The sequence below is a fragment of the Mesorhizobium sp. GW821-FHT07A06 genome (assembly GCF_059419085.1).
Genome location: NZ_JBWKRC010000018.1, coordinates 56460 through 106023 on the forward strand (window position 1 = coordinate 56460; position 49564 = coordinate 106023).

44 protein-coding genes and 8 pseudogenes (1 of these 52 running past the window's edge) are annotated in these 49564 nt (G+C 59.9%); 26 read left to right on the forward strand and 26 right to left on the reverse strand.

Features of this window, described 5'->3' with window-relative positions:
- Together virB11 and AC07SZ_RS33740 are read left to right on the forward strand one after the other, a co-directional pair.
- Window positions 1-483 carry the 3' end of a P-type DNA transfer ATPase VirB11 gene (gene virB11 / locus AC07SZ_RS33735; protein WP_494917678.1) on the forward strand. The gene continues 543 nt to the left of window position 1, outside the view, so only the last 483 of its 1026 coding nucleotides appear in the window; its start codon lies beyond the left edge, outside the window; its stop codon occupies window positions 481-483.
- A gap of 12 nt (window positions 484-495) precedes the next feature.
- The gene (locus tag AC07SZ_RS33740; RefSeq protein ID WP_494917679.1) at window positions 496-2646 is read left to right on the forward strand and encodes a type IV secretory system conjugative DNA transfer family protein; all 2151 of its coding nucleotides are present in this window, start codon (window positions 496-498) and stop codon (window positions 2644-2646) included.
- A 204-nt stretch (window positions 2647-2850) separates the two neighbouring features.
- Here AC07SZ_RS33740 and AC07SZ_RS33745 read toward each other — a convergent pair.
- A pseudogene (locus AC07SZ_RS33745) lies at window positions 2851-3263 on the reverse strand (integrase core domain-containing protein); the annotation flags it as partial.
- Between AC07SZ_RS33745 and AC07SZ_RS33750 the strand changes: the two are divergent.
- Window positions 3253-3915 (forward strand): annotated as a pseudogene (locus AC07SZ_RS33750) (ABC transporter substrate-binding protein); the annotation flags it as partial. The pseudogenes AC07SZ_RS33745 and AC07SZ_RS33750 sit on opposite strands and share 11 nt — an antisense overlap.
- 110 nt (window positions 3916-4025) lie before the next feature.
- Complete coding sequence (locus AC07SZ_RS33755; RefSeq protein ID WP_494917720.1) at window positions 4026-4349, forward strand: undecaprenyl diphosphate synthase family protein; 324 nt, start codon at window positions 4026-4028, stop codon at window positions 4347-4349.
- Here AC07SZ_RS33755 and AC07SZ_RS33760 read toward each other — a convergent pair.
- The 6 genes from AC07SZ_RS33760 to AC07SZ_RS33785 all read right to left on the reverse strand — a co-directional run bounded on the left by AC07SZ_RS33760 (window position 4312) and on the right by AC07SZ_RS33785 (window position 10921).
- Entirely contained in the window at window positions 4312-5445 is a 1134-nt protein-coding gene (locus AC07SZ_RS33760) for a DUF4432 family protein (RefSeq protein WP_494917680.1), read from the reverse strand. The two genes, AC07SZ_RS33755 and AC07SZ_RS33760, sit on opposite strands and share 38 nt — an antisense overlap.
- A gap of 286 nt (window positions 5446-5731) precedes the next feature.
- Window positions 5732-7033: an NAD(P)/FAD-dependent oxidoreductase gene (locus tag AC07SZ_RS33765; protein ID WP_494917681.1), complete on the reverse strand. Its 1302-nt coding sequence runs from the start codon at window positions 7031-7033 to the stop codon at window positions 5732-5734.
- Between the two features lie 58 nt (window positions 7034-7091).
- The gene (locus AC07SZ_RS33770; protein WP_494917682.1) at window positions 7092-7916 is read right to left on the reverse strand and encodes an ABC transporter permease; all 825 of its coding nucleotides are present in this window, start codon (window positions 7914-7916) and stop codon (window positions 7092-7094) included.
- On the reverse strand, window positions 7913-8749 hold the full coding sequence (locus tag AC07SZ_RS33775; protein ID WP_494917683.1) for an ABC transporter permease: 837 nt from the start codon (window positions 8747-8749) through the stop codon (window positions 7913-7915). Before AC07SZ_RS33775 ends, AC07SZ_RS33770 begins: the two co-directional genes overlap by 4 nt.
- Window positions 8746-9837, reverse strand: a complete 1092-nt coding sequence (locus tag AC07SZ_RS33780; RefSeq protein WP_494917684.1) for an ABC transporter ATP-binding protein — start codon at window positions 9835-9837, stop codon at window positions 8746-8748. Before AC07SZ_RS33780 ends, AC07SZ_RS33775 begins: the two co-directional genes overlap by 4 nt.
- Before the next feature lie 61 nt (window positions 9838-9898).
- Window positions 9899-10921 (reverse strand): ABC transporter substrate-binding protein, encoded by a 1023-nt coding sequence (locus AC07SZ_RS33785; protein WP_494917685.1) that lies wholly within the window; start codon window positions 10919-10921, stop codon window positions 9899-9901.
- 620 nt (window positions 10922-11541) lie between these two features.
- Between AC07SZ_RS33785 and AC07SZ_RS33790 the strand changes: the two genes are divergently transcribed.
- From AC07SZ_RS33790 to AC07SZ_RS33810, 5 genes are all read left to right on the forward strand, one after another.
- The gene (locus AC07SZ_RS33790; RefSeq protein ID WP_494917686.1) at window positions 11542-12549 is read left to right on the forward strand and encodes a LacI family DNA-binding transcriptional regulator; all 1008 of its coding nucleotides are present in this window, start codon (window positions 11542-11544) and stop codon (window positions 12547-12549) included.
- Window positions 12550-12705: 156 nt separating this feature from the next.
- Window positions 12706-13491 (forward strand): SDR family NAD(P)-dependent oxidoreductase, encoded by a 786-nt coding sequence (locus tag AC07SZ_RS33795; RefSeq protein WP_494917687.1) that lies wholly within the window; start codon window positions 12706-12708, stop codon window positions 13489-13491.
- A 193-nt stretch (window positions 13492-13684) separates the two neighbouring features.
- The gene (locus AC07SZ_RS33800; protein WP_494917688.1) at window positions 13685-14467 is read left to right on the forward strand and encodes a cyclase family protein; all 783 of its coding nucleotides are present in this window, start codon (window positions 13685-13687) and stop codon (window positions 14465-14467) included.
- A gap of 43 nt (window positions 14468-14510) precedes the next feature.
- Complete coding sequence (locus tag AC07SZ_RS33805) at window positions 14511-15656, forward strand: DSD1 family PLP-dependent enzyme (protein ID WP_494917689.1); 1146 nt, start codon at window positions 14511-14513, stop codon at window positions 15654-15656.
- Window positions 15657-15990: 334 nt separating this feature from the next.
- Window positions 15991-16341: a cupin domain-containing protein gene (locus AC07SZ_RS33810; RefSeq protein WP_494917690.1), complete on the forward strand. Its 351-nt coding sequence runs from the start codon at window positions 15991-15993 to the stop codon at window positions 16339-16341.
- A gap of 27 nt (window positions 16342-16368) precedes the next feature.
- Here the strand turns inward: AC07SZ_RS33810 and AC07SZ_RS33815 are convergent.
- Window positions 16369-16719, reverse strand: a pseudogene (locus AC07SZ_RS33815) (transposase); the annotation flags it as partial.
- Between the two features lie 118 nt (window positions 16720-16837).
- Window positions 16838-17579: pseudogene (gene istB / locus AC07SZ_RS33820) on the reverse strand (IS21-like element helper ATPase IstB).
- A gap of 45 nt (window positions 17580-17624) precedes the next feature.
- Here istB and AC07SZ_RS33825 point away from each other — a divergent pair.
- The 10 genes and pseudogenes from AC07SZ_RS33825 to AC07SZ_RS33870 form a co-directional block, all read left to right on the forward strand.
- On the forward strand, window positions 17625-17780 hold the full coding sequence (locus AC07SZ_RS33825; RefSeq protein ID WP_494917691.1) for a hypothetical protein: 156 nt from the start codon (window positions 17625-17627) through the stop codon (window positions 17778-17780).
- A gap of 634 nt (window positions 17781-18414) precedes the next feature.
- On the forward strand, window positions 18415-18828 hold the full coding sequence (locus AC07SZ_RS33830; RefSeq protein WP_494917692.1) for a cupin domain-containing protein: 414 nt from the start codon (window positions 18415-18417) through the stop codon (window positions 18826-18828).
- A gap of 28 nt (window positions 18829-18856) precedes the next feature.
- On the forward strand, window positions 18857-19921 hold the full coding sequence (locus tag AC07SZ_RS33835; RefSeq protein ID WP_494917693.1) for an ABC transporter substrate-binding protein: 1065 nt from the start codon (window positions 18857-18859) through the stop codon (window positions 19919-19921).
- On the forward strand, window positions 19903-20811 hold the full coding sequence (locus AC07SZ_RS33840) for an ABC transporter permease (RefSeq protein WP_494917694.1): 909 nt from the start codon (window positions 19903-19905) through the stop codon (window positions 20809-20811). The genes AC07SZ_RS33835 and AC07SZ_RS33840 overlap by 19 nt, the downstream gene beginning before the upstream one ends.
- Window positions 20808-21590 carry an ABC transporter permease gene (locus AC07SZ_RS33845; protein WP_494917695.1) on the forward strand — a complete coding sequence of 261 codons (783 nt, stop codon included), beginning with the start codon at window positions 20808-20810 and terminating at the stop codon, window positions 21588-21590. The genes AC07SZ_RS33840 and AC07SZ_RS33845 overlap by 4 nt, the downstream gene beginning before the upstream one ends.
- Window positions 21587-22684: an ABC transporter ATP-binding protein gene (locus AC07SZ_RS33850; RefSeq protein ID WP_494917696.1), complete on the forward strand. Its 1098-nt coding sequence runs from the start codon at window positions 21587-21589 to the stop codon at window positions 22682-22684. Before AC07SZ_RS33845 ends, AC07SZ_RS33850 begins: the two co-directional genes overlap by 4 nt.
- A 17-nt stretch (window positions 22685-22701) precedes the next feature.
- Window positions 22702-23685, forward strand: a complete 984-nt coding sequence (locus AC07SZ_RS33855; protein ID WP_494917697.1) for a DMT family transporter — start codon at window positions 22702-22704, stop codon at window positions 23683-23685.
- A 23-nt stretch (window positions 23686-23708) separates the two neighbouring features.
- Window positions 23709-24938: a flavin monoamine oxidase family protein gene (locus AC07SZ_RS33860; RefSeq protein ID WP_494917698.1), complete on the forward strand. Its 1230-nt coding sequence runs from the start codon at window positions 23709-23711 to the stop codon at window positions 24936-24938.
- Window positions 24931-25362: a cupin domain-containing protein gene (locus tag AC07SZ_RS33865; protein ID WP_494917699.1), complete on the forward strand. Its 432-nt coding sequence runs from the start codon at window positions 24931-24933 to the stop codon at window positions 25360-25362. Before AC07SZ_RS33860 ends, AC07SZ_RS33865 begins: the two co-directional genes overlap by 8 nt.
- A gap of 144 nt (window positions 25363-25506) precedes the next feature.
- A pseudogene (locus AC07SZ_RS33870) lies at window positions 25507-25925 on the forward strand (IS6 family transposase); the annotation flags it as partial.
- A 67-nt stretch (window positions 25926-25992) separates the two neighbouring features.
- On the opposite strand, the pseudogene AC07SZ_RS33875 reads toward AC07SZ_RS33870, so the two are convergent.
- Window positions 25993-26475: pseudogene (locus AC07SZ_RS33875) on the reverse strand (IS66 family transposase); the annotation flags it as partial.
- 99 nt (window positions 26476-26574) lie between these two features.
- Between AC07SZ_RS33875 and AC07SZ_RS33880 the strand changes: the two are divergent.
- A pseudogene (locus AC07SZ_RS33880) lies at window positions 26575-26801 on the forward strand (IS6 family transposase); the annotation flags it as partial.
- Between the two features lie 186 nt (window positions 26802-26987).
- Here the strand turns inward: AC07SZ_RS33880 and AC07SZ_RS33885 are convergent.
- Window positions 26988-27194 (reverse strand): hypothetical protein, encoded by a 207-nt coding sequence (locus AC07SZ_RS33885; protein WP_494917721.1) that lies wholly within the window; start codon window positions 27192-27194, stop codon window positions 26988-26990.
- Here AC07SZ_RS33885 and AC07SZ_RS33890 point away from each other — a divergent pair.
- Entirely contained in the window at window positions 27105-27428 is a 324-nt protein-coding gene (locus tag AC07SZ_RS33890; RefSeq protein WP_494917700.1) for a fibronectin type III-like domain-contianing protein, read from the forward strand. The genes AC07SZ_RS33885 and AC07SZ_RS33890 overlap by 90 nt on opposite strands.
- A 7-nt stretch (window positions 27429-27435) precedes the next feature.
- Window positions 27436-27585, forward strand: a complete 150-nt coding sequence (locus AC07SZ_RS33895) for a hypothetical protein (RefSeq protein WP_494917701.1) — start codon at window positions 27436-27438, stop codon at window positions 27583-27585.
- Between the two features lie 208 nt (window positions 27586-27793).
- Here the strand turns inward: AC07SZ_RS33895 and AC07SZ_RS33900 are convergent, their stop codons facing one another.
- Together AC07SZ_RS33900 and AC07SZ_RS33905 are read right to left on the reverse strand one after the other, a co-directional pair.
- Window positions 27794-30034 (reverse strand): relaxase/mobilization nuclease domain-containing protein, encoded by a 2241-nt coding sequence (locus AC07SZ_RS33900; protein WP_494917702.1) that lies wholly within the window; start codon window positions 30032-30034, stop codon window positions 27794-27796.
- Window positions 30031-30438, reverse strand: a complete 408-nt coding sequence (locus AC07SZ_RS33905; RefSeq protein ID WP_494917703.1) for a plasmid mobilization protein — start codon at window positions 30436-30438, stop codon at window positions 30031-30033. The genes AC07SZ_RS33900 and AC07SZ_RS33905 overlap by 4 nt, the downstream gene beginning before the upstream one ends.
- 491 nt (window positions 30439-30929) lie before the next feature.
- On the opposite strand from AC07SZ_RS33905, the gene AC07SZ_RS33910 reads away from it, so the two are divergent.
- Both AC07SZ_RS33910 and AC07SZ_RS33915 read left to right on the forward strand, forming a co-directional pair.
- Window positions 30930-31610, forward strand: coding sequence for a nucleotide-binding protein (locus tag AC07SZ_RS33910; RefSeq protein WP_352580640.1), 681 nt, complete (start codon window positions 30930-30932; stop codon window positions 31608-31610).
- A complete protein-coding gene (locus tag AC07SZ_RS33915) occupies window positions 31607-32014 on the forward strand; it encodes a hypothetical protein (RefSeq protein WP_494917704.1) in 408 nt (135 codons plus the stop codon). Before AC07SZ_RS33910 ends, AC07SZ_RS33915 begins: the two co-directional genes overlap by 4 nt.
- Before the next feature lie 117 nt (window positions 32015-32131).
- Here AC07SZ_RS33915 and AC07SZ_RS33920 read toward each other — a convergent pair whose 3' ends face one another.
- The 8 genes from AC07SZ_RS33920 to AC07SZ_RS33955 form a co-directional block, all read right to left on the reverse strand.
- Window positions 32132-32473, reverse strand: coding sequence for a hypothetical protein (locus AC07SZ_RS33920; protein WP_352797612.1), 342 nt, complete (start codon window positions 32471-32473; stop codon window positions 32132-32134).
- 57 nt (window positions 32474-32530) lie between these two features.
- Window positions 32531-32854, reverse strand: a complete 324-nt coding sequence (locus AC07SZ_RS33925) for a DUF736 domain-containing protein (protein ID WP_006205585.1) — start codon at window positions 32852-32854, stop codon at window positions 32531-32533.
- A 713-nt stretch (window positions 32855-33567) separates the two neighbouring features.
- Complete coding sequence (locus AC07SZ_RS33930; RefSeq protein WP_494917705.1) at window positions 33568-34101, reverse strand: hypothetical protein; 534 nt, start codon at window positions 34099-34101, stop codon at window positions 33568-33570.
- 167 nt (window positions 34102-34268) lie between these two features.
- Window positions 34269-34778 carry a GNAT family N-acetyltransferase gene (locus AC07SZ_RS33935; protein WP_494917706.1) on the reverse strand — a complete coding sequence of 170 codons (510 nt, stop codon included), beginning with the start codon at window positions 34776-34778 and terminating at the stop codon, window positions 34269-34271.
- Window positions 34779-35063, reverse strand: a complete 285-nt coding sequence (locus tag AC07SZ_RS33940; protein ID WP_494917707.1) for a type II toxin-antitoxin system TacA family antitoxin — start codon at window positions 35061-35063, stop codon at window positions 34779-34781.
- 207 nt (window positions 35064-35270) lie between these two features.
- Window positions 35271-36212: a DUF2493 domain-containing protein gene (locus AC07SZ_RS33945; RefSeq protein WP_494917708.1), complete on the reverse strand. Its 942-nt coding sequence runs from the start codon at window positions 36210-36212 to the stop codon at window positions 35271-35273.
- Window positions 36213-36459: 247 nt separating this feature from the next.
- Window positions 36460-37503, reverse strand: a complete 1044-nt coding sequence (locus tag AC07SZ_RS33950) for a DUF7146 domain-containing protein (RefSeq protein WP_494917709.1) — start codon at window positions 37501-37503, stop codon at window positions 36460-36462.
- A 12-nt stretch (window positions 37504-37515) separates the two neighbouring features.
- Window positions 37516-42054, reverse strand: a complete 4539-nt coding sequence (locus AC07SZ_RS33955) for a strawberry notch-like NTP hydrolase domain-containing protein (protein WP_494917710.1) — start codon at window positions 42052-42054, stop codon at window positions 37516-37518.
- A 185-nt stretch (window positions 42055-42239) separates the two neighbouring features.
- Between AC07SZ_RS33955 and AC07SZ_RS33960 the strand changes: the two genes are divergently transcribed.
- Window positions 42240-43433, forward strand: a complete 1194-nt coding sequence (locus AC07SZ_RS33960) for a DUF1173 domain-containing protein (RefSeq protein ID WP_494917711.1) — start codon at window positions 42240-42242, stop codon at window positions 43431-43433.
- A 35-nt stretch (window positions 43434-43468) separates the two neighbouring features.
- Here AC07SZ_RS33960 and AC07SZ_RS33965 read toward each other — a convergent pair whose 3' ends face one another.
- A complete protein-coding gene (locus AC07SZ_RS33965; protein ID WP_494917712.1) occupies window positions 43469-44152 on the reverse strand; it encodes a transposase in 684 nt (227 codons plus the stop codon).
- 229 nt (window positions 44153-44381) lie between these two features.
- Between AC07SZ_RS33965 and AC07SZ_RS33970 the strand changes: the two genes are divergently transcribed.
- The gene (locus AC07SZ_RS33970) at window positions 44382-44840 is read left to right on the forward strand and encodes a hypothetical protein (RefSeq protein WP_494917713.1); all 459 of its coding nucleotides are present in this window, start codon (window positions 44382-44384) and stop codon (window positions 44838-44840) included.
- A 183-nt stretch (window positions 44841-45023) separates the two neighbouring features.
- Here AC07SZ_RS33970 and AC07SZ_RS33975 read toward each other — a convergent pair whose 3' ends face one another.
- From AC07SZ_RS33975 to AC07SZ_RS33990, 4 genes and pseudogenes are all read right to left on the reverse strand, one after another.
- Entirely contained in the window at window positions 45024-45623 is a 600-nt protein-coding gene (locus AC07SZ_RS33975) for a DUF1419 domain-containing protein (RefSeq protein ID WP_494917714.1), read from the reverse strand.
- 132 nt (window positions 45624-45755) lie between these two features.
- A complete protein-coding gene (locus AC07SZ_RS33980; RefSeq protein ID WP_494917715.1) occupies window positions 45756-46148 on the reverse strand; it encodes a hypothetical protein in 393 nt (130 codons plus the stop codon).
- A 117-nt stretch (window positions 46149-46265) separates the two neighbouring features.
- A complete protein-coding gene (locus AC07SZ_RS33985; RefSeq protein WP_494917716.1) occupies window positions 46266-48416 on the reverse strand; it encodes a ParB/RepB/Spo0J family partition protein in 2151 nt (716 codons plus the stop codon).
- Window positions 48417-48698: 282 nt separating this feature from the next.
- Window positions 48699-49496 (reverse strand): annotated as a pseudogene (locus tag AC07SZ_RS33990) (DUF932 domain-containing protein); the annotation flags it as partial.
- Window positions 49497-49564 lie beyond the last annotated feature (68 nt).

The following is a 49564-nucleotide window of genomic DNA, read 5'->3' on the forward strand; positions in this document are numbered from 1 at the left end:
TCGACCGGCAAGACGACGTTCTTGAATGCACTCCTGAAGGAGATCCCGGCTCATGAACGGATCATCACGATCGAAGACACCCGCGAACTGAGGCTGCCGGCTCCCAACAACGTCACCCTGATAGCCTCGAAGGGCGACCAGGGCCTTGCCAAAGTCTCCGCGCAACAGCTTCTCGAAGCCTCGCTTCGCATGCGACCCGACCGTCTGTTGTTGGGCGAGTTACGCGGCGCTGAAACCTTCGCTTTTCTCCAGGCGATCAACACCGGCCACCCGGGTTCGCTCACCACCGTTCATGCCAATTCCGCCCGGTCCGCCTACGAGCGGCTGGCGCTCATGGTCATGCAGGGCAGTACGGGGCTCTCACGGAGTGAAATCCTCGACTATCTGCGCGAGGTCATTCCGGTGGTCGTCCAGATGGTCCGCACCGAAGGCGGCCGGCGCGGCATCAGCGAGATCAAGTTCACCAAGGCGGAGACGATCTAGCGAGGCCCATCCATGCAGAAAATCGCAACAGCAATTTTCATGGTGCTCATGGCGATGGCCCTGGGCGCCCTGGTCTTCACCGTCGCCTATGCCGCGACGGATTGGTACCGGACTGGCTCCCACGTCCTGTTCGACCAGCTGAACGCCCATCCGTTGCCGGTCGTTCGTCAGGCCTGGGCGGACACGATGGCGAGGAATTTTGGCCGGATACAATACGCCGTTGCGGCAGGAGCATTGGGGTTTCTCTTGCCACTAGTCAGCCTGTTTCTCATGCGTCCGAGAAAGCGCCATGACTCTCGCTTCATGACGATGAGCGACGTATCGAAAACCGGCCTGACGAAAGTGGGCGGCGTCTTCGTCGGTCGAGCTGGCGGCAGGCTTGCCGAAATTCTGTCGCCCGGCCGCGATCAGCGCACCGGCAAGATCCGCTTGACGCAGCGCAAGCTGATCGGCGGCAAGAAACTGTGGATTGATGGCGATGATGTCGGCGGCTTCGTCATAGGGCCGCCGCGCTCCGGTAAAGGCACGTCTCTCATCATACCGAACGCCTTGACCTGGCCGCATTCGCTCGTGGTTCTCGACCTGCGCGGCGAGACCTATGCGGCGACCGCAGGCTACCGCTCGACCATGAGCCGCGTGGTGCGTTTTGCGCCGGCTGATCCGGACGGCAATACCGCATGCTACAATCCCATGGACTTCATCTCGCTGGATTCGGCCCAGCGCGACATCGACCTTCGCAATATCGCTGCGGCGCTGTTTCCGCGTCCGCCCTCAAATGCAGACCCTTATTGGGTCAACGATGCCCGCCTCCTCTTTACGGGCATCGCGTCCTTCGTCATGGAATCGCCTGCAATCCCAAACGAGAAGAAAACCTTCGCCACAATCCTCGAGATCATGAACGGTGCCGAGCAGCCGCTCCTGGAGTTCATCGGCTCGCTGCGCGAGGAACGCCGCCGCGAATGTTCCCATTTCACGCTGCAAACCCTGTTGCCGTATTTCGAAATGTCTGAGCGGCAGTTTTCCGGAATCTACGCCGGCGTCCGGACCGGCATGGCCCCCTTTCTCAACGAGCGCCTGATGCGAGCTACCTCGCGCAGCACGTTCGATATTCGCAAACTCAAGCGCGACCGGATCTCTCTTTATCTCGACGTACGGCGCGAGCAGATTACGTCGCTTGGACCGTTGTTCAACGTCCTGATCACACAGATGATGAACTTCATGTCGGAAACCATGCCGCAGCCGGGCGAGCATCCGGTGCTTGTGCTGCTCGACGAGTTCCAGAACCTCGGCAAGCTCGAGAACGTGACCGAAATGGCAAGCGTGCTCGGCGGCAACGGCGTTTCGATGTGGTTTTTCGTGCAGTCGCTGAAGGCTGTGGACGAGATCTATCGCCAGGAAGGGCGCAAGACGCTCATTAACGCCGCTCGCGTGCAGATCTTTTTCGGTGCGCAAGACGCTGACGATCTGCGCTACGTTTCCGAGCAGCTCGGCGAAACGTCGGACGTGCAAAAGGACGTGACGCGCACCAAGGCAACGTTGTTCGACACTTATTACACGCGCGCGGAGCACCGCAAGGAAGTGCGGCGGCCCCTGATGCGGCCGGACGAAATCCGTACGCTCGACAAGAACAAGGTCATCATATTGCCGCGCGGCGAACTGCCAATCCTCGGCACGCGCAATTTCTATTTCGCCGACGGCCAGCTCGCCAAACGCGCGTTCATGCCCCTGCCCGCCTCTACCGACGTTTCGCTAACGAAAAGCCCTGCGTCGGACTCCGCTGCGGCGGTTCCATCTCCTGCGCTCCCGACGATTGTCCCGACAGCACCCGCGTACCGCTCAGGCCTCTTGCAGACCCGCCTGCGGCGCGGCGCGACGTTTGCCGCAAAAGCCGGCCGTATAGGTCCACCGCCGGGCCGGCGCGTAATCGCAAAAGAACGGCCCAAAGCAACCGACGCGGCAGCCGTACCGGCTAATGCCGCCATAGACTTTTCCGCTTTGGCGGCCAAAGCGGCGACAACACGCGTAGCGCCCGACAAAGAAGCGGCGGTTGCGGCGATCCTGAACAAGGTGCGGTCTCTCCGCGCCAACGCATCCGACACCGAGACTTTCGATCGAAATTTGAGCATCGTAGAAGATGCTTTGCCCGATCTGGTCGACGGCTAGCCGAAGGCGTTGGGCGTGCCTTGGTTAGGGATGCAGGCCTGCGTGTCATCCAGGCGGCCGACACCAACGGGATTCGTGATGATCGTGCATCCGCTCTCGGCCGAGGCAAAGGCATTTTACGAGCAGGTTTGGAGTCGTCACCGCTCGATCCAATGACGCTGACGGTTACGCACGACCGGGAGAGGAAGGGAAGTGGAGTTGCCCCTATTTGACCGGACAGTCGGCTATTGAGTTTGTGCTCGGATGAACTCCCTTGGGGAGCGCATTCTGAGCCCTGAATGAGGATGGTTTTCGTTGTAATCCTCGAACCATCCGGCGATTTTGCCGAGTGCGGTGACCGCATCCGGCAAAGGATTGACGCGAGCATAGTCGCGTTTGAAGGTTTTGACAAAGCTCTCGGATATGCCGTTCGACTCCGGGCTCTGGACCGGCGTGAAGCAGGCAATGAGATTGAGCGCGGTGGCGAAGTCACGCGTCTCCTTGGCGGTGTAGGCACTGCCATTGTCCGTCAGCCATTCGAGCGGCGCCGGCGACTGGAGGGCGCCGAACCTGCTCTCGACAGCTTCCAGCATCATGTCCCGGATCATGCTACCGCTGATTCCCGTGCTGAAACTCGCCATGGACCGCGACGAGATGCTGGAGAAGATCCAGCGCGGTTATGGTTCGGTCGGCAACGACTTCCCGATCAACGAGGCTTATCCGCTGTTTTCCGCCGATATCGAGCAGCGCAAGTTCGATCCGGACAAGGCCGCGGCGGCCTACAAGAAATCCGGCCACAGCGGCTCGATCGTGCTGCGCACCTCGGACGTCGCCATCCCGGGCGCAGTCGAGGCCGCACAGCTGTATCAGCAGAGCGCCGCCAAGGCCGGCATCAAGATCGAGATCAAGCGCGAGCCCGGCGACGGCTACTGATCGGAAGTCTGGAACAAGCAGCCCTTCTCGCTCTCCAACTGGAGCGGACGCGCCACGCAGGATCAGATGTATTCGACGGCCTATCTTTCCACGGCCGACTGGAACGACACGCGGTTCAAGCAATCGGCGTTCGACAAGATGCTGTTGGCCACGCGCAGCGAACTCGACCAGGACAAGCGCAAGGCGATCTATCGCGACATGGCGGTGATGATGCGCGATGAAGGCGGGCTGATCGTGCCCTTCTTCAACCAGTTCATCGACGCCGCAGCCACCAACAAGATCGGCGGCTACATCAAGAACCCGAATGACGAGATGATGAACGGCTATGCGCTAGCCGAGTGTTGGCTCACAGCCTGACGTGCGCCAGCTCAGGATAGATGATGCACTGCCTTCCAGGTGTCGTTTTCAAGAAGGTTGTTCATCTTTTGCTGGAGGCTGTTGATTCCGGCGTGAGGTCGATTTCGGCTATGGTAAGTGGCAACTCGGCATCGCATAGAATCAGGCTGGTTCTCTGCGCCTGCGGGCAGGAGCCAGCACATGTCGATGTGGAGCGGAAAACCGGCTGTTCTACGCAACAGGCTTACGAGGAAGGACGCCGAGATTTTGAACACATACTTATTCGATGCGCCGACCTTGGCATACTTTTCCTTACCTGCTTTGCGTTCTTTACCGAGAATTGGACACGCCCAGCCGAAGAATTGCACGGTGTCCGTCATCGATTTTCCAAAGTGAGGTGTGCGATGCTCCTGTTCCTCAAGCACGAGGGCCTGTGCTGGTTCTTATCCTGGTAATCCTCTGTTCCTGGCCGGCTGCGGTCTCGGCATCCATTACGCCGAACCGGATAGCGCAGCGGAATATCTCGCCGGGGGGAAGTTCCAGCAGACGCCCTTTAGCCTTGGCCGCACAATAGCCGTCCGCTTCGGCCGTAGCCGGCAAGACCAGCCCAAGCGCATCCTGGTCCGGGCCGCGCGTAATCCAACGCACCGCGAAGCCGAGTTCGCCGGGGCGGTGGCTGACGAAGTCCGCCGTCCGGTCGGGATGGATCTGAAGCGCGTGAGCCCAACCTTCTGGGTCCGACCTCGCCTGCATGGTAAGCACGAGTTCTGGAAGGATCGCTTCGCCTTTGACAAAGATGCGATGGCGCGCCGGATCAGCAATGACAGCGTCGCGATAGCGGCGGTTGTCGGCGCTTGGGCTGAAAAAAAATGCTGGCAGCACTTGTCGAACGGCGATGTCTCGCCGGTCGTCGGCCACCGTGTCGACAAGGCGCCCACCGTCCACCGGACGGAAATTGATGTGCCCGAGATACATCAGTTGCATCGGCGAGCGTTTCAGGTTTTCGATGGCCATATCCACAGCAACGCTCGTACCGTCGCGCTGCAAGCGCACGGTGGGCCGCGCTACATAATCATGGCTGAAGGCGACGGTATGCCGGCTGCGCCCGGTCAAGGCCATGAACGGCCCTTCCGCATTGTCGCCGGCGATGAGCTGGATATCGTCATAAGGCGCGTTGGGCAATTCGCCATGCAGGGGATGGGTGTCTTCGGGTCCGGGATTGCCCATGGCCGTGGCGCCGCAATGGATGAAGAAGGCGCCGTAATTGGCAAGATAATCGCGGGTCGCGACCGGCGCGTCGAACATCGAGCACATGGTCAGCCTGCGGCCAAGGAAGGCCGCATCCCAGATCTGCTGGCCCTGGAACGGCAGCAGCGTAATTTCGCCCTGGTCGTTGGCGATGCGAAGGCCGGCGACACCAGTCCGGTAGCGAAACGCGGTGGCAACCAGACCGCCGTAGCGGGCAACGACCGCTTCCGAGCTACTGAACTGTTGCGGCACAAGATCGATGAAAACCTGTTCAACGGGCATGGCGAGCGCCTTTTCTGTCAAAATGAGTGGATCATTGATTGCGTGACGAGCGTGCCATAACGTCCAGCCCTACGAACGTTGTGTGTTCCAGGACGGGCTGGGCCGTCGATGATCCCCGTGTAGATGGATTTCTTCGCTTTGGCGGAGTTTCGAACATCTATATGCAAGTCACGACATCATCGCACCGGACAAGACAACGGAATCGTTTTATCTTTTTGTCTTTGCATCGGATTTATCCGAAACCGCTTGGCGCTTTTCGGGCAGTTGCTCTAGCTCTCGAAGGAGACGCCGTGGGTCAACCGCATCGTCAACTCAGAAACCGGTCTTTGAACTTATAGTACCCAAGTGTCGGAGCGAGAAACCACGGTTTCCCGGTATAAAAGGGCCGCGTCTGGAACTTATGATCCTGGAATACGCTGCGCCCCTCCGGGCGTTTTAGGATCAGGTTCGCAACCTTGTGGCCGAGATAGGTGCTTAACGGAACGCCGTTGCCGCAATAGCCCATCGCATAATGGATGCCATCCTGAACGCCCATATGCGGAAGGGAATCGAAGGTAAAGGCGACAAATCCGAGCCAGGAATGAGTGACCTTCGTGGCTCGCAATTCGGGGAACACCCGCGTCATAGCGGCATGCAGGCGCGGTGCACTAAGGCGCGAATCTGTTTCGGTGAGCGCGACCCGCCCCCCAAAAAGGATACGTTTTCCGTCCGGCGACCGCCGATAGTAGTAAACGACTTTGCGGGTCTCGTTCATCTGGTACCCTTTCGGACACAGACGTTCCATCAGGGCGGCGGGCAATTCCTCTGTGGCAATGATGTAGCTGCCGATGGGAATAATGCGTCGCCGCCACCATGGCGTCGCAGTTCCGGTATAGCCATTGGTCGCGAGCACGACGTCACGGGCGATTATGGGACCGCCAGGTGTCGTCACCCGGAATTGCCCGGCTGAGCCCTCAATCGCCAGCGCAGGCTGGTGCCCGTATATTCGTGCCCCCGCAGCGGTCGCGCGATCCATCAAACCCATGTGGTAGAGCTTCGGGTCGAAACCGCCACAGTTCGGGTAAATCAGTGCTCCGTGAAACGCATCGGTCCCGAGTTCATTTCGAACCTTGCCCGGCTCCACCAAACGCACCTCCTCCAACTCTGGGGGCTCGCTGTCGACAAGCGCGCGCAGCTTGTCGAACGATCGCGGCGTATGAGCCCCGACGAAATGGCCGCTACGCACGAAGCCGCATTCGATGTTCTCTTCGGCGATGAGATCGGTCAAGAACCGATAGGCGTCATGCCCTTCCTTCTTCAATGCATAGGCCGGATCTTTGCCGAAGCGGGTGACAAGATCCCGGTACGGGTTACGGATTCCGGGGCCAAGATGACCGCCGTTTCGAGTGCTGCAGCCGAAACCGGGCCGGTCCGCCTCCAGAACCACGACATCGCGGCCGGCACGCGCAAGCGTCATCGCAGCGGAGACCCCTGTGAATCCGGATCCGATGATGACGACATCCGCCTTGCCGGGTGGCGATGTTGGGTCAGCTTCGTCTTCCGGCCGATCCCGCCCATCCCACCAATAGGGAATGGTCTTGAAGTCATCGGCAAATATACCGTTCGACATTGTGCACTGCCTTCGATTCTATGGAGATGAAGATGCCTACTCTGGCGGAGTGTGCCGCTCAGCTTTCCTGGCTTCCTTTGGACGTCCGGACGTTGAAAGCCATGAACGCGGTAACAGCCAGCACCGAAGTGACGATGAGTATCGTCGAGATTGCCGCGATCGTCGGATCTACCTGATCGCGCAGGGCAAGAAACATCTTGCGCGTCAGCACCGTGTTCTCCCCACCCGCGATGAACAAGCCGATGACGACCTCGTCAAGAGACGTGATGAACGCGAAGACTGCAGCGGCGACCAGCGAAAGGGAGATTTGCGGCAGGATGACATCGGCGATCGCGCGCAGCCTGGACGCGCCCAGGCTGCGCGCCGCGTGCTCTTGATTGACATCAAATCCCTTGAGCCCGGCGGAGATCGTTGTCACGACAAACGGCACGGCAATCGCAACGTGAGCGATAACGATGCCGACAAAAGAATTCACCAGTTTCAAGCGGATGTAGAGGAAGAAAACGCCGATCGCGAGAAGGATCACTGGGACAACCTGAGGCATCAGCAGAAAAGCAAAGGCCGCTTTCGCGATGCGAGAGCTGTTGTTGCGGAGGGCGTAAGCGGCCAGAAAGCCGATCGGGACAGAGATCACGACCGTGCTTGCCGCCGCGAAAAGGGACGTTCTCGCCGCCGCCATCCATTCCTGCGATTGGAAGAATGCTTGGTACCAGCGTACCGACCATACCCGTGGTGGAAATTCGAGGTAGTTCGAATTCGAGAAGCTCATCGGTATCACGATGGCAATCGGCAACAGCAGGAATGCAATCACCAAAAGAGCGACGACGGCAAGCCAGTGGCGGCCGACACATGCACCAAGCCGGACCCAAAATGCCTGTTTCATTGGCTGATCAACCTCGTGCCCAGTCTTCCTGCTATGCCCAGCAAAATTGCGACCAGAAGCAGGAGCACAACGCCAAGAGCGCTTGCAGCCCCCCAGTCGCTGTAAGTGGTGATGTTTTCCTGGATCTTGATTGAGATGACAGTAACGTTGCCGCCGCCGAGAAGTTGCGGAGTTACGTAGAAACCGAGGCACAACACGAACGTCAGAAGACTCCCCGCGAAGAGCCCGGGGCCTGTCAGCGGAACGAACACGTGCCAGAACGCCTGCCACCTGCTTGCCCCCACACTTCTGGCGGCCCTGACCATGTCCCCATCGACCTGCTTCATTGCGGCATAAAGCGGAAAAATGAAGAACGGGAGCATGATATGGATCATGCCGATTGATGTTCCCAGAAAGCTGTTGGATAGCCGCAGCGGTTGTCCGATCAGCCCGACCTGCAGCAGCAGATTGTTGATGATACCATTTCGCTGCAGGATCACCATCCAGGCGTAGGTTCGAACGAGAAGTGACGTCCACAAAGGGATGGCAACACATGCGAGAAGCACTATCGAGGCCGTTCGCGATCGTAGGTGAATGAAGTAGGTGGTGGGGTAGCCGACAAGGACCACAACGAGGGTCACAATCAGGCTGAGTTTCAGTGTGCGGAGGATGATTGCCTGGTAGCTCGGGTTTTCAAGCATCCTTTCGTAGTGCACCAGAGACAGTTCCCCCGCGGAAACGAATGAAAGTGCTGCTAGCCAAAAAAAAGGCAGGACCACAATGCAAACGACAAGCATGCTGGGCATGGCAAACAGCCAATGCCTGTGAGATCGCGCTTTCTTCGCACCAATCATACCGCCAGTGTCCTTTTCGCGGTCGTGGACGTCGTTTCCATGAGAACAAGGGTCGTGTCACCCTGATGTAGAGCAAGCCGCATCGGAGCGCCTGCGGATGGCATGGCTTTAAATGTTGCAAACCGGCTGTCGCGCTGGACGACAATGCCGCCACCATCTCTCAAAGTCGCATAGACCATGCTGACGTCGCCCTGATAGACAACTTCGCGCACCGTGGTCTCGAAGTAGAAGTGGCCGGGCTGGCGGTCGGTCTCCGATACAAGATCGAGTTTCTCTGGACGAACGACCAGAGCGGCATCCGGGTGGTCCGCAAGAGGGCCACATGCATTGAGATCAATGTTGCACGCTTCGGCGTGGGCTACCGGGATGAGAAACGAGTTTCCGATAAAATCTGCAACGAAGGCAGTGGCGGGGCGCTCGTAGGTTTCCTGTGGTGAAGCGATCTGGACGATTTTTCCACGGTTCATCACGGCGATCCTGTCGGAGAGCGTCAAGGCTTCCTTCTGATCGTGAGTCACATAGATGATCGTGCTTCCCAGGCGGTTGTGAAGGTGCTTCAATTCGATCTGCAACTCGTCACGGAGTTTCTTGTCGAGGGCGGAGAGCGGCTCATCCATCAGGATTATATCTGGCTCGAAAACAATCGCGCGCGCGACGGCGATTCGTTGACGTTGTCCGCCCGACAACTGATCGATCCGACGGTTTTCAAAGCCCGCCATCTGTACCGCCGATAGCACCTTACGGCAGCACTCTTCCCTTTCAGCGCGTCCGACCCGGCGCAGCTTTAGAGGATAGGCAATGTTCTGCCCGACTGTCATATGCGGAAACAATGCGTAGTTCTGAAACACCATGCCAATGTTGCGCCGATTTGGCTCAACGCCGATCACTTCCTGTCCGTTGATCCGGATGCTGCCAGCGTCGGGGGCGGCAAATCCTGCCAAGCTCATCAAAAGCGTCGTTTTGCCGGAACCCGACGGCCCCAGAAGCGTGACAAACTCGCCAGCCTTGACGTCGAGGGAGACATGGTCCAGCGCTAAGAATGTTCCGTATGCTTTCAAAAGATTGCTTATGCTGACTGCTGCGGCCATCCGGCATCTCCTGATTCTGCCGGGTCCAAGTTAGACCCGGCCATATCCGCCTCCAGCCCGATTATTGCTGCTTGAAGTTCTGCCAGCGCTCAATCATTTCGGCGCCGTGCTCTCCCCACCATTTGTCGCTGATGATGATCTGCTTTGCGGCATTCTGCGGTGAAGAGTTGACGCGGGTACGATCTGCATCGTCGAGAATTCCGGTCTCAAACGCCTTTGTGTTGGTTGGACCGTAATCGATATGCTTCGCGAAGTTAGCCTGTTGGTTGGGCGACATGAACAAGGCTAGAGCCTTCATGGCAAGTTGCTTGTGCGGCGCTCCCTTGGGAATGAGGAAGCAATCGGCCATCATTAAACCCTGATTGTAGGTAAAGTCCGCTGCGGCGCCATCGCGAACGGCCGCCGCCAGCCGGCCGTTCCATATCTCGATGAAATCGGCTTCTCCGTCCTTGATGATTTGCGCAGACTGGGCGCCAGAGCCCCACCAGATGCCGACTAGTGGCTTCAACTCGGCGAGTTTCTTGAAAGCGCGGTCCGCATCGATCGGATAGATATTGGCGGGATCGACTCCATCCGCCAGCAGGGCGATTTCCAGATTGCCGCGCGGATGGTCATAGACGGCTCTTGTGCCAGGAAATTTTTTACCGTCGAAGAAATCAGCCCATGTCTGGGGTTTTGTCCCGTCCGTCGCGACGGTTTTGGTGTTCCAAGCCATCACTGTTGAATAGTAGAATTGGCCGATCCAGTCCTTATTGACCATGGATGGGTCGATACCATCAGCCTTGATGACGGTGTAGTCGAGAGGTTCGAGGAGGCCCTGCTTGCTTCCGAGCGAGCACTCCTCGGCCGATAGATCCACGATATCCCAGGAAACCGATCCGCTTTCGACCTGAACACGGACATCCTGCAGTCCGGTTGCGGTCGATTCCTTGATCTTGATATTCAGCGCTTTTTCCGTCGGTTCGAAAAACGCCTTACGCTGTGCGTCCTGCAGCGCGCCGCCGCCCGATGCAACAACAATTTCATCGGCGAAAGCGGTGGTGCTGATAAGGGCCAATGCCACCACGAGTAAGTGAGATTTCATGTCATACCTCCTTTGTTTTGTTGGGCACACATGACCCGGAAAACTGGCTCCTGTTTTCCGGGTCATGTGCGCATCGAGATGCTTCCGTGATCGTCGCATGCGACGCGGCCTATCAACACCGTGACTTTCGAGCGTCGTTCGATTGTAGGCGGATTTCAAGGCAGGCACGCGGTTAAGCCAAACAGGACAGTAATCGATTACAGTAATCGATTACATATTGAACCGTCTTTGCCGTCAAGCTATTTTTTGGGTTAATGCTTCTGCCGTCATTGCGTGACTGTCGTGATGGCCGAGGCGCCGTGCGTCTGGGGCGGCGCATCCGCTCGGCTGTCGGCTACGGGGGATGACCGCGCGTGAAAATCGGAGCGGTTCCACGTGTGTAGCCTATCGCGAAAAACGCGCGATACTGTAGTCGGAGACGCGTGCATCTGTTAGTGGGAAGATAAAATGAACCCTCGTAATTCTGTCGTCGCGCTCGACATTCCCGTTTCGCGGCGCCAATCCGGCGCAGGATCCGCCATATGGCGGGCCATTGCCATCCGTCACGGATATCTATGACCAAGAGAGAGCCTAGGCGGGAGGCTGACGACCCGAAGGTGAATCTTCGCAAGCGCCCAACCATGGACGACGTCGCACGCGCGGCGGGTGTTTCCAAAGCCACGATCTCGCGCGTGCTTTCGGGGATCGAGGGTGGGTGCTCGCCCGCTACGGCCGCCCATGTGCGTGAGACGGCCGCCCGTCTCGGCTATGTCGTCAATTCCGTGGCAGCCAGCTTGCGCAGTCGCAAGACCTACACCATTGGCCTGGTGATTGCCGACGTTTCGAACCCCTTCTTCGGCGGTATCGCCAGCGGCGTCGAGGCAAGTCTCGCCGATGCTGGCTACAGCGTTATCCTAGCCAACTCGGGCAATGCGGCAGACCAGGAACGTGCCCTCGTGCGGCTACTGGTAGAGAAGCAGATCGACGGGATTATCCTCGCGACCTCGGCTTCCTCGGGAGAGCATATTCTGGCCGCGCAGGAGCAGGGTGTGCCGGTAGTGCTTGTCGATTCAGAAGTTCCTGGCCTGGAGCTCGATTGCATCACCATCGACAACCGTCAGGCGGCTATGACGGCGACCCAGCATCTGATCGAGCACGGCCACCGCCGCATCGCGGTAATCACCGGGCCGTTAAAGGCTGCCTTCGACCGGCAGAGGCTGGAGGGCTACAAGATGGCGTTGGCCGGGGCGGGCATTGCGGTCAACGAGCGCTACATCCTGCGCGAGGATCTGTTGTCGCGAGGCGGCGAGAAAGCCATCGAGAAACTCATCCAGATCGAGAACCGTCCAACTGGGCTTTTCGTCTTCAACAACATGATGACCCTCGGTGCAATGATAGGCCTCCAGAGGGCCGGCCTGAATGTGCCCCAGCATGTATCTCTAGTCGCCTTCGACGATCAGGACTGGTACTCTGTCTCCAATCCACCCATCACGGGAATGGTCAATCCAGCCTACGAAATGGGGAAAAGGGCCGGAGCACGGATACTCCTCCGCATCCGGCCCAATAGCGTCGATATCCCCACCCAAAACATTATCCTCGAGTCGAACCTCATTATACGACAGAGCACCGCGCAACCCGGCAGCGGCTAGAGACCTGCCCCGCTGAAAGTCAGCCTCAAAAATCGAATTTGCCAATCGACGATGTGATTGACATAACGTGCCCAACGAGAGTAATCGATTTATGTAATCGGTTACGTAGTCTATTCGGGCACCCGGCCGTTGCCGAGTTTATGGGGAGATTTACGAATGTCGGGACGCCTAAGTGGAAGAACCGCGGTTTTGATCGGAGCAGCTGTCGGCATCGGGCGTGGTATAGCCAAACGCCTCGTCGAAGACGGCGCTTCGTTGGTGATCGGCGACAGCAACGAAAGCGCGGGCCGCGAACTAATGGACATGCTGGGTCTCGACCGCAATCAGTTGCTTAAGGTCGACGTGTCATTGGAAAGCGATTGCAAGGCGTTGGCCGATCTCGCCATGGCGCGCTTCGGCCGTATCGATATCCTGATCCAGAACGCGGGCGTTTATCCTTTCTCGCTAATCGCCGACACCAGCGTTGAACGATGGGACGCGATCATGGCGGTCAATCTCCGCGGTGCGCTCGTCTCGACGAAAGCCTGCCTGCCATCAATGCAGGCCAACAAGTGGGGGCGCATCGTCTTCACATCATCAATCACAGGACCCCGCGTCGTCAGCCACGGCTTGGGTGCCTATGCAGCAACGAAAGCGGGCATCAACGGATTCATCAAGGTGGCTGCCCTCGAGCTTGCCACGAGCGGCATCACCGTCAACGGAGTCGAGCCTGGCAACATCCTTACCGAAGGCCTGCAGGCGGGCCGCTCGCCTCAGTTCATCGAAAGCATGGAACGTTCCATTCCGATGGGCCGCCTGGGAACACCGGGGGATATCGCTAACGCGGTCTCCTTCCTTGTATCCGACGACGCCTCTTACATCACCGGCACAACGATCGTGGTGGACGGAGGCCAGACACTACCAGAGAACAAGGACTTTATCGACCCATCCACCTGGTATTGACGATGCAAACCGCGGTTGGGATGAAAGTCCAGCCCATGGGATGACATGGCTGACGATTGCCGATGATTCGATCATGGCGCTCACCCCTCGGCCGACGCGGCCTTTGCCTACAGGTTGCCCGTCACTTCACTGAACGGTCCCCGTAGAAAGATGATCGCTGACCCATCCCGCCATCTCAGGAGGACATAACATGATGAGCCAGTCTCTGCACTCGACGGAAGCAGGCCTGTGGCCACTGATCCGCATGTTGAAGGCACATCGATGGGTGGATCTCACGCACAGCTTTTCCCCGCTTACGCCGCACAGTCCAAATTTTTCCTCCGCAGAATTCAAGCAGATCTACGGCTATGACGATCTTATCAATGGATGCCGCGCCGGGTTTTTGTCCCATGAGTACCGGTTTGCAGGCCAATGGGGGACCCATGTGGATCCGCCAGTGCATTTTCGACCCGGGATGCGATGCCAAGACGATATCCCGGTGACGGACATGATCCTGCCGCTCGTCGTGATCGACATCACCGAGCAGACCGCCGCGAACTCAGACTATTGCGTGGGTCTTGCGGATGTCGCGGCCTGGGAAACTCGCAATGGAAAGATCCCAGCGGACTGTTTCGTTGCGCTTCGCAGCGGTTGGTCGAAACGGTGGCCGGATCAAAACCACATGATGAACCGCGATGCCGACGGCATATGCCATTATCCCGGTTGGTCGCTGGAGGTGCTGCGGCTGCTCTACGAAGAGCGAGGCATCATTGCATCCGGTCATGAGACAACGGATACGGATCCCGGTTTCGCCGCTAGCCGCCATGATGGTTCGCTTGAAGACTACCTCCTTTCTCACGATCATTGGCAGATCGAACTGCTAACCAATCTTGATTGTTTGCCCGAGACCGGCAGCATTGTCGTTGCCAGTTGGCCGAAAGCCGAAAAAGGCTCGGGTTTTCCCGCACGCGTCTTTGCCATCGTCTCAGGTGATTGACCGCCGACAGAGAGGGTTTTTTTGGCGAGGACAGGACAGCGCAATGGAAATGTCAGGCGAGTTTGATGTGGGATACGATGTGCCGGCGAAGGTAGGGATGGTCGTCGGCGAAATTCAGACGCCGGCGCTGATCATCGATCTTGATGCCTTTGAACGCAATTGCGGGAGAATGCGCAGGGCGGTTGAGTCGATGGGCGTGCGGCTGCGGGCCCATGCAAAGACCCACAAGTCCGCGGAAATTGCCCTTTACCAGATGCGCGAGGGCGGCGCCTGCGGAGTTTGCTGCCAAAAGGTCTCCGAAGCAGAGGCCCTGGCCCGTGCCGGGGTCAAGGACATCCTGATTTCCAATCAGGTCACCGATCGCGTTAAGATTGACCGGTTGGCCCGGCTGACGCGATTGGCGAGAGTTATCGTTTGCGTCGATAATTTTGACAATATCGCCGCGCTCAACAACGCGGCGGTCCGATACGACACGTCGATCGAGGCTCTGGTCGAGATCGACTGTGGTGCGGGGCGATGCGGCGTCGCGTCTGGGCTTGAAGCGCTAGAACTAGCAAATGCGGTCTCGGCCTGCTCAAATCTCGTTTTTTCCGGGCTCCAAGCCTATCAGGGCAGTGCTCAGCATATCAGCAGCTACAACGAGCGCGGCAGGGCTTCCGCCGAGACTATCCGCATGACTCAAGACGTTGTCTCGCTTCTTAAGGAAGCCGGGTTGAGTTGCGCCATTGTGGGCGGCGCGGGAACGGGCAGCTTTGAATTCGAAGGCGCGTCGGGCGTCTACAACGAACTGCAGTGTGGCTCCTATATATTCATGGATGCCGACTACGGCCGGGTAGTCGACCGTGAAGGGAATGTCGTCGGTGGTTTCGAAAACGCCCTGTTCCTACTGGCTTCGATTATGAGCCGTTCTCAACCTGGCCGGGCCATTTGTGATGCCGGATTGAAGTCGCATGCCGTCGATTCAGGGCTTCCAAATGTTTTCGGACGGGACGACCTAACCTACCTCATGGCCTCCGACGAACATGGAACTCTCGCCGATCCGCACGACTCTCTGTCCATCAATGATCGCCTGCTACTGATCCCCGGGCACTGCGATCCGACGTGCAACATGCATGACTGGTATGTTGGTGTCCGCGGCGGCAGAGTGGAGTGCCTCTGGCCAGTCACGGCGCGCGGGAAGGTTTTCTAGATGTTCGATCGGGGACCAGGCAGGCGCAGATCTGACAGACGGCGCGCAGGAATTCGTCAAGTGAGAACGATGGACTGGTAGTGTTGCTTGTTGCTCTGATGCGAGACCCGAACACAGCTTGGCACCAACGACAAAGTTAGAGGATCGGCAGTGGGTTCACTAGCTCTCAATCATGGTCATGGACCCCTTCCCATAAAACCCTGTCCGTGTCCGAGAAATCGACCCATTGGTACAGGGCCGTTCTATTTATGGAGCGTGTCTTTATATTCCATTGTACAACTGATCTGAACGAAGTGATTCGGACAATTCTATCACAATAGGAAACGGTAAGATCATGTACTTTGGCGGAACTCGCGATGAACTAATTGGAATGGAGACAGGTGTTCTTCGTGCCAAACCTACAAGCCTCACCGGACAGACAGAAGCAAGTAAGATCTTGTGGGAATCCGAAGACAAGAAAATCGAAATAGGCGTTTGGAGTTGCGATCCCGGCCGTTTCACGGCTCGCCGTGAAGAGATAGACGAGTTCTGCGATATACTTTTTGGCTCAGTTACCATCCATCATTCGGACGGTACGGAAACAAAATATGGATCAGGAGATGTCTTCTTGCTCCCGCGTGGCTGGGTTGGAGAGTGGACCGTCCATAAACCAGTCAAGAAGCTATATATTATTCGGAAATTCTAGGCGGCAGTTACGATTTAACTATCTGAGCTAGATAACGATAACTGCGAGTTTGACGAAAGTTGCGAGGAGCTTGTCATAGCGTGTTGCGACACAGCGGAACTGCTTGAGATTGTTGAAGAAGCGCTCGATGATGTTTCGTTCCTTGTAGAGGTGAGTGTTGTCGGGACGCTGGACTTCGCGGTTGCACTTCGGCGGGATGACGATCTCGGGTCCCGTTTCAGCGATCTTTTCGTGCAGATGGTCGGCGTCACCCTGTCGGCGATCGTGGCGCCGGCCTCGAAGTCGTCGACAAGACCATGGGCAAGGGGGATATCGTTGCGTTGTCCGGCTGGCGAGCAGAAGGACCGGATTGCCGAGCGCATCGCCGGCGATGCGTATTCCGATGAAGCCGGCCAGTCATTCCGATTTCATTCCGGCCGGCGTTCCGATTTGAAGGCGGCCATTTCTCGGACTGATCCTGGGTCTCGTTGATGTTTGGATTGGGTTTCGTTTCAGGTCAAGCTTGCGCTGTTTCAGACGCTTTTGGCGAGCGCTGTTTTCGCATGCTTTCACCGGTGAGATCAATGCGATAGGCGTTGTGAACGAGGCGGTACAAAATGGCATCGGCCAGAGTTGGGTTTGCAATGATCTCGTACCAGTGATCCAGGGGCAGCTGACTGGTGACGATTGTTGATCGGCGTTCGTAGCGGTCTTCAATGATCTCAAGCACGGTCATCATTGAGTTTTTCCGGTCCCCAGTCATCGAGAATGAGAAGGTCGGTTTTGGCGAGTTGCTTGAGGATCCGGCCATAACGTCCGTCGCCTCTGGCAAGGGCAAGTGTTGCAAACAGCCGGGGAACGCGGTGATAGACGGAGAAATCCTCTCGGCAAGCTTTGTGGCCAAGCGCACAGGCCAGCCAGCTCTTGCCCACGCCCGCCGGCCCGGTGATGAGAAGACTGTGATGCTTGCGAATCCAGTCGCAGCCGGCAAGCGCCATGAACAGATTGCGGTCGAGACCGCATGCAGCACGAAAGTCGGCATTCTCGATCTGCGCATCATGGCGAAGCTTGGCAGCCCTGGCGCGAGCCTCGAAACGCTTCTGGCGGCGCATGGTCGCCTCGCGTTCGAGCAGCATGGCAAGCCATTCGCCGTGCTCGAGGCCGCGTGCTTCGGATTGTGCGTCGAGCTCCTGGAAAGCGGTGGCCATGTCATAAAGGCCGAGCTCTCGCAGCATGTCGATGGTCGGATGGATAGGCATTGTGTGCCTCCTCAATGATAGTAATCAGGGCCCACGCAGATTGGCGTGATCGACGATGGCGGTCGGTTCGATGGAATGCCTTGCGGCCTTGTGATTGGCGATAAGCGAGGCGATGCTCTTGCAGTTCAGGCCACCGATCTCGACAGCGCGGGCGGATACGGCTTCGGCTCGATTGCGATCGATGTCGCGAAACAGGCGTAGGATGCCCAGACACGGGCTTCTTCGTCGTCCAGCGTCATCAGTTGATGCGCCATCGCAAGGCAACCAGCGGCGCCAGTCCGATCAAGGCGGTAGGCAAGATTGACAGAAGGTCGCCCCGCATGGTGCTTAAGAGGCTGCCGAGCAGCATAAGGTGATGGCCGGAAACCGCTTGTGATGTTCGGCGAGCACTTTCAGCAACGAGATGGCGACGCCCAGCAGCGCCGATCGCGATTTCGACCGCGACCAGAACGAGAACGCGGTCGCCCTGCCGGACGACTGAGCCGGCAAGATAGACACGACCTACCGTCGCCTGACCGCCGAATAACGAAATACCCTGGATCGCGAGCGCTGGCCGCTAACAGCCCGACAACCCTGCAGAGGCTAGCTCTGTCCCTTCGGCAGCGGTGAACATACGTAAAATCATGATTGACACAATACGCTGCCTACCTTAACAGTTGTAAAGAAGGAAGAACATATCGTGAAGTCCGAAGTTGAGCGTCAGTGGGAAGTCATTGGGCAGAATGTCAAGAAACACCGCTTGCGAAGGCGTCTCTCACTTAGGGACTTGGGAGCCCAGTGTGGAGCCAGCGCCAGCTTTCTGAGCCAGCTGGAACGAGGGGCAAGTGGGGCTCATATGTCGACGCTGATGCAGATCGGAGCATCTTTGCAAGTGAGCCTGAGCGAACTGACGATGGAAACCGATGACTCGGAGATCCACGTTGTCCGTGCTCGCGAACGAGGAACGATCAACGACGATCAAGATCATCAAAAGTTCTTGATCACGCGAAAGGCATACGGGTCGTTCGAGGTGTTCATCCACACCATTGATCCGCAGAGTTCGAACGCAACTGAACCCTACACGCACGGCAACGCGCAGGAGTGCATCTACGTTTTGAGCGGTCAGGTTGACGTTCGTGTGAAGTCTCAGTTGGTAAGCCTAAGGCCAGGCGATGCAATGGAGTATCGCTCTAATATGCCTCACCTGGTGATAAATAAAGGCATGGATATCGCAGAAGTGCTGTTCGTTGTTGGTCCCGACGAACCGTAGACCAGAAAGGATCTGGAGGAGAACTGAAATGAAATACCGATTTAGTCTTATCTTGTCGGCCGCTTTATTTTCGGCAATGTGCGCCTATGCCAACGCTGAACCGAAAGCGGGTGAGGTCGCAGCGAATAGCCTGTCAGGTCAAACCATCGTTTTTGCTTCTTCCGGCGGCATTCTTCAGGACGGGCAGAAGCAAGCTATATGGGATCCCTTTCAACAGGAAAGCGGCGCGACCGTACTCCAGGACTCCGGCGTATTCAGTAAGTTAAAGGCGATGGTCGATGCCAAAAACGTCACTTGGGACATATTTGTTGGCGACCGGTACCTAAGCTATCAGCACTGCGGTGAGCTATTTGAGAAAGTCGATCGCACGGTCGTTGATTTGTCGCAGGTCCCCAAAGGACTTGTATCCGATGAATGCATGATCCCGTCGATCATCTATGCCGACATCATGGTTTACGATGCTGACAAGCTGAAGACTGCGCCGCAGACCTGGAAAGATTTCTTCGACGTCGAAAAGTTCCCGGGAAAGCGCGGCGTCAACATGAGCTCGGATCCAATGACCGCCTTGATCGTGGGAGCCTTGCTGGCCGATGGCGTGGAAGCGGACAAACTCTATCCGATTGATTTGGATCGCGCCTTCAAGAAACTTCACACGATCGAAGATCATCTCGTGGGTTGGCAAACCGGAGCGCAGGCCCAGCAACAGCTGGAATCAGGCGAAGTAACCATAGCGCTGGTATGGAACGGACGCGGCTTTGGCGCCGCCAAAGCGGGTCACAATATCAAGCCGATCTGGAATGACTGGATGGTTGCAGTCGATTCTGTGTCGATCCCCAAAGGGTCGAAGAACGTCGCCGCGGCACAAGCCGGTCTGAACTACTATCTTGGCGCTAAGCAGACCGAAAAGCTGGCCGAGCTGACCTCCTATGCACCGGTTAACGTGAATGCCAAGCCGCAACTGTCGGACCTGGCAAAGCAATGGTTACCGACGCCGGAGCGTTTCAAGACTTCTCACAACCCTGACGTAAAATGGTGGTCGGAAAACTGGCCTGAGGTCTCCGATCGGTGGTCGGCGTGGATATCTGGCAACTGAAAGGCCGCTCAGTGACAATAACGAGTCCCATTGCAGGATTGGAGCGCGCGACCGTCGCGCGCTTCCGCAGCGATGCCGGAGTTATCGCGCTGGTTCCCGCCGTTTTGTTCATGATGGCGTTCTTCCTGTACCCGCTTTTCGATATCTTCTTGAAGAGCTTCACAGAACCCAGACTTGGGCTAGAGAACTACATTTGGTTCTTTACCAGCCCAGTCAACGTGGCGGTGTCGCTCAGGACTTTTTGGACGGCGCTGATCGTGTCTGTGTTCTGCCTGGTTCTGGCATATCCCTACGCTTACGTGATGAGTACAGCGCGCCCGCGCGTCCGCCTCCTCCTCTTGACGATCGTACTGACCCCGCTTTGGACTAGCTTGATGGTGCGAACACTCGCCTGGATCGTGTTGCTGCAGGATACCGGCGTGATCAACAATGCACTTGACTGGCTGGGTATCGGACGTTTGCAACTGATACGCACTACGACCGGCGTTATCATCGGAATGGCGCAAATGTTGATGCCTTTCATGGTTTTGCCCCTTTATTCCGTGATGTCCAAGATTGACGGCAATTTGCTACTGGCTGCTCAGAGCCTCGGCGCAAAGCCAAGCGTCGCCTTCTGGCGCATTTACGTCCCGCTGACAAAGCCAGGAATTTTCGCCGGCACCCTTACAGTGTTCGTGTTGTCCCTCGGATTTTACATCATACCTGCGCTGCTCGGCTCCCCGCGCAACACAATGATTTCAGCGCTGATCCAGCAGCAAGTATCCGGCCTCTTGCAATGGGGCCGCGGCTCGGCGATGGGTGTCGTACTGCTCGTTGCTACTCTCATCGTGCTTGCGATCTCGATGCGCCTGTCAAGAGGCCTTAAGCTTTACGGAGCGGAACGGCCATGAGGCGATCAAGCTTAATCAATATCGGCGTAGGCGCAATTGCGGTCTGGATCGTTGCGCCGCTCCTGATCATCGTGCTGACATCGCTAAATAGCGAAGCCAGCTTCAGCTTCCCCCCGAAAGGCTTTTCCCTGCGATGGTATGCGAACTTCCTGTCTGATCCTAGTTGGATGTCTGCGCTTCACGACACCATCTTGGTCGCTGTACTTGTCACGCTCGCTGCCACGTTCCTAGGTACTTTGGCTGCGCTCGGCCTCAGCCGCAATGAATTCGTCGCCAAGAAGTTCATGACCGGCTTCCTCATCTCACCGATGATTGTTCCAGGTATCCTCGTAGCGATTGGCCTATACTCGGTTTTCACCCGATTTGGGCTGGTGGGAACGGTGCTGGGATTCGTGGTGGCTCACACGGTGGTGGCTCTCCCACTCGTCATCATCAATGTGCTGTCAGCTTTGGCTTCATTCGATCCCAAATTGGCGCAGGCCGCGAGCAGCCTCGGCGCGATGCCGCTGACAACGTTTAGACGCATCACCCTGCCGCTGATCATGCCGGGCGTTGCGGCCGGAGCGGCCTTCGCCTTCGTCACGTCCTTCGACGAGATCATCATTTCGCTCTTCATCCAGAGCCCATACATCCAGACGCTTCCGGTGAAGATGTTCCAGAGCGTCACCTTCGAAAGCGATCCGACCGTCGCTGCCGGCGCCGTGTTAATGATGTGTATTTCAGTAGGCCTTGCTGCCGCCACGGCACTGATTAAGCGTTCTCCGGGGTCCAGAAAATGATCAGAAAAAACGATGGTGTGAACGATACCGGCGCTAAGGTGCAATTGCGCAACATCGGCAGGAAGTATGCGAATATCGACGCGGTCAAGAACGTCACCCTCACGATCCAGGCGGGTGAATTTATGACCTTCCTCGGACCTAGTGGTTCCGGGAAAACGACTACGCTAAACCTGATCGCAGGTTTCAGTGACGTGAGTTCGGGTGAAATCCTGATCGGCGATACCCCGATGCAGGGAATACCGCCCTATCGCCGAAACCTCGGCGTTGTCTTCCAGAGTTACGCGCTGTTCCCTCATCTCACCGTCAAACAGAACATCTCGTTCCCTCTGGAGCAAAGGACGGTGCCTCCGGCTGAAAGAGAGCGGCTCGTTCTCGAGGCGATCAAGCTCGTTGAACTGCAAGGACTGGAAACGCGCGTTCCGAGTCAGCTCTCCGGCGGACAACAACAACGTGCCGCTCTGGCCAGAGCGCTGGTTTTTAGCCCGAGCGTGCTGTTGCTGGACGAGCCACTCGGCGCCTTGGACAAGAAGTTGCGTGAAGCATTGCAAAGCGAGCTAAAACGCATCCACAACAATGTCCGCAGCACATTCATTTTCGTCACTCATGACCAGGAAGAAGCGCTTTCTCTTTCCGATCGGATTGCGATCTTCAACAAGGGAGCCATCGAGCAGGTGGGAACAGGACAGGAGCTTTATGAAGCGCCGGACACGCTCTTCGTCGCACGCTTCCTCGGCGATTCGACCACGCTGAAGGGCCGGCGTCTTGCCAATTCGGGCAAATCATCGGTCTTAGATTTTGCCGGCAGGCAAATTCGCGCTCCGTTGGCGGAAGATAAGAATAGGGACATCCTCCTGCTGCGGCCCGAAAAATTGCGTCTTCGGGCGCATACCGCTCGAGAGACTGAACAAAATAGCCTGCCAGCGATGGTAAGGGCGACTACCTATCTAGGCTCCTCATGGAAATATGATGTGGTACTTGAGGATGGAACGCCAGGCATAGTAAGGCAGAACGCCGATGCGGACGTTTATCAACCTGGAGATACCGCAAATATCGTTTGGTCGCACAGCGCCGGCGTTCTGCTGAATGACGCATAGTTAAACGGATTAGAATCGTGCAACTCGAGAACATACAGGAGCCCGCACCTGTGGTGCGGGCAGGGAATGATTTTGCTCGTCCAAACGTCGCGGCAGGCGTCGCGGCGATCTTGGCGGCTGCCATTCTCAATTCATTAGGCAGTGTTCTCTCGAAAATTGTCCTTGATACGTTGTCGGTCGCACAACTGACCCTCGGCCGAACCTTGGTGACCCTGGCGATCCTTGCCCTCACACTTCTTGTGAAGAATCGGAAATCGTTGCCGTTCGGTGGACGCGACAGCCTGTATTTCACCGGCTATGGGCTCGCTGGAATGGTTCTGTCGCCCTTCATGTTTTTCGGTGCCATAGACAGGATCTCCATCGGCGTCGCGCTTATTCTCGAATACTCAGCACCGGTAATCGTTTTGCTCTACCTGCGTCTCGTGCGCGGTGAGCGAATAGCTTTGCCTATCGCGCTGGCTATGGGCGTGTGCATCTCCGGACTTGCATGCGTTGCTCTGTCGGGCGACGCACTCGTCATCAATGCCACGGGAATTCTCATGGGTTTCGGGGCTGGTTTGGCTTTAGCTGCCGTCTACCTGCTGGCCGAAAAGACCCTTATTGATCGTCCCGCGATCCTAATCTCCACCTTTGGCTATCTGGTGGGGTCGGTAGCGTGGGTGTTCATCGCTCCGGCGTGGTCATTTCCTTTTGAATCATTAGGAAACGCTATCAGAGCTGCCCCTGGTCACAGCTTGCTCGACCATTTCAACATCGCACTAGCCATCATTACGATCGGCAGCCTCTTCACCGTCTTGCCATCACTTCTTGTCTTGCATGGCATCCGAATTTTAGGACCGGCACGCGCCAGCGGTCTCAGTATTTCCGAGCCGATCATCTCCAGCGTCATCGCTTGGCTGGTCCTCGGTCAAATCCTCTCACCGCTGCAGTTGGTCGGCGGCGCAATCACCATCATGGGCCTAATCGCGCTTGAACGTGCGCGCAGAGGCCGAAATCCATAACCGTCAGAAAGTAGGAGGAAGAAATGAAGATTATCATCGCAGGCGCTGGCCTAGCTGGGATGCATGCGGCCTGGCGTCTCACCAATGAAGGTCACGACGTGACCGTACTAGAATCGTCAGATCGAGTGGGTGGACGCTCATGGTCCCATCAACTGTCCAATGGCGAGTATGTCGAACGGGGCGGAGAGTTCATATTCCCGGAAGATCAGGCGATCCGCCTCCTGTGTGCGGAGCTGAACATCCAGATCGTGGCGCATGAGATTGCCTTCTATCGCCGCTGGATGTCGGACGGCACTCGCATGTCTGTCGACGAATTGAACGGCTATACCAGAAAACTTCATGACACGGTCCGGGCGATGGAGCGGGATCGGCACAATGACGTCTCGCTCGATTCAGCGGCCAGAGAAGCGTTCGGTTCTGACTATCTCAACAACCGCATGTATCTGCGAATGGTGACGTCCTTGGCGCAGGACGCGACACAAGTGAGCGCGCGAGGGGTACTCTATCGAGAAGGGGATGCAACCGATTACGTGGAACATGGCTGCCGCGTCCTCAAAGGCAACAATTTCGTCACACAGGAAATTCACCGTAGGCTAGGCCCGGACTCTGTAAAATTCGGTGAAGGCGTCACCGCAGTTGAGCAGAAGGATGGCAAGGTCGTGTTCTCGAGCGACAGTGGCCGAGAATATGTCGGAGATGCCGCCGTCATCGCGATCCCACTCACGAAGCTGAAGGGACTGGCACGCAGCCTCAAACTGCCATCGCTTGTACAAGAAGCGATCGACACCCGACAGATGGGCGTTGCTGCAAAGATATCGATTGCCGGCCGATCAGGCTCGACGCCTCGCGGAGAGCAGTATCCGGGAGATTTCTGGTGGACGTGGAATTCCGCGTCACCCCATGGTGGTCATGAAGGCCGCCCAGCGGTTACGAGTTTCGCGGGTACAAAGCCAACCGTCGATGGTCTGGCTCTCAGCGATGGAGGCGAATCCTGGAAGAAAAAGATCAAGGACGCTCGGCAGGATCTTGACCTCACAGACGAGTTCGTCGTGACGGATTGGCAGCACCAGCCCCACACGCTTGGCGTCTACTCGGCACCGGGCTTGGAATGGCGCCCGGAGTTCGAGACCGCTTTTGATGCACCGGTCGGTCGCATCGCGTTTGCGGGCGAACACACTTACATCTCCAACATGAACGGCGCCGTGTATTCGGGGATGCGTGCCGCCAAGATTCTGCACCCTATTCTTGCCTGACTTTGTTCGCGGCGGTTGTCATTCAGCCAGCCGCAGCCTCCCCAATCCCATAGAGGAAATTATGATTATAGAGCTTCAAGCTTTTCTAAACACGGCCGGTATTGAAATACCGGGTGCCCCGCTCGCCAAGCCAGGCAGTCTAACTGACGGCCAAGTGGAAGCATTCAAAGTCCTATGGAGTTCGCCCAATGGGAACTTCCAAGCGGGCGTGTGGGAATGCACGATTGGCAAGTTTCCTTCCGCAAGGCCAGACATGTCGGAAATCTGCCACGTGTTGTCAGGCAGCGTCGAAATCGAAGACGAGGGCGGGAGCAAAACACTGCTTAGGGCTGGCGATACGTTTGTGCTGGCTAAAGGATGGCGGGGCCAGTGGAACGTGCTGGAGCCATTCCGGAAGCTCTACATATTCAGCCGCAAAGTCTAGACACCATGTAAGAAAATCCAAAACTGCTGCAATTGTAATGGTGGGTCTCGCCGATGACCCACCAGCATGCCCTTTTGGTTGTGTTACAACGTTTTGAATACCGGCACTGTGGCAAGGACAGCCTGTGACATTTTGGAGGATCGAATGTTCAAGGGCCGCCAGTTTGACCAATCAGTGATCCTGCCTTGTGTGCGGTGGTACCTGGCCTACAGTCTGAGCTCGCGTGATCTGGAAGAGATGATGGCCGAGCGGGGCATTGCCGTCGACCACACGACCATTCACCGCTGGACCGTCCGTTACGCACCGCTGTCGCTGCAGCGTTTAAACCGACGCCAGCGTAGCGTGACGGGCAGATGGCATATTGACGAGACTTCCATCAAGGTCCGCGGCCAGTGAATGTACCTTTATCGCGCTATCGATAGTGTCGGCGACACGGTCGAATTCTGGTTCAGTGAGCAACGTGACCTGCTTCGGCCAAGCGGTTCTTCAGAAAGGCGTTGGTACATCATGGCCGGCCCGACCGCGTCGTCATTGATGGTAGCCAGACCAACGTAAGCGCTATTTTCCCTGCACGTTGACGCCGGCGCTTTCGACGGATGGTCTTCGAATTGGGAACGGTATCTGGTCTGATCAGGCTGCTGTTGCTTTGGCGAAGTTGAAGGGCAGCAGATCGTCGATAGCTACGTTCTCGGGGCGCTGAGGCAGTTCAGTGAGAACGTGGCGCAACCACGCTAACGGCTCGACGCCACAGGCGCGGCAGGTCAACATCAGGCTGTAGATGACGGCGCTGGCCCTGGCTCCGTCGACGGTATCGCTGAACAGCCAACTCTTTCTGCCCATTGCAAAGATTCTGATGTCACGCTCGAGAAGATTGTTGTCGATCGGCATGCTGCCGTCCTCGGTGTAACGCGTCAGATATCCCCATTGGTTCAGGGTGTAGGAGACGGCGTCGCCGAGCTTACTGTCAGGCAAGACCTTCGGGGCGATTTCATCGAGCCATACCTTGAGAGCATTGAGGATGGGGACACTATGTTGCTGGCGGAAGCGGCGAATGCAGTGATCCCGCGTTTCGCCCTTGTCCGGTTTTTCGTTCCGCGCCTGCCTGCGTCGCCTTAACTTTACAGAAGCAAGCGGCTTTGTATGACGTGGCATGATCGGCAAAATGACTGAACCGCGCGATATACTCTACAGCGTCATCGCTTCCCAACCGAAATCATCAGCCACGCAGTGTGGCTGTATTCCCGTTTTCCCCTGAGCCTGCGTCACGTCGGGGATCTGCTCACCGAGCGTGGTATCGAGGTTTCCTTCCAGACTGTCGCAGAATGGGCCGCAAAATTCGGCGGCGAATACCTCGCCGCGTCAGACGTCGATCGAAAGGCTGTTTTGCCGACAAATGGCACCTCGACGAAATCGTGGTCACCGTTAAGGGGAAGAAGCATTGCCGCGGTAAACGCCAATACTGTCGCGATAATCGCCAATCCGGATGCCGTTTTCATGCCGTATAGCGAGGACATCTATGTCGGGTACAAATATTGCGACAAACGTGCGCTGGAACCTCTTTTCCCATTCGGTTTCGGACTGAGCTACACGACGTTTGCGTATGAGACCCTGCATTTCGACAAGGCTCATGTCAGTGACGGCCAGTCCGCGTCACCTTTCGCCTGACCAATACCGGAAATCGCGCCGGAGCCGAGAGCACCCAGCTTTATCTCCACTTCGCCGATGCACGCCTTAGCCAGCCGTTGCGCCAGCTTGCCGGATTCGTCAAGATCTTCCTCGAACCCGGCCAATCGGGCGATGTCGAAATAGTGCTCGAAGCGCGTGATTTCCAATACTACGATCCGGATCTGACGTGCTGGTGCCTCGATCCCGGTGACATCATTGTCGAAGTTGGGGGCTCATCGCGCGCCATACGGCTCTCCGGTGTCATCAAGGCAGAGCCGGCTCGGATCCCCCTACCCCAAGCTGACGCTCGACAGCCGGCCCAAATACGTCCTTGCCAACCCGGTCGCGCGCGAGAAGTTCTCGAAGCTGCTGCAGGAAAGGCTGCAACTAACAAGCAGTGAGGCCAGCATGAAGCTCGACAGCAGCGCCGGCTCGTTGCTCTGTATCCAGACGACGCTCAACAATTTCTTCAACCTGCAGTTGAAGTCGCAGGAAGTCACAGCGATCCTGGACGAAATGAACGAAGAATGCGGCCCTGCCCTCTATCTTCCAGCATAACTCTGAGCGGAATGGCCATGGGCTATGCTGCCTGAGGATCAGTTGCAGATGCCTTCGCAGTCTAGGCACAATGTCCGCTTTCGAGCGCTGAGACGTTTGGCTCTAACGGCCGAGATGGCGGCGCATTGCTGCCATCCAGCCTGATCATTCTGTGACGAATGCGTCGTTTCGATAGACCACCGCGCGAGGACGCTAGGTCGGCCCTTGGTCAACGCTCGTAATCGTTCTCGTTTGAGCGCTGGGCCTTACGGTCCTGCTCTTCCGACTGCCGTGCCTTCTGTTTGTTGGCGTCCTTCTGCTCGGCTCTCACCTTCTCCTGCTCGGTGCCGGTGCGCGGCTGCTCTGGCTCGCGGGGATCGTCCCGAGTTGGAAGGTCTCGCCCTCGCGCCTCGCGCTCGGGGATCGGCTCGCCACCGCCACCACCACGGCGCTGCTGGTGCCGCTCGAATTGCAGCCGCGCAAGACGGTCGTGCATCTTGTCGTTGACCTCTTCACGATACTGTTCGAACTGTCGTTGATGCCCCGGCGGCAGCGTCTCGCGCATGTTGTCCAGAGCCTGATTGACGCGGGCCATCTGACGCCGCATTTCCAAGGGGGTTTGCGCCATGTCCAAATCTCCTATCAGTGCATTCAATTCTCTCATACCGGGATGGGACAGGAAAGACTTCTGCCCCAATTGATCAGTCCCGCGACCCGCGGCAGGACCTGGCCGCCCCTCCCCTGTCCGATCGTGACGGAACCGCAGAAAATCGTTGCCGATCGACTCCGCTGCCGTGAGAGCCTGACCGACTACGCCCGCGGTCCGCATCGTCGTCACAGTCTTTTGCCATGCGGCAGTGATTGCATCGCCGTTCACGACAAGGGATTGTCCATCCAAACGGCGTTGCCGCTTGGCCTCCACCCGCTCGATCGTCCTGGCGCTGACCTGGTAGCGCGGATCGCTCTGGGCGCGGCTGTAGGCTCCGGCATGCTCCTTTGTGAATGGCCGGGTCATCGCATGATCCATGCGTCGCGTCGCCACCATCGCAATGCCGTTCTCGCGTGCTTTTTCCGCAAAGGTCTCGCGCCAGGCTGCGAGATCCGGCTTGTAGAATTTCAGGCGTTCGCCGTCGGCTGACCGTGCCTGGACCATCGCGTGGACATGGACGTGCTTGGTGTCCTTGTGATGCGCCAGGACGAACTTGTATCCTGGCGCGCGCTCCTCGAGCACGGCGCGCGCCGCGGCCATGACGGCGTTGGCATCGGTCCCGGCCTTTGCCGAGAAAAGCAGGTGATAGGCATTGCGGCGCTCACGACCCGAAAACTGCGGGCGCCATTGTTCATAAACCGAAGCCGCCGCCTTGGTGGAATTCTTCGCCCCGGGCACAGGCTCGCCATTTGCGTGGCGGACTTGGCTGTGGGTGCGGATGAACTTCTGCAGGAAATATTTTGCTTTGGGTTCACGGCTCACAGCCGCCGTTACCTCTGCCCTGGCGACCACCCCCGCCGCGCCCATGGTTTCAGACAACCGCGCCTCGATCTTGTCGAGCGCCTTGCTGCGCGAATTCTCCCGACCGCCGGCCAGGACCTTGGCGAGCGGTCCAGCCCGCTCATCGGTGTGCGCGTAAACCTCCACCGTCTGTCCGTCCTGCGCATAGATGAACGGTTTTGCACCGAATGCCTTGTTCAGCGCCTCGCTCACGGCGGCATCGGTGACCTCGCTGGCGAGCTCGAAACGAACCTCCAGAAAATTGGTATTTTCCAGGGGCGGTTCGAACGTCTCGCAAAACGTCTCCAGGAACGCCTTTCTTGCGCCGCCTGTCGCAAGCATCTGCCCATCCTCGTCGAAAATCTCGATGTCGTGTTTCTCGCCTTTTTCGTCCTCGCGCTTGCCGATGTAATTGAGCAGCCGCGCGGCGGCTTCCCTGGTCGACGGAGGATTGGGCATGACCTTGAACACGGCAGGCTGCGCGCCCGCCGCATAGCCTGCCCTCGCCGCCACAGCCCGCGCCTGATAGGCGACCCGCGCCGCCCGTCCTGTACCGCTCGGGCGACCAGCGCCACGGCCGCCGCCGCCACGCCGCTTCCAGTCTTCCTCCTCCTCTTCCGGCCGGAAACCGGCGAGCGTGGCGCCATAGACCATGATCGGCGCGCTAGGGGCTCTGGGCGAACTCGCAGCAGCAGTAGACTTCGGTGCCCTGCCGGACATGGAACTCCCCGAAGCCCCCAATCGTCCCGGCGACGAACGAGGGGGGTTGCTGCCGCCACCTAGCGTCGACCCGGCCTGTCCTTGCCCGAGGCGTCCGCCGCCACCGGTTCGCTCATAACTCTTCATCCCCTGGAATTCACCAGCCTCGCGTCGGGCGCCCGTCACGGACTTGTCGTCGTGGAGCTCCTCACGCTTCACGTCGGACTCGCCCCGCAGATAGCGTTCGATTTCGGCCGCGTAGCCAGCAAGACGACCGCTCATGGCCTGGCTTCCCTCGCCTTGCGTGACCCGCCAGTCATCGTCTTCAGTTCCTCGCGAAACTGCCGCACCAGGTTGCCCACGGCGATCAGCGCCTGCTCAAGATCCTCATCATGGGCAACACGGCCGTCGTTCATGGCGCGCACGGCCTGATTGAAATTGACACCGACGCGCCGCAGTTGATCGGTCATGTCCACGATCGCCGGCCGCAACGCCTCCGACGCAACAGGCAGATGCCCGGCCTCTGCCCGCACAAGACGCCGCACGACCTCGCTGACGGTCACGCCGTCCCGCTCCGCAATGGCTTTGAGGCTGGCCAGCTCGTCAGCCGAAAACCGGATGTGTGTCACCTCGCCGTAGCGCCGTGACGCGTTCTTTACCGCTGCTTTCTGGACGTCTGCATCCATCTCTCAAGCCCGCTTGCGGGCGCTAAGGCCCGCCAGGGCCGCGCCGCCTGTTTTGTGTGTATCACAAAACAGGCTATCCTGCCTGCCTGCCTGCCTGCCTGCCTGAAAAAATTCGGGCGCGCGCCTCTCCTCACATGCGCAGTTGTCAGCGGCAGCGGCGCGGGCGAAATGTGCCCATCGTGATTCGATGCGATGTGTCTATGATGCGTTGACGACTTGTATCCATGTTAACATGGATACACCGGCACTATGCGCGGCCGGAAAAGCTTAGTCGGGAATGCGCATTCGATGGGCCACCGGACCCCTTCTTTGCTGAAGATAGCAGCTGCGCAAAAACTCCACCTTTAGCGAGCCCTTATCATGCGCGCCTGGGTTGCCAAACCAGCCTTCCCCGTCGACAATGTCACCATGTTTCAACAGTGATTTTGTTTCATGATGACTTGTTTCTATGTTAACATGGAAACAAAGAAACAACGCCGGAAGGAGGCCCCATGATCATCTCCGCTGCGATCCCAAAGGGCGGCACTGGCAAATCGACGATGCTGCGCACCCTCGCATCCGTCGCGCTGCATCGGGGCTATTCGGTCACTCTTATCGATGGCGACCGGCGGCAGAACATGAACCGCTGGTTCCAGATGCTCGGCGAAGCTGGCAATCGTCCTGACAAACTTACGATGGTGAGCGCGATGACGCCGCAGGAAATCCTTCGCGCAGCAACCACTCACAACGGAGAACGCTCGGTCGTCTTGATCGATACGGAAGGCACCACAAATGACAACCTCATGGCCGGGCTCTTCGCGGCCGACATTGTCGTCGTGCCGGTCTATTTTGCCCTCGACGATGTGACCGCCGCCATCCAGATCACCGACCACTACATCCCGCTGGCGGTCGAGAGCCGGGGTAGACCGCTGCCTGCGATATTCGTGCTGACCAAGCAGACCATCATCGATGGCAGGGCGCGAGCCCTGACAGAACTGCGCGCCATCATCCAGGCCAACGGGACACCGATTGCGGAACACGTCCTGCACAATCGCGTTGCCTACCGCGACCTTCAGACCGGGCAGACCCTTTACAGCCCCGAGGTGCCCGACGCGAAGGCGATTGCCGAGAGCGAAGGGGTCTTCGACGACCTTCTGCAAACCTTCATCGAAGCCACAAGGAACGCGGCATGAGTGAAGAAACCGCACCTAAAGCCGGTGACGACAAGAAAGCCCGCATGATGAAGGCGATCTCCACGCAGCCGCCGGCGCTGCCCAGCATGTTCATCCCACAGAAGGCCGAGCCATCAGGGATCAAGGAGCAAGCTACGCCCCAGATGCAGGAACCGACAAAGCCATCCCCAGCAGTCGGGCCTGATTTCCGAAAGCTGCTGCGGCAGGGTCAGAAAAAGGACCCCATTGCCGGAAAGAAGATTCGCGAGGAGGAGATGATCCGCTGCGGGTACTATTTGACGGCAGTGGAGCAGCGCCAGTTCAAGTTGCTGGCGATCAGCAACGGGCACAGCATGACCGAACTGCTGCGAAAGGCCGTGCAGGATTATATCCGCGTTCATAAGCACAAACTGCCAAAGGAATAATCGGCGGTATGGAGTCGCTGTCGCATGCTGTGACGGGTGATGTTTGTGACTCTTTGCGACGCGCAAAAAAAGGGCCCGCAACGGAACACTCCGTCGCGGGCCCTGAGATGTGTTTGCCTACTTGGGTTGGTTGAGGTGTTTCAGCACCTGGCCGAGGATTGTGTCTCGAACCGGACGCCCGCTGGCTGCCGCTTTGTCGTCGACCAGCTTTGCGGCCAGTTTGGGCGACAGCGGGATGAAGTCGTAGCCGTGTGAGATGGCTGCGCGGTGAAGATCCTCAAGCGCTTCGAACGCGCGATCGTGGGTGCCGAGCCAAAGACCCGGCTCGTCGGTTTCTTCGTGTGGGAACGCCTGCAGGAAGTAGGTCCGAAGTGGTGGATCGTAGCCGATGACAGCGTCTGGGTCCGAGCGGCCCTGTCCGGTGACGGTGCCAGTGACAGTGATGGTGTAGCGGCTCATTGCAACCTCCTATTGCCGGTGGGGAGCCGGCCCCTTGCGGGGCCGGCCACTGATGCCTCACTGGGGGTTGTTCCAGAGGATGACCTTCTTGTTTTCCTCGCCACCTGGGGCGGGAGCGAGATTGCCGAAGATCACGCCGATCTCGGGAGCTTCCAGCTTGACCGAGAGGTACTCCTCGCCCGAGCGCTGGGAGATGCGGTGCCAGCCGGCTCCGATCTCGAAGCCCGTGCGCTTGTTGACGATCCGGTAGTCGGGTGCGTCCTCGCGCGACTTGTTGGTGTTCGGGATGAGGGTGATCGGGGCGTTGACCCGGAGCGTGGCGAAGACGCCTTCCATCGAGCCGTCGGCCTTGGTGGTGAGGTTTGCGATCGTGGTGGCCATGGTAGTTCTCCTTCGGTTGCATCGGGACCATTCCCGATGGCGCCAAAGGAGAGGGCCGTCCTGCTGCGGTCATCTCGGCGAAAATTCTGGAAAATTCTATTTGCCGAAAAATTGCGGGCAGGCCCTTCGCCTGCCCGCAGACAAAAACAGAAATCGAATTTTCCTGAATATTCGCCGAGTGTACCCCCAACGGGGGTTGACCGCACAAAGCAGGCGGTCGTCTACAAAGGCGACATGAAACGGGAATGGCCCCGGATGCGACCGAAGGAAAAGAACTCAGGCCGCCATCGCTAGACCGCCGACGCAACGGTGCCGGATCGCAGGAACATGCTGCAGCCTCTCGGGTCATGTCGTCGGCATTGCCAACACATCGAAAAGCAGCCTGGCGCGTGACCGCCTTGCGTGTTCGGTATGGCGGCATAGCGGTTTCGAGATCGAGGCCGGCTGGCAGCGGCCTTCACGCCCCCTCCGGGATGATACCGCGCAGTCAGGTTGGATGACCCGGCAAGCCAGCATGTTGTTCGGCACGCTTGCACCCGCTTCAGAGGCGAGACGGGTCAAGATGATCATCCGCACAACGCCCCGCAGCTCTGCGCGTGGACCGGTTTCGAAAGGGGGCCAGCTCCGTCCGCTCATACAAGTGGATTAGGCGACGAGAAGCCGGATCAACATATCGGATTGAACCCGCCGGGCTGTCGGCAGGACCGCATCCATCATTCTGGCAACGCCAGACGCTCCTCCGGCGTCATGCGGGCTTCGGCTTGGCGGAGAATGTCCGGACCGGCATGGCGGAGCATGGCGCACCAGTCCTCCACATTGTACGTCGTCGCCATCCGGCCCCTGGCCAGATCGTAAATGACGCACGGCTTGTTCGCGATTGCGAGCCGAAGCACGTTGACGGCCGTGCCGGGTGATGCGCCGTCCCAGACCATCATGCCAAAGTCGGCGCGCCGCGCCATCTCCCGGTCCTTGGCGGCGTCGTCCCAATATCTATGAGTGCCTCCAGGTGACGGGACATGGTAGGCGGCCCAGTCGCCCAGATTGTTGTGGGGTTCCTTGCCGGCATGGAAGACACCGACATGCTCGTACTTGTAGCCGGCGAGGAGGCCCTGCGCCTCGGCATCGGCTCCAGGCGCGTCGCCAATCAGCACGCCGTGCTCGGCAGCAACGATTGCGCCGATGCGAGCGATGGCAGGTTCCGGCAGCTCGAATATCTCGCGTGATCCACCTATGAATATCATCGACATGGTGACTTTCCTTCTCTCTCGCGTCCCCCGCCCCGCGCCGGCCGCCCTCTCCCTCTGGCCCTGCGCGAGGGATCGTCACCCGAAGGCCGAGACGGCCAAGCCGGCTCGGGGAGCGGCGGGACGCCGCGACGAGAGCCCGGCCGGCCGGAGGCGTTACGCGCGGGGACCTAGTGGCCTTTGTCGGCCAGCCAGAGGCTCACGTCCTGGATTGAGCGCATGAGCACCGACGGATTGTCCCGCGCGGGAATGAAGCCCCAGTTCTGCCAGTAGCGCTCGGCCTCGGCGTCGATCGCCCGCACCACCACCGCGCGGCCGCCGACGATGTCGGCGCCGGCGACGCAGCGATGCAGCGCGTCCTTGACCAGGCCGCTGCCGATGCCTCGTCCGGCATAGCGGTGGTCGACGGCGAGTTGTCCGATTAGCAGGCAGGGGATCGGATCGGGCGGGCGTCCGGTGCGGATGGCGCGCGGTGCACTGTTTGGCTGGATCACGCCCGGCGCGAGGCCGTAATAGCCGACGACTGTTCCCTCGTCTTGAACGACCAGGACGCGGGTAAACCCGCGGGCCTGGTTCGTTCGCGCGAAGCCGGCCAGCCAAGCGTTGAGCGCCGGCTTGCCGCAATCGAAGCCGTCGAGGCGGTGCGCGTCGTCGAGGAGTTCGATGCCTGAAAGCGCCACCTAGCGGTCCCAGGGCGGGGACCGACGCAGCCGCTCGGTTGCCTTCGACGGGGGCGCGGCGGCTGGGGCCGAGATAGCCTGCATGAAGGCGTCATAGGCTTCCGGGGACACGCGGATGACGGTTTCGTTGAGGATGGCCGCCTGCGCCTCTTGGAGTGCTGCGCGCCGCATGAACTCCGTGCGCGACAGACCGAGCAGCTCGGCGCCGCGGTCGATGATGGTGAGATCATCGTTGCGAAACCGCATCGAGACGGGTGTTTCCTTCCTCGTGGCTGTGGTGGCCATGGCAAGCTCCTGTGCTGCGTACGTATATACGCCTATGTAACGCGAACCGCAATAGCATGTTGCGTCGCGGCACGCTCCACCGCGTCGATACGATGCGCGGAGGTGGAGGGTGCCGTGCTTCGCGCGCGGGCTTCGGTGCGCTTCGCGCGCGCCGAACCCGGCCGCGCGCGGTCAGGTTCGCTGGTGCGGATACGAGGAAACCGGCGCTCACGCACCGCCCTCTGCGAACCGCCAGACGGGGATGCCGAGCCGACGGGCCTTGTCGGCAAGGTTGTCGGTAATGCCGGAGCCGGGAAAGACGATCAGGCCGTAGGGCACCACCGAGAGAAGCTGGTCGTTGCGGCGGAACGGAGCCGCCTTGGCGTGCCGGTTCCAATCCGGCTTGAAAGCGATCTGGGTGACCTTCCGGTTCTCGGCCCAGCAGGCGGCGATGCGTTCGGCGCCGCGCGGGCTTCCGCCGTGGAGCAGGACCATGTCGGGGTGCTTCTCGCGGGCCTTGTCGAGCGCGTCCCAGATCCGATCGTGATCGTTGCAGTCTAGGCCTCCGGCGAAGGCAATCTTGGTGCCGGCCGGAACGAGCACCTCGGTTTCGGCGTGGCGGCGGGCGGCGAGGAAGTCGCGGCTGTCGATCACCGCCGCGGTCATCGCCTGGTGGGAGACCTTGGAGCCGGTGCGCGGCCGCCATGCCGATCCGGTCTGCGCCTCGTAGAGGTCGGCGGCCTCGTCGCGCATGATTTCCAGCACGTTACGGCGCTCGATATAGGTGATGCCTTCCGCGGTCAGCCGTTCCAGCTCGACCGACTTCACCTCCGAGCCGTCCTGCTCCTGCTGGCTCGAACGCTGCGCCTCCTCGTTGCGGTCGAGATTGCGGGCGACGCGCTCGGCGGCGCGGTGGAAGACGTTTGCGAAGGACCAGAGCAGGTCGTCGAGATCGGGTTCGAGCCTGGTGTCGCCGAGCATGCCGGCAAAGGTCTCGACGATCCCGGCGAGGCCGGCCCGGATCACCTCGTCGTCGGGAAGTGGCCGAGGATCAGGTTCGTCCTGATGCGGGCGATGGCCGTACATCTGCAGTTCGAGGATGACGCGATCGGTCGGCGAAGAGGCGTGGTAGGGCTCATAGGCGTCGTCGACAGGAAGGTCGTAGGTCATGGCGTGTCTCCGTCGGTTGAGGCCGCGCCTATCGCGGCCTGACAGCGCTCCCCGGCCGCGCCGCGGGCGCGGCCGCACCGAAGGCCGAAGCGCGAGCGGAGGACGGCGCAGCCGTTGAGGCCGTGACCGGGGGGTGGCAGGGGTCGCCTCTCGGGCAGGCCGCGGGCGCGGCCTCTCCGGCGGACCGCCGCCATGCCTGCAAGTCTTCCGGTGACGCCACCCCTTCCCGCGTGCCGGCCCGGCCCGTTCATCCGGGCGGCAGGAAGAGACGGGCATCCTCCGGGAGGAGCTGACCGCTGAGCCATGCCGCGAGATGGGCCTGGCCGAGATGACGCAGATCGTCGTTGAAGTCGCCGAGCTGTGGCCGCAACACCAGGGCGAGGATCCCTGACTCGCCCGCGCGCTGGCTGAGACGCTCGATGCCGCGCCGGCCGGCGGCGTCGGCATCGGCCGCGATGTAGAGGCGACGGCAAGCAGGAGGCAAGGTCAGGCCGGCGAGGTGATTGGCCGAGGTGGCGGCGGCCACCGGCAGCGCCGGCATCACCGTCCTGAGCGACGCCATCGTCTCGAACCCCTCGCCGGCGGCCATGACCGGGACGGACCCACCGGGATCAAGGCCAAGCCAGATGCCGTTGCCAAGGAGGTCCCCCAGCGAGCGGCGTGGTTCCGCGAGTTGCGCCTTGCCCTGACCCGAGGGATCAAGCCAGGTGCGTTGCAGGCCGGTGATCTGCCCGCTGAGGTTGGTCACAGCGGCAATCAGCGCAGGAAGAGTCTGCGTCTCGCCCGTTACGAGATCCCGGTAGTAGCAGCCGGGATGGAAGCGCAGCGCGCGCTCATGCGTGGAGAGCAGAATGCCGCGACCGGCGAGGTATCGTTCGGCCAACGTGCCGACGATCGGCTGCGACATGGCGCACAGGCGACGCGCCGCGTCAGGCGAGCCGGGTGCCGCGGCAGGTTGCCGGTGCGCGCCAGGAGCTTGGGGCGGTGGCAGCGGCATGGAGAGGAAGCGACGTGCTTCATCCGCGACCGCGCGGAAGTCGACCAGACCACAGCTTTCGCGAATGACATCGAGCAGATCGCCGAATTCCGTGCTGGCTTCATCGACCCATTTTCCGGCTGGTCCTTTCGCGTTGGCCTTCAGCCGCACATGCATGGAGCGGCCGCTCGCGTTGCGGACATCGCCGACGATCCAGTGATTGCCGGAGCGATGGCCATTGGAAAGATATTCGCGGCACACCGCCTCGGCATGTTCGCCAAGGCGGCGTGCCAGCTCGGAAGCCGAGCCGGTCATGATCGCCTCCCCTCAAACCGCCGAGGTACGGTCGGTGACGCCAACCAGCGTATGGCGGTCGAGGAGCGCGGCGAGGATGGCAGACCCTTGCGCGGACGTCGGGATGAACAGCCGGAGCTTCCAGGAGATGATCTCGGAGATCAGCCCCAGCGCCTTCAGCCGCGGAACCATGGCGTCGGTGAAGCCGATCAATTCGACACCGTAGTCGTTCATGACGCGGCTGCGGCGCAGAATCAGGCCATCGGCGAGTTGCAGTCCGATCCGTCCGTCGACAAGCCCGGTCCAGGCATCTTCCGGCGCGAGCTTGGGTACATCGTCGAGCCCCAGATTGCGGAACATGGTCGCGACAAGGGTCGGCGCGATGTGACGGCCGATGATGCGTTCGCCGGCATCAGTCTGGATCCGGTAAACCTGACAATCATGGTCCGGCAGCCGACGCCAGATCGGCAGCAGCAGACCCGTCACGATGTGAAAGGTGCTGGTGGTGGACTCCGGGACGGCGGCGATCTCCGCTTCCCAGAGTTCGCAGAACAGTTTTCGGTCGGTCGGCTGCCAGTGGGTTTCGGCAAGGGCGTCGAGGCCGAAGCGCAGCTCGTCCGTCGGCCGCAGCAAGCGCACGCGGTGCTCTATCGCGCCGTCGTCGAGCATCAGGCTCGCCGTCGGCAGCCGGATCGCCGCACGGCTCGACCGCGTGTTGACCAACAGAATCGCTTGCGGCTCGGCCCGGGCGATCGCCAGCGCATCAACCAGGCCGAGCGGCCGCATACGGTCCTTGCGCGCGACGGTCAGCACATGCGACTGCGCGCCCGAGACCGGGTGCGAGTAGACGGTGCGGCGATCTGTGACGACGATGCTCTCCGCCGTGATGGTCTCTAGGCCCTTGTCGTAGTTGCCGGCGGCGATGGCGCCTTCTATTCTTCCCGCCATCAGCTGCTCGAACACCTCTAAAAGCAGATTCTGGGTTTCGATGCGCAACGCCAGCAGGCGATTGAGCCAGGTCGTGATCGGCGGCAGTTCGTCGCGCAGCCCGCCTTCGTCGGTCGTCAGCGACAGCCCGGTCACCGTCTCGAAGGTTGTGAGCGAGCAGCCCTCGATCCTGCCCTGGTGCAGCAGATGATAGAACTGCCGCAGGGCTGCGCGGGCATAGGGGCTTTCGAGATTGTCCTCAGCACGGAACAGCCCTGCCCCGCCGGTCTGACGTTGGCCGCGCGTGATCGCGCCCAGCGTGTCGAGCCGTCGTGCGATCGTCGACAGGAAGCGCTTGCCGGCCTTCACATTGGCGGCCATGGGCCGGAACAGCGGCGGTTGCTTCTGATTTGTGCGGTGGGTCCGTCCGAGACCCTGGATGGCGTTGTCGGCGCGCCAGCCGGCCTCGAGCAGATAGTGCTTGCGCAGCCTCTGGTTCCTGACCCCGAGATCGGCGTGATACGAGCGGCCGGTGCCGCCGGCGTCCGAAAAGATCAGTACGCGCTTGTCGTCATCCATAAAACTCTGGGTCTCGGCGAGATTGGCCGAGCCAGGGCGGTTCTCGACGGCCAGCCGGTCGATACCGTCGCGGCCGGTCTTCTTCACGATGCGGCGCGAGCGGCCGGTCACCTCGGCAACGGTGTCGATGCCAAAATGATGGATGATCTGGTCGAGGGCGCTGCCGACCGGTGGCAGCGAAACGATTTTTTCGATCATCTCGTCGCGCCGGCGAACAGCCTCCCGGCATTGAACCGGGTTGCCATCTTCGTCGTGGACAGGCCGCGAATAGACATTGCCTTCGGCGTCCGAATATTCCTCGAACAACTGGGTGGGGAAGGAATGCATCAAGTACCCGCCGACGTACTCGCGCGGCGTGACGTCGACATGCAGGTCCGACCATTCCTCGGTTGGGATCTCGGCAAGCCGCCGTTCCATCAGCGCCTCGCCGGTCGAGACGATCTGCACGACTGCCGCATGCCTGTCGGCGAGGTCCTGCTCGATCGCGCCGATCAGCGTCGGTGTCATCATCGAGGTGATGAGATGGCTGAAAAAGCGCTGCTTGGTGCTCTCGAAGGCTGAACGCGCCGCCGATTTTGCGTTGCGGTTCAGCGTGCCGGCCTCGCTGGTGATGTTGGTCGCCTCGAGTGCGGCGGTCAGGTTGTTGTGAATGACCTGGAATGCATCTGCATAGGCGTTGTAGATGCGGATCTGCTCCTCGGTCAGCGCGTGCTCGAGGAGGTCGTATTCGACCCCGTCATAAGAGAGCGAACGCGCCGCATAGAGGCCGAGCGATTTGAGATCGCGGGCGAGCACCTCCATCGCCGCGACACCGCCATCCTCGATCGCGGCGACGAATTCGGCACGGTTGGCGAATGGAAAATCCTCGCTGCCCCAGATGCCGAGACGTTGCGCATAGGCGAGGTTCTCGACGGCGGTTGCACCGGTCGCGGAAACGTAGACGACGCGCGCGTCGGGAAGGGCGTGCTGCAGCCGCAGTCCCGCCTTGCCCTGCTGCGACGGGGCGACGTCGCCACGCTCGCTTTTGCCGCCAGCGGCGTTGGCCATGGCGTGGGCCTCGTCAAAGACGATGACGCCATCGAAAGATTTTTTGGGCCCCGTCGGGCCCTCGTCCCCCCTCGCCGAGTTTTCCTTGTTCCCAGTCGGGCCGTCGGCCCTCCCCGCCTCTTGGCCGACCCAGTCGAGGATCTGGGCGATCCGGGATTTCTTGCCCTCCCGTTCTTGCGAGCGCAGGGTTGCGTAGGTCGTGAACAGGATGCCCTCGGCAAGGCGGATCGGTGTGCCCTGCCGATAACGTGACAGCGGCTGGACGAAAAGTTTTTCCTGGCCAAGTGCTGCCCAATCGCGCTGGGCGTCTTCCAGCAATTTGTCCGACTTGGAGATCCAGATCGCACGGCGGCGGCCCTGCAGCCAGTTGTCGAGAATGATGCCGGCGACTTGCCGTCCCTTGCCGCAGCCGGTCCCGTCACCCAAAAACCATCCACGGCGGAAGCGCACCGCGTTCGCAGCACCTTCTGGCGCGGCCGAAACGACATCGCAGGTCTCGTCAACCGTCCAGGTCCCGGTGAGATGGCTGCAATGGGCTTCGCCAGCATAGATGACGCTTTCGAGCTGGGCGTCCGACAGCAGGCCCTCGTCGATGATCGCATCAGGAAGAAGCGGTCGATAGGAAGGCTTCGGCGGCGCGACGGCGGCCATTGCGGCCGACTGCACGAGCGGCGTCGGATGCGGTTTGGCGCGGGGAATGTCGATCGACTGGAGCGCATACGGTTCGTAGATCGTCTCGGTGAGCCGGCCGCCCTCCTCCGGCATCCAGTCGCGCAGCTCATAGGCGAGGGGAAGGGCCGGCGTGCTGTTTGCCATGACCTGGCGGGCGGGCTTCGCCCGCGCAGTCGGGCGAACCGATTGGATGACCTTCGGAGCAGCCGTTGAGACACCGATGGGTGCGGCTCTCGCTCCCGATCGGGCACCCATGTGCATAGCGGCATTGCGCACGATGCTGTTGGACAATGCACCGATCGAGTCCGGAAAGCCGCCCGGTGTCCGGGGCGGCAGATCCGTGATCCAGGAGAGCAGCGTTTCGACATCAGTGGCCTTGCCCGGCGACCGGACGAAGCTTTTCGGGTCGGCCGCCGGTACCTTGTCGATAATTGTCAGGCGGGTCTCAGTGGTGGTGCCATGGCGGGCGTAGACACGGCCATCGATCGCCGCGGTGAAAATGACGGTGCCCTGCTGCTGCAGGCGCTCGAAGGCCGGCCGCCATTTGGGGTTTTCCGGAGACAGCCCGGTGCCGGTGATGGCGACCAGGCGCCCGCCGGCGCGCAGGCGTGCGAATGCGGAAGAGAGGTGGCGCCATGCCGCGTCAGTGACATGGCCGTCGACATAGGCGCCGAAGCTGAACGGTGGATTCATCAGCACGACGGACGGCTCGATGCCCGCGTCGAGATGATCATCGATATGGGCGGCGTCGTGCCGCGAGACGGGGAACCGGGGAAACAGCAGGCCGAGGAGATCGGCCCGCGTCGCGGCAAGCTCATTAAGGGCGACCGAGGCGCTCGCAATCTCCGCGTGGACGGCAAGCAGACCGGTGCCGGCCGAGGGTTCGAGAACGAGGTCGCAAGATGCGATCGCCGCGGCGAGCGCTGTCACGAAGGCGAGTGGCAAGGGCGTCGACAGCTGCTGCATGGCCTGGCTCTCGTCGGACCGTCGCGTGTGGGTGGGAAGAAGGTCGGCGATGCGCTTGATCATCGCCAGCGTTGCCTGCGGCGAGGTGGACCGGGACAGGATCGCAGGGCCGAACCGGCGCAGAAACAGCACCTGGGCGACTTCGAGCGCCTCATAGGCGTCCTTCCAAACCCAGAACCCTTGCGCATCGCTGCCGCCAAAACTTGTCGTCATGGCGGTGCGCAGTGCGGCGGTGGTGACAGGCTTGCCCTGCCCGAGGAAAGGCAGAAGCAGCATTCCCGCCTGATGGATCGCCTGGGCGGTGTCGATGGCGTCCTGTGCCGGCGCGGCGAGGGAAGCGGCCGTACGTGCGACGGTTGAGGTGGTCGAAACAATGTTCATGGAGATGTCCTTCGCGAGATGGAGGTGATGCCCGCGCCGGCACTCTCTCCGCGCCAGCCGGGCCACACTCCTCCCGGCTCCCCTCTGCCTCTGGCGCCGATGCACCAAAGGGGTTGCGCTCTGTGCAAACCCATGACTTGAATGCGCGCACAGGGATGCGGCGGCGACCTGGAGCTGTGGAGGTGATGCGGCGGTTCAGAATTGGCAGTGCGGTCTACGAGGAGGGAGCGCCTGACCTGCAGGCGGCGCTGGCGAGCGCCTATGCCCGCACCGAGCGTCCGCTATGCCTGTGCCGCGAGCCGGGCTGCCCGATGTACATCGCCCGCATCGGCGACCTTCATCTGATCAAGCGCATGCCGCTGAGCGGCGGCGGGCATGATCCATCCTGCGATTCCTATGAATCGCCTTACGAACTGTCCGGCCTGGGCGCCTTGATGGGGAGCGCGATACAGCTCGATCCGCAAAACGGCTTGGCGGCCCTCAAGTTGGACTTCAGCCTGTCGAAGACAGGGAGCCGGGCCACATCGGTGCCTGCGAGGCAAAGTTCCGCCAGCGTAACCGCCGATCCCAGGAGGATGTCGCTGCGTAGTCTGCTACACTATCTCTGGCACGAGGCCGAACTGACGGTCTGGACATCCCGGTGGGCCGGCAAACGGCATTGGTGGAATCTCCGCTGGCATCTGCTCGAGGCTGCCGGGCAAATGACGGTGAGGGGCGGACCGCTCGCGGATATCCTGTTCGTGCCCGAGCCGTTTCGGGCCGAGAACAAGGAAGCCATCGAGCAGCGTCGAAACGCGGTTCTCGGCACGGCGCTCCCGCCTAAATCAGGTCCACGAAAGTTGCTCGTCCTGGTGGGCGAGGTGAAGGAGATCGGGCCCGCCCGCTCCGGTCAAAAACTCGTCATCAGGCATTTGCCCGGCTTCCCCTTCATCATCGACGATGCATTGCATCGCCGTTTGCAGGCACGTTTTGAGAAAGAATTGTCGCTGTGGGCAGCGGATTCCAGCTCGCATCTCATGACGATCGCGACCTTCGGATTGAACCCGGCCGGCCTCGCCATTGTCGAGGAGATCGCGTTGATGGTGGTGTCCGAGAACTGGATTCCTTATGAGACGGTCTCGGAGAAAAGGCTCGTCGATGGGCTCGCCCGCCTTCGCGAGAAGAGCGTGAAGGGATTGCGCTTTGACCTGCAACCCGACCAGCCGATCGCCAACGCTTTGCTCCAGAACAGGGACGAGCCGACAGCACTCTTTGTTGTCCCCGCCGGTGCGGACCAAGCGTTCGAGGCTTCGTTGCAGGATATGATCGCGAACCGGCCGGAGATGGGTGCTTGGACTTGGCGGGTCGGTGATGGCGATATGCCACCGCTACCTCTCTGAGCGTCGGCGGAATTTCCAACGAGGCTCAGTATGTCTTACGCAAGGCCCAGCTTCTTTTTGAGCTCGGCATTTTCCTTGCGCAGACGGTCGGCAAGCAGGTTCTTGAGGCGCTTGTTTTCTTCTTCGAGCGCGACAAGATCACGGAGATCGCCGCTGTCTGAAGAAGGTGCGGCAGCCCTCTTCCAATAATAGTAGGTCTGCTCGGATATGCCGGCCTGGCCAACCGCAATCTTGCTGGTCGCGCCGCCAGCGATCGATTTCTCGATCTGGGCAAGCTTCTGGGCGCGTTCCTTCTCGGAATATGTCTTGCGGGCGGTCTTCGCTGCCACGGGAGCTTCTGCGGCCGGGGGCGCAGGTTTCGCTCCGTTCTTGCGGCCCGGTTTGACGAGCTCTGCCTTAGATTTCTTTGCTCGCGGAACTTTCTTCTTCGATTCAGGCATTTCCACTCTGGCTGGCGTTACTGTCGTCTGAACAGTCTGAGCGTCCTGAAAATCGGCCATGATATACTCCGCTTGTGGTGTTTCCCCTTTTTCAGCATCAAGGGGTCTTATACTGAAGTCAATGACCTGGGAATTTGGAAGCCGAGCAGAATGAGCCGGCTGCGTCATCTCCGTGGCAATGTTGCACAGGTCGAGATCGCCCCAGATCGAATGATTTCGCTTTTGCAGGCCGCGCTTCTGTTTCACTTCCACGATGAATGGTCGGATCTGGTGCTTCATAGTCTGTTCCTTGATGTGAGCATGACTTGCAAGCCAAGTCGCTGTTCGTGTTAGCGAGTATCCGACGTATCTTATCGCTCTCGCCGTGCTTTATCGGGGAAGCCCCGCAACGAGCAAGCGGTGTGTCATGGGCCTAGGGCAACCGGCTCAATCAACGGGGGCAAACATGCCTACCGAGAGAGAGCTGCCTCATACACGCGATGCTCAGGCGTCTAGCCGGCGGAGTGCGATGACTGTGCACAATCCGGCTGGAGCGATTGCAATCCTCATTTTCTTGGGAACTAATCTTCTCATGGCGGCGGATGAGCTGGACGCGCTTGTTTTCGGGATGGCAGTCGAAAGCGTTCGTGCGCTTTCTGTTCCTTTCACGGAAAAAGTCGCAGAAGTCGCCCACAGAAGCCACGGTGTCCTGCTTTTCAATTTGCGCGTCGATGGCGACATGGAACTTCAGCGCGTCGCCGCTATCCGGTATCCAAGCAATCAGACAGGCGTTCTGGTGCTGGATAAGCAAGGCTTGTTGACCAGCCATTGCATGGTCAATGGCACTTTCTCCTGCTTTATCGCTCCGTTGGAGGACTGGAACACGCTGCCGCTCGCAACGCAGGCCAGGACGAGTATCGCCGGCCCGGCCAGCCTGTTCATCGGCGCTTTACGCAATGCCGGGTACTTCGCGCGTGGCAGGCACTGAAGTTTTGCTGAGGGCCGGATGCTTATATCGTCGGGGCTGTTGGCCATACGGTCTCGCATGTCTCAACAACTTGAGGATGGGCCGTACGCGGGTGCATCCATTGAGCGAAAGTCGGTGACCGTGATGGAGACGCTGCGCCGCCGAAGCGCGGTTCTTATAGATGCCTATCGTCGTCTTCCTTCATCAGCTCCGACGCAATCGGACTTTGGACAGGAACTCGTCGATCTCGAGATCCGACAGATCATCGAGCAGCTTGAAGACAGCATCTTGCCTTCCGGCGTTAACAAGAATCGTGCGTTTGCCTTGATGTTCGGCCCACCCGGTCTCGGGGTCTGCGTTGCGGGCGGTCCCCCTGAGCTCGACAGGGATTATGTTCCAGATCGCCTCGAGCTTTTCCGCGCGGGTCATGCTGTCGCTCGCGCCGGTCTCGTGGGCGATGATGGCGGCGCGCATCTTGTCTGGCGACTGCCGATCCGTGAGATCGCAGAAGCCATGAAACCAGCGCTCGCGGCCCCGGATCCGGATCGCGAAGAATACGCTGGTGACGTTGCCGGCCTTATACTCAGACATTCCGAACATACCCGTGCGCATGAAGAGCGGCGGCAGCAAATCGAGCATGAAGTGATATTCTGACGCGTTGATCTCGAACCACTCGGCTGAATAGGGGGTGCCGGAAAGCGGATCGATGCCGGGAGTGTCTTTGTGACGGCTGAACAGTTGGAACATCTGCTCGCGGGTGGCGACGCCGTCGAGCACCTTCCTGAACGGTGGATGTGCGGTCATGAGGTTCTCCTGAAGACAGGTCGGCCACGCGCGGCATCACCGCGCCATGGCAACTGCATGGTGTGTTGTGGCTGGCGACGGGCCGAGCCTGCGGCCGGCGCGTGCATCGGCGATGATGGGGTTTGCAGGGGTTCAGGCGGCGCATCGTTCGGAGGAACGCGAAGCGTCTCGACCAACCCCGGTTATGGCTCGGACGGCGGCGGCGAGCGCCGGGATATCGTCAAGCATGCCGAGTGCAACGAAGTGGTTGGCCCCGCCGGTGTAGTCCTTACGGCCCTTGCAGGTGCGGATCAGGATACCGTGACCGGAGGACAAACCGAACTGGCCGACCTGGATGTAGGCGTGGTCATGGTGCAGGGTAATTTCACCGCAAACGGCGATGCCCGCCTTGTTTGAGCGCAGGTCAAAGCTGCCCGATGGCAAGTTTAATTCAGCGGCAAGTTTCTTCAGGCGTGAACGGGCTGTGGTGTGGAAACGTCTCTTCTGCTGCTCGTCGTAGGCGCAGCTTCTGTACCAGTCGAACATGTCGATCTCCATGAAACGCAAGCGCCCGGGGTCGCGATGGCGATCCCGGGCTCGAGAGTGAATTGGAACTGGATTGGGCCCGGCGGGAGTGCCGGCCCGGTGCGAGCGTGAGGCCGGTTATTCGGCGGCCTGGAGGTGGTCGGGCTCGACGCCGTCGATGGTCACCGGCTCATCGGAGGACGGATCCGCATCGTCGGCGAGGAAGGCCGGCAGCTCGGCGGCACCGCCGTCGAGAGCCGCCTCGTCCGACATGTCGCCGGCGGCCGCGTCGCCTGCATCGCCAGACGCTTCATCGACATCAACGCGCAGCGGCTCCGGCAGCCATTTCGATCCTTCGAGAAGACGGGCGGCTTCGCGGGCCATGATGTCCTTCTTCATGTGGTCGATCAGCTGCGAGGAGTCTGCGCCACGCGCTTCACGGACAGCCTGTAGAATCCGCGCCTTGGTGAGCCGCCCGAGGAACTCGACGGTAGGCGTCCAGCCGGCGTCGACCATGTCGAACTGCAGCGAGCGGCCAAGCACGTCTGCATGCTCGAGCGCCTTCGCTCGCCTGTTCCAGGGTTCGACCACCGCATTGAGGGTCAGCGAGACGCAGTGCGCGAACAGCGCCTTGCGGCTTGCTTCATCGAGGCCGAGAAGGAAGTCCCACAGGCCTTCCGCCTCATCGGGCAAATCGCGGTCCCAGGCTTCGTGCCGCTCGGCGATCTCCTTGGCCCAGGATGTCTCGGCAAGACCATCGACCTGGCTGAAGCTCCCGCTCTTCATGCTGATCTCCAGGCACGTGTTCGGCGCGAAGCGATAGAAAACGTGCAGGACGAAGGCATGGAGTGCGGCGACGATGGCGATGTCGACGTCACCGGCGAGCGCGTTGCGCAGTGCCAGCGTCCGCTGCGCGGTCAGGTCGAAGACGAGCCGATCGGGCAGTGGCTTGATGCCATCGTCCTCGCCGTCGTCGCCGGAGGCGTCGTGCACCGGTTTGCCGTTGACGACAACACCATCGCCATCGTCGTCGCCATTGGATCGGGTTTCGCCGTCGGCGCCCCCTTCGTCGCCCTCATCGACATCGCCGGTTTCGGTCCGCGGCTCGTCCTCGGGCCGCACGAAACCGGCGTCGACCTGGAGCTTGCCGTTCGCGGCAAGCGTAACGAACACACCGGCATTGGCCTTCTGGGCGGGGTCGTAGCTTTGAGGACGATCATCGATCGCATCGAGCTCGGCGCCCAGCTGGTCGAGCTTCGCCTCGATTGCTTCGTCGGCATCCTCGGGCTTGGCATAGTCCGCATCCAGCTTGTCGTATTCGGCCTTCAGCGCGTCGTAGCGTTCGATCTCCTCGGCGCTGAGCTCCTGCGCCTCGGCGTAGATGCGCCGCATGCCGGAGGTGTGGCCATAGGGAAAGCTGATCGCCGCCTCGACCCACTTCCAGCCTTCGGCGCGGATTGCCTCGGCATCCACCTTCAGCCTGTCGAAGACAAGCTGCTCGAGGAGTGCTGCATCCTGGAACCAGCCGCCGGAATCCTGCTCGAATAGGTCGCGAAGGATGATACCGCCAGCCGCTTCATAAGCTTCGGCGCCGGCATAAACGGCCCGACGATCATCGGCCCGCACCGTCGTCTCGGTCAGCAGACGCCTGATGTAATAGGGTTCCTGCGTGTGCGAGCTGGCAATCCGCTCCCAGACCTGTTCCTGGCGCGCGTGATCGTCGGAGATCGAAAACGCCATGATTTGCTCGAGCCGGATTTCGTCCTTCTCGTAGAGCTCGAGCAGCTTCGGTGACACCGATGCCAGCCGCAGGCGCTGCCTCACCGTCGCCGGTGATACGAAAAAGCGGGCACCAATCTCGTCGGGATCGAGGCCCTGATCGCTGAGCGTCTTGAAGGCCCGAAACTGGTCGAGCGGGTGCAGGTCGGCGCGCCGCAGGTTTTCGGCAAGCGAATCCTCCTCGGCCGAGGTTTCCTGCCCGCGATTGACGATGCACGGGATCAGCTCATCCTTGGCCAGGCGTTTCTGCTTGATGAGGGTGCCGAGCGCCAGATAACGTCGGCCGCCGGCGGGCACCTCGAACGTGCCGGTCTCCTCGCCGTCACCGTCGAGCACGGGACGGACGTTCAGACTCTGGATCAACTTTCGCCGTCCGATGTCTTCGGCCAGCTGCTCAATCGACACGCCGTCTTTGATACGCCGGACATTTTTCTGCGACAGCATCAGCTTGTCATAGGGAATGTTCTCCGCGGCGTTCATCGCGATCTTCTGAATGGCGTTCTTTGCCATGGTTAGGTTCTCCATGACGGGCGGCCCGGGGCCTCTCCCCGAACCTCCAAGCCCGTCAAAAACCCTCCCCTCCCCCCTCTGCCTCCAGGCCTCACGCCGACCCGGCCCCGGCTCGCGATCTGGACGCGACCTAGCCGCCCGAGGGGTCTCCGGCTTGTTGGCGTTACCGGGTTCTCCCACGGAAAGAGCGCCGTCCTTGGCTCGCGGAGGACCGCGCCAGAATTGATGGAGACGGCCGGAGGCGAGGCCGGAGGCGAGAGTTTTCGCCGCCGGCTTCGTCGGTCAGTTGGCAAAATCGAGAAGCTTCTTGGCTTTGCCCTCTATGTCCAGCCGCACATCCTGATGTGGCTTGTCGCGCGCGACCCGCGTGATGCCCTGCACGAAATCAAAGATCGATTCCGGTGGTCTGCCTTCCTCCATGAGAACAGTATCGATGATCTTCGTGGTCTCGGACTTGGAGAAGCCGCGCTTGCGCAGGAAGCCCTGGCGATCTTCGTCGTCTCTGGCAACGATCCGTTGCCGCGCCGTCTTGATGCCGTTGACGAACGGCAGGGGGGAGGAATCGGCAAACTGGATCAGGGCGGGCTCGGCTTCAAGGGCGAAACGGGAGGCCGCGTATTTCGAATGGCGGATGGTAATTTCCTCGAAATCTTCGACGCCCCACAGATTTCGATTCTGGCACACTGCGCGCAGATAGAAGCTGGCGATGCCGAGGGTGCGGGCTCCGACTTCGGAATTCCAGCAATAGAAGCCACGGAAATAGAGATCTGGTTCCCCATTCGGCAGCCGCCCGGCCTCGATCGGGTTCAGATCGTCGACGAGGAACACAAAGACATCGCGATCAGACGCATAGAGCGTCGTGGTGTCGCTGGAGATATCGACGTGCGGATTGTAGATTCCCGTTGACCAGTCGAGCACGCCGGGCACTTTCCAGCGCGTGTCGCCGGTACCGTTGCCGGCAATCTTTTGCACGGCGTCCACCAGCTCTGAGTCAAATATTCTGCCGTAATCAGGGCCTGTTACCGCTCGCAGCTCGAGGCGTCCGTTCTCGATTTCCAGCGTCTTCACCTGCTCGGCGCGTTATCTGAACAGTCAAGCTGTCTCAGACGACGTTCCTCCTGTGGAACTGGCGAGGTTCGCGGGCATCT

Coding starts and splice junctions, on each gene's coding strand:
- AC07SZ_RS33770 (WP_494917682.1), bottom strand. CDS start 7,916: ATGAAACAGGCATTTTGGGTCCGGCTTGGTGCATGTGTCGGCCGCCAC.
- AC07SZ_RS33980 (WP_494917715.1), bottom strand. CDS start 46,148: ATGTTCGACTGGTACAGAAGCTGCGCCTACGACGAGCAGCAGAAGAGA.
- AC07SZ_RS33805 (WP_494917689.1), top strand. CDS start 14,511: ATGGAAATGTCAGGCGAGTTTGATGTGGGATACGATGTGCCGGCGAAG.
- AC07SZ_RS33900 (WP_494917702.1), bottom strand. CDS start 30,034: ATGAGCGGTCGTCTTGCTGGCTACGCGGCCGAAATCGAACGCTATCTG.
- AC07SZ_RS33775 (WP_494917683.1), bottom strand. CDS start 8,749: ATGATTGGTGCGAAGAAAGCGCGATCTCACAGGCATTGGCTGTTTGCC.
- AC07SZ_RS33965 (WP_494917712.1), bottom strand. CDS start 44,152: ATGAAGCACCAGATCCGACCATTCATCGTGGAAGTGAAACAGAAGCGC.
- AC07SZ_RS33910 (WP_352580640.1), top strand. CDS start 30,930: ATGATCATCTCCGCTGCGATCCCAAAGGGCGGCACTGGCAAATCGACG.
- AC07SZ_RS33850 (WP_494917696.1), top strand. CDS start 21,587: ATGATCAGAAAAAACGATGGTGTGAACGATACCGGCGCTAAGGTGCAA.
- AC07SZ_RS33795 (WP_494917687.1), top strand. CDS start 12,706: ATGTCGGGACGCCTAAGTGGAAGAACCGCGGTTTTGATCGGAGCAGCT.
- AC07SZ_RS33765 (WP_494917681.1), bottom strand. CDS start 7,033: ATGTCGAACGGTATATTTGCCGATGACTTCAAGACCATTCCCTATTGG.
- AC07SZ_RS33740 (WP_494917679.1), top strand. CDS start 496: ATGCAGAAAATCGCAACAGCAATTTTCATGGTGCTCATGGCGATGGCC.
- AC07SZ_RS33975 (WP_494917714.1), bottom strand. CDS start 45,623: ATGACCGCACATCCACCGTTCAGGAAGGTGCTCGACGGCGTCGCCACC.
- AC07SZ_RS33930 (WP_494917705.1), bottom strand. CDS start 34,101: ATGTCGATGATATTCATAGGTGGATCACGCGAGATATTCGAGCTGCCG.
- AC07SZ_RS33950 (WP_494917709.1), bottom strand. CDS start 37,503: ATGACCGGCTCGGCTTCCGAGCTGGCACGCCGCCTTGGCGAACATGCC.
- AC07SZ_RS33830 (WP_494917692.1), top strand. CDS start 18,415: ATGTCGACGCTGATGCAGATCGGAGCATCTTTGCAAGTGAGCCTGAGC.
- AC07SZ_RS33970 (WP_494917713.1), top strand. CDS start 44,382: ATGACTGTGCACAATCCGGCTGGAGCGATTGCAATCCTCATTTTCTTG.
- AC07SZ_RS33960 (WP_494917711.1), top strand. CDS start 42,240: ATGCGGCGGTTCAGAATTGGCAGTGCGGTCTACGAGGAGGGAGCGCCT.
- AC07SZ_RS33800 (WP_494917688.1), top strand. CDS start 13,685: ATGAGCCAGTCTCTGCACTCGACGGAAGCAGGCCTGTGGCCACTGATC.
- AC07SZ_RS33905 (WP_494917703.1), bottom strand. CDS start 30,438: ATGGATGCAGACGTCCAGAAAGCAGCGGTAAAGAACGCGTCACGGCGC.
- AC07SZ_RS33895 (WP_494917701.1), top strand. CDS start 27,436: ATGAAGCTCGACAGCAGCGCCGGCTCGTTGCTCTGTATCCAGACGACG.
- AC07SZ_RS33920 (WP_352797612.1), bottom strand. CDS start 32,473: ATGAGCCGCTACACCATCACTGTCACTGGCACCGTCACCGGACAGGGC.
- AC07SZ_RS33925 (WP_006205585.1), bottom strand. CDS start 32,854: ATGGCCACCACGATCGCAAACCTCACCACCAAGGCCGACGGCTCGATG.
- AC07SZ_RS33940 (WP_494917707.1), bottom strand. CDS start 35,063: ATGGCCACCACAGCCACGAGGAAGGAAACACCCGTCTCGATGCGGTTT.
- AC07SZ_RS33755 (WP_494917720.1), top strand. CDS start 4,026: ATGGTAAGTGGCAACTCGGCATCGCATAGAATCAGGCTGGTTCTCTGC.
- AC07SZ_RS33780 (WP_494917684.1), bottom strand. CDS start 9,837: ATGGCCGCAGCAGTCAGCATAAGCAATCTTTTGAAAGCATACGGAACA.
- AC07SZ_RS33810 (WP_494917690.1), top strand. CDS start 15,991: ATGTACTTTGGCGGAACTCGCGATGAACTAATTGGAATGGAGACAGGT.
- AC07SZ_RS33915 (WP_494917704.1), top strand. CDS start 31,607: ATGAGTGAAGAAACCGCACCTAAAGCCGGTGACGACAAGAAAGCCCGC.
- AC07SZ_RS33945 (WP_494917708.1), bottom strand. CDS start 36,212: ATGACCTACGACCTTCCTGTCGACGACGCCTATGAGCCCTACCACGCC.
- AC07SZ_RS33845 (WP_494917695.1), top strand. CDS start 20,808: ATGAGGCGATCAAGCTTAATCAATATCGGCGTAGGCGCAATTGCGGTC.
- AC07SZ_RS33955 (WP_494917710.1), bottom strand. CDS start 42,054: ATGAACATTGTTTCGACCACCTCAACCGTCGCACGTACGGCCGCTTCC.
- AC07SZ_RS33985 (WP_494917716.1), bottom strand. CDS start 48,416: ATGGCAAAGAACGCCATTCAGAAGATCGCGATGAACGCCGCGGAGAAC.
- AC07SZ_RS33860 (WP_494917698.1), top strand. CDS start 23,709: ATGAAGATTATCATCGCAGGCGCTGGCCTAGCTGGGATGCATGCGGCC.
- AC07SZ_RS33785 (WP_494917685.1), bottom strand. CDS start 10,921: ATGAAATCTCACTTACTCGTGGTGGCATTGGCCCTTATCAGCACCACC.
- AC07SZ_RS33790 (WP_494917686.1), top strand. CDS start 11,542: ATGGACGACGTCGCACGCGCGGCGGGTGTTTCCAAAGCCACGATCTCG.
- AC07SZ_RS33835 (WP_494917693.1), top strand. CDS start 18,857: ATGAAATACCGATTTAGTCTTATCTTGTCGGCCGCTTTATTTTCGGCA.